This is a genomic window from Mycoplasma sp. P36-A1, from assembly GCF_049478495.1.
Classification (GTDB): domain Bacteria; phylum Bacillota_I; class Bacilli_A; order JAJDGJ01; family JAJDGJ01; genus P36-A1.
The window spans coordinates 1,903,158-1,960,828 of the sequence record NZ_CP168083.1 but is presented as its reverse complement, the minus strand read 5'-3'; the positions used below and the strand labels follow the sequence as shown (position 1 = coordinate 1,960,828).

At 28.8% G+C, this 57,671-nt stretch carries 63 protein-coding genes and 1 riboswitch (2 of these 64 cut by a window edge); of the genes, 52 read left to right on the top strand and 11 right to left on the bottom strand.

Annotation, left to right across the window (positions count from 1 at the left end):
* Window positions 1-832 carry the 5' portion of a hypothetical protein gene (locus tag ACD762_RS09525; RefSeq protein WP_423363765.1) on the bottom strand. It extends 167 nt beyond the left edge of the window, so only the first 832 of its 999 coding nucleotides appear in the window; its start codon is at window positions 830-832; its stop codon lies beyond the left edge, outside the window.
* A 788-nt stretch (window positions 833-1,620) separates the two neighbouring features.
* Between ACD762_RS09525 and ACD762_RS09520 the strand changes: the two genes are divergently transcribed.
* From ACD762_RS09520 to purD, 14 genes are all read left to right on the top strand, one after another.
* On the top strand, window positions 1,621-1,842 hold the full coding sequence (locus tag ACD762_RS09520) for a hypothetical protein (RefSeq protein ID WP_423363764.1): 222 nt from the start codon (window positions 1,621-1,623) through the stop codon (window positions 1,840-1,842).
* 238 nt (window positions 1,843-2,080) lie between these two features.
* Window positions 2,081-2,509 (top strand): hypothetical protein, encoded by a 429-nt coding sequence (locus tag ACD762_RS09515; protein WP_423363763.1) that lies wholly within the window; start codon window positions 2,081-2,083, stop codon window positions 2,507-2,509.
* A gap of 1,028 nt (window positions 2,510-3,537) precedes the next feature.
* Entirely contained in the window at window positions 3,538-4,266 is a 729-nt protein-coding gene (locus ACD762_RS09510) for a MarR family winged helix-turn-helix transcriptional regulator (protein WP_423363762.1), read from the top strand.
* 46 nt (window positions 4,267-4,312) lie between these two features.
* Window positions 4,313-6,079: an ABC transporter ATP-binding protein gene (locus tag ACD762_RS09505; protein ID WP_423363761.1), complete on the top strand. Its 1,767-nt coding sequence runs from the start codon at window positions 4,313-4,315 to the stop codon at window positions 6,077-6,079.
* Window positions 6,080-6,425: 346 nt separating this feature from the next.
* Window positions 6,426-8,183: an ABC transporter ATP-binding protein gene (locus ACD762_RS09500; RefSeq protein ID WP_423363760.1), complete on the top strand. Its 1,758-nt coding sequence runs from the start codon at window positions 6,426-6,428 to the stop codon at window positions 8,181-8,183.
* Between the two features lie 265 nt (window positions 8,184-8,448).
* A riboswitch (purine riboswitch) is annotated at window positions 8,449-8,550 on the top strand.
* A gap of 171 nt (window positions 8,551-8,721) precedes the next feature.
* Window positions 8,722-12,450, top strand: a complete 3,729-nt coding sequence (locus ACD762_RS09495; protein WP_423363759.1) for a phosphoribosylformylglycinamidine synthase — start codon at window positions 8,722-8,724, stop codon at window positions 12,448-12,450.
* 14 nt (window positions 12,451-12,464) lie between these two features.
* Window positions 12,465-13,889 carry an amidophosphoribosyltransferase gene (gene purF / locus ACD762_RS09490; protein WP_423363758.1) on the top strand — a complete coding sequence of 475 codons (1,425 nt, stop codon included), beginning with the start codon at window positions 12,465-12,467 and terminating at the stop codon, window positions 13,887-13,889.
* A gap of 1 nt (window position 13,890) precedes the next feature.
* The gene (purE, locus tag ACD762_RS09485; RefSeq protein WP_423363757.1) at window positions 13,891-14,367 is read left to right on the top strand and encodes a 5-(carboxyamino)imidazole ribonucleotide mutase; all 477 of its coding nucleotides are present in this window, start codon (window positions 13,891-13,893) and stop codon (window positions 14,365-14,367) included.
* Complete coding sequence (locus tag ACD762_RS09480) at window positions 14,367-15,431, top strand: 5-(carboxyamino)imidazole ribonucleotide synthase (protein WP_423363756.1); 1,065 nt, start codon at window positions 14,367-14,369, stop codon at window positions 15,429-15,431. Before purE ends, ACD762_RS09480 begins: the two co-directional genes overlap by 1 nt.
* Window positions 15,432-15,441: 10 nt before the next feature.
* Complete coding sequence (gene purC, locus ACD762_RS09475) at window positions 15,442-16,158, top strand: phosphoribosylaminoimidazolesuccinocarboxamide synthase (protein WP_423363755.1); 717 nt, start codon at window positions 15,442-15,444, stop codon at window positions 16,156-16,158.
* A gap of 14 nt (window positions 16,159-16,172) precedes the next feature.
* Complete coding sequence (purM, locus tag ACD762_RS09470) at window positions 16,173-17,192, top strand: phosphoribosylformylglycinamidine cyclo-ligase (RefSeq protein ID WP_423363754.1); 1,020 nt, start codon at window positions 16,173-16,175, stop codon at window positions 17,190-17,192.
* Window positions 17,186-17,746: a phosphoribosylglycinamide formyltransferase gene (gene purN / locus ACD762_RS09465; protein WP_423363753.1), complete on the top strand. Its 561-nt coding sequence runs from the start codon at window positions 17,186-17,188 to the stop codon at window positions 17,744-17,746. The genes purM and purN overlap by 7 nt, the downstream gene beginning before the upstream one ends.
* Window position 17,747: 1 nt before the next feature.
* Window positions 17,748-19,322 carry a bifunctional phosphoribosylaminoimidazolecarboxamide formyltransferase/IMP cyclohydrolase gene (gene purH / locus ACD762_RS09460; protein ID WP_423363752.1) on the top strand — a complete coding sequence of 525 codons (1,575 nt, stop codon included), beginning with the start codon at window positions 17,748-17,750 and terminating at the stop codon, window positions 19,320-19,322.
* Between the two features lie 13 nt (window positions 19,323-19,335).
* Window positions 19,336-20,568: a phosphoribosylamine--glycine ligase gene (purD, locus tag ACD762_RS09455; protein WP_423363751.1), complete on the top strand. Its 1,233-nt coding sequence runs from the start codon at window positions 19,336-19,338 to the stop codon at window positions 20,566-20,568.
* Between the two features lie 392 nt (window positions 20,569-20,960).
* Here the strand turns inward: purD and ACD762_RS09450 are convergent, their stop codons facing one another.
* Entirely contained in the window at window positions 20,961-21,248 is a 288-nt protein-coding gene (locus ACD762_RS09450; protein ID WP_423363750.1) for a DUF1905 domain-containing protein, read from the bottom strand.
* 620 nt (window positions 21,249-21,868) lie between these two features.
* Here ACD762_RS09450 and ACD762_RS09445 point away from each other — a divergent pair.
* A complete protein-coding gene (locus ACD762_RS09445) occupies window positions 21,869-30,013 on the top strand; it encodes a SpaA isopeptide-forming pilin-related protein (protein ID WP_423363749.1) in 8,145 nt (2,714 codons plus the stop codon).
* 232 nt (window positions 30,014-30,245) lie between these two features.
* Here the strand turns inward: ACD762_RS09445 and ACD762_RS09440 are convergent, their stop codons facing one another.
* Genes ACD762_RS09440 through ACD762_RS09420 form a run of 5 tightly spaced genes read right to left on the bottom strand, consistent with a single transcriptional unit; the run spans window position 30,246 to window position 32,741 of the window.
* Entirely contained in the window at window positions 30,246-30,608 is a 363-nt protein-coding gene (locus ACD762_RS09440) for a hypothetical protein (RefSeq protein WP_423363748.1), read from the bottom strand.
* Window positions 30,601-30,951 (bottom strand): DUF6572 domain-containing protein, encoded by a 351-nt coding sequence (locus ACD762_RS09435; protein ID WP_423363747.1) that lies wholly within the window; start codon window positions 30,949-30,951, stop codon window positions 30,601-30,603. Before ACD762_RS09435 ends, ACD762_RS09440 begins: the two co-directional genes overlap by 8 nt.
* Before the next feature lie 2 nt (window positions 30,952-30,953).
* A complete protein-coding gene (locus ACD762_RS09430) occupies window positions 30,954-31,403 on the bottom strand; it encodes a DUF188 domain-containing protein (protein WP_423363746.1) in 450 nt (149 codons plus the stop codon).
* A gap of 16 nt (window positions 31,404-31,419) precedes the next feature.
* Window positions 31,420-32,061, bottom strand: coding sequence for a 2-C-methyl-D-erythritol 4-phosphate cytidylyltransferase (ispD, locus tag ACD762_RS09425; RefSeq protein WP_423363745.1), 642 nt, complete (start codon window positions 32,059-32,061; stop codon window positions 31,420-31,422).
* Between the two features lie 8 nt (window positions 32,062-32,069).
* Complete coding sequence (locus ACD762_RS09420) at window positions 32,070-32,741, bottom strand: nuclease-related domain-containing protein (RefSeq protein ID WP_423363744.1); 672 nt, start codon at window positions 32,739-32,741, stop codon at window positions 32,070-32,072.
* Window positions 32,742-32,881: 140 nt separating this feature from the next.
* On the opposite strand from ACD762_RS09420, the gene ACD762_RS09415 reads away from it, so the two are divergent.
* Window positions 32,882-33,352 carry a hypothetical protein gene (locus ACD762_RS09415; protein ID WP_423363743.1) on the top strand — a complete coding sequence of 157 codons (471 nt, stop codon included), beginning with the start codon at window positions 32,882-32,884 and terminating at the stop codon, window positions 33,350-33,352.
* A gap of 138 nt (window positions 33,353-33,490) precedes the next feature.
* Window positions 33,491-33,715 (top strand): hypothetical protein, encoded by a 225-nt coding sequence (locus ACD762_RS09410; protein WP_423363742.1) that lies wholly within the window; start codon window positions 33,491-33,493, stop codon window positions 33,713-33,715.
* A 61-nt stretch (window positions 33,716-33,776) separates the two neighbouring features.
* Here the strand turns inward: ACD762_RS09410 and ACD762_RS09405 are convergent, their stop codons facing one another.
* Entirely contained in the window at window positions 33,777-34,472 is a 696-nt protein-coding gene (locus ACD762_RS09405; protein WP_423363741.1) for a winged helix-turn-helix domain-containing protein, read from the bottom strand.
* 523 nt (window positions 34,473-34,995) lie between these two features.
* On the opposite strand from ACD762_RS09405, the gene rpsJ reads away from it, so the two are divergent.
* The 31 genes from rpsJ (at window position 34,996) to ACD762_RS09250 (ending at window position 51,237) form a co-directional block, all read left to right on the top strand.
* Window positions 34,996-35,304 (top strand): 30S ribosomal protein S10, encoded by a 309-nt coding sequence (gene rpsJ / locus ACD762_RS09400; protein WP_423363740.1) that lies wholly within the window; start codon window positions 34,996-34,998, stop codon window positions 35,302-35,304.
* 18 nt (window positions 35,305-35,322) lie between these two features.
* A complete protein-coding gene (gene rplC / locus ACD762_RS09395; RefSeq protein ID WP_423363739.1) occupies window positions 35,323-36,054 on the top strand; it encodes a 50S ribosomal protein L3 in 732 nt (243 codons plus the stop codon).
* A gap of 15 nt (window positions 36,055-36,069) precedes the next feature.
* The gene (rplD, locus tag ACD762_RS09390; protein ID WP_423363738.1) at window positions 36,070-36,705 is read left to right on the top strand and encodes a 50S ribosomal protein L4; all 636 of its coding nucleotides are present in this window, start codon (window positions 36,070-36,072) and stop codon (window positions 36,703-36,705) included.
* A complete protein-coding gene (rplW, locus tag ACD762_RS09385) occupies window positions 36,705-37,013 on the top strand; it encodes a 50S ribosomal protein L23 (protein WP_423363737.1) in 309 nt (102 codons plus the stop codon). The genes rplD and rplW overlap by 1 nt, the downstream gene beginning before the upstream one ends.
* Window positions 37,014-37,045: 32 nt before the next feature.
* Window positions 37,046-37,882, top strand: coding sequence for a 50S ribosomal protein L2 (gene rplB, locus ACD762_RS09380; protein ID WP_423363736.1), 837 nt, complete (start codon window positions 37,046-37,048; stop codon window positions 37,880-37,882).
* 24 nt (window positions 37,883-37,906) lie between these two features.
* Entirely contained in the window at window positions 37,907-38,188 is a 282-nt protein-coding gene (gene rpsS, locus ACD762_RS09375) for a 30S ribosomal protein S19 (RefSeq protein ID WP_423363735.1), read from the top strand.
* A 20-nt stretch (window positions 38,189-38,208) separates the two neighbouring features.
* On the top strand, window positions 38,209-38,544 hold the full coding sequence (gene rplV, locus ACD762_RS09370; protein ID WP_423363734.1) for a 50S ribosomal protein L22: 336 nt from the start codon (window positions 38,209-38,211) through the stop codon (window positions 38,542-38,544).
* A gap of 21 nt (window positions 38,545-38,565) precedes the next feature.
* Window positions 38,566-39,309 carry a 30S ribosomal protein S3 gene (gene rpsC, locus ACD762_RS09365; RefSeq protein ID WP_423363733.1) on the top strand — a complete coding sequence of 248 codons (744 nt, stop codon included), beginning with the start codon at window positions 38,566-38,568 and terminating at the stop codon, window positions 39,307-39,309.
* A gap of 2 nt (window positions 39,310-39,311) precedes the next feature.
* Window positions 39,312-39,728, top strand: a complete 417-nt coding sequence (gene rplP / locus ACD762_RS09360; protein WP_423363731.1) for a 50S ribosomal protein L16 — start codon at window positions 39,312-39,314, stop codon at window positions 39,726-39,728.
* Window positions 39,728-39,922 (top strand): 50S ribosomal protein L29, encoded by a 195-nt coding sequence (gene rpmC / locus ACD762_RS09355; RefSeq protein WP_423363730.1) that lies wholly within the window; start codon window positions 39,728-39,730, stop codon window positions 39,920-39,922. Before rplP ends, rpmC begins: the two co-directional genes overlap by 1 nt.
* Before the next feature lie 13 nt (window positions 39,923-39,935).
* On the top strand, window positions 39,936-40,196 hold the full coding sequence (gene rpsQ / locus ACD762_RS09350; RefSeq protein WP_423363729.1) for a 30S ribosomal protein S17: 261 nt from the start codon (window positions 39,936-39,938) through the stop codon (window positions 40,194-40,196).
* Between the two features lie 61 nt (window positions 40,197-40,257).
* Window positions 40,258-40,626, top strand: coding sequence for a 50S ribosomal protein L14 (gene rplN, locus ACD762_RS09345; protein WP_423363728.1), 369 nt, complete (start codon window positions 40,258-40,260; stop codon window positions 40,624-40,626).
* Window positions 40,627-40,654: 28 nt separating this feature from the next.
* Window positions 40,655-40,972, top strand: a complete 318-nt coding sequence (gene rplX, locus ACD762_RS09340; protein ID WP_423363727.1) for a 50S ribosomal protein L24 — start codon at window positions 40,655-40,657, stop codon at window positions 40,970-40,972.
* Between the two features lie 25 nt (window positions 40,973-40,997).
* The gene (gene rplE, locus ACD762_RS09335) at window positions 40,998-41,537 is read left to right on the top strand and encodes a 50S ribosomal protein L5 (RefSeq protein WP_423363726.1); all 540 of its coding nucleotides are present in this window, start codon (window positions 40,998-41,000) and stop codon (window positions 41,535-41,537) included.
* 16 nt (window positions 41,538-41,553) lie between these two features.
* Window positions 41,554-41,739 (top strand): type Z 30S ribosomal protein S14, encoded by a 186-nt coding sequence (locus tag ACD762_RS09330; RefSeq protein WP_423363725.1) that lies wholly within the window; start codon window positions 41,554-41,556, stop codon window positions 41,737-41,739.
* Window positions 41,740-41,773: 34 nt separating this feature from the next.
* A complete protein-coding gene (gene rpsH / locus ACD762_RS09325) occupies window positions 41,774-42,169 on the top strand; it encodes a 30S ribosomal protein S8 (RefSeq protein ID WP_423363724.1) in 396 nt (131 codons plus the stop codon).
* Between the two features lie 31 nt (window positions 42,170-42,200).
* Window positions 42,201-42,743, top strand: coding sequence for a 50S ribosomal protein L6 (gene rplF / locus ACD762_RS09320; RefSeq protein ID WP_423363723.1), 543 nt, complete (start codon window positions 42,201-42,203; stop codon window positions 42,741-42,743).
* A gap of 36 nt (window positions 42,744-42,779) precedes the next feature.
* Window positions 42,780-43,136 (top strand): 50S ribosomal protein L18, encoded by a 357-nt coding sequence (gene rplR / locus ACD762_RS09315; protein ID WP_423363722.1) that lies wholly within the window; start codon window positions 42,780-42,782, stop codon window positions 43,134-43,136.
* A gap of 14 nt (window positions 43,137-43,150) precedes the next feature.
* A complete protein-coding gene (gene rpsE / locus ACD762_RS09310; RefSeq protein WP_423363721.1) occupies window positions 43,151-43,666 on the top strand; it encodes a 30S ribosomal protein S5 in 516 nt (171 codons plus the stop codon).
* Window position 43,667: 1 nt separating this feature from the next.
* The gene (gene rpmD / locus ACD762_RS09305; RefSeq protein ID WP_423363720.1) at window positions 43,668-43,841 is read left to right on the top strand and encodes a 50S ribosomal protein L30; all 174 of its coding nucleotides are present in this window, start codon (window positions 43,668-43,670) and stop codon (window positions 43,839-43,841) included.
* Window positions 43,842-43,855: 14 nt separating this feature from the next.
* On the top strand, window positions 43,856-44,296 hold the full coding sequence (rplO, locus tag ACD762_RS09300; protein WP_423363719.1) for a 50S ribosomal protein L15: 441 nt from the start codon (window positions 43,856-43,858) through the stop codon (window positions 44,294-44,296).
* A gap of 1 nt (window position 44,297) precedes the next feature.
* On the top strand, window positions 44,298-45,599 hold the full coding sequence (gene secY / locus ACD762_RS09295; protein WP_423363718.1) for a preprotein translocase subunit SecY: 1,302 nt from the start codon (window positions 44,298-44,300) through the stop codon (window positions 45,597-45,599).
* 14 nt (window positions 45,600-45,613) lie between these two features.
* On the top strand, window positions 45,614-46,264 hold the full coding sequence (locus ACD762_RS09290) for an adenylate kinase (protein WP_423363717.1): 651 nt from the start codon (window positions 45,614-45,616) through the stop codon (window positions 46,262-46,264).
* Window positions 46,264-47,010: a type I methionyl aminopeptidase gene (map, locus tag ACD762_RS09285; protein ID WP_423363716.1), complete on the top strand. Its 747-nt coding sequence runs from the start codon at window positions 46,264-46,266 to the stop codon at window positions 47,008-47,010. Before ACD762_RS09290 ends, map begins: the two co-directional genes overlap by 1 nt.
* Window positions 47,011-47,021: 11 nt before the next feature.
* Window positions 47,022-47,240, top strand: a complete 219-nt coding sequence (gene infA, locus ACD762_RS09280; RefSeq protein ID WP_423363715.1) for a translation initiation factor IF-1 — start codon at window positions 47,022-47,024, stop codon at window positions 47,238-47,240.
* A gap of 18 nt (window positions 47,241-47,258) precedes the next feature.
* Window positions 47,259-47,372, top strand: coding sequence for a 50S ribosomal protein L36 (rpmJ, locus tag ACD762_RS09275; RefSeq protein WP_423363714.1), 114 nt, complete (start codon window positions 47,259-47,261; stop codon window positions 47,370-47,372).
* A 15-nt stretch (window positions 47,373-47,387) separates the two neighbouring features.
* Window positions 47,388-47,753 carry a 30S ribosomal protein S13 gene (gene rpsM, locus ACD762_RS09270; RefSeq protein ID WP_423363713.1) on the top strand — a complete coding sequence of 122 codons (366 nt, stop codon included), beginning with the start codon at window positions 47,388-47,390 and terminating at the stop codon, window positions 47,751-47,753.
* A gap of 18 nt (window positions 47,754-47,771) precedes the next feature.
* Window positions 47,772-48,161 (top strand): 30S ribosomal protein S11, encoded by a 390-nt coding sequence (gene rpsK, locus ACD762_RS09265; RefSeq protein ID WP_423363712.1) that lies wholly within the window; start codon window positions 47,772-47,774, stop codon window positions 48,159-48,161.
* Window positions 48,162-48,190: 29 nt separating this feature from the next.
* On the top strand, window positions 48,191-49,138 hold the full coding sequence (locus tag ACD762_RS09260) for a DNA-directed RNA polymerase subunit alpha (protein ID WP_423363711.1): 948 nt from the start codon (window positions 48,191-48,193) through the stop codon (window positions 49,136-49,138).
* Between the two features lie 23 nt (window positions 49,139-49,161).
* Window positions 49,162-49,593 carry a 50S ribosomal protein L17 gene (gene rplQ, locus ACD762_RS09255; protein ID WP_423363710.1) on the top strand — a complete coding sequence of 144 codons (432 nt, stop codon included), beginning with the start codon at window positions 49,162-49,164 and terminating at the stop codon, window positions 49,591-49,593.
* Window positions 49,594-49,782: 189 nt separating this feature from the next.
* Window positions 49,783-51,237, top strand: a complete 1,455-nt coding sequence (locus tag ACD762_RS09250; protein ID WP_423363709.1) for an LCP family protein — start codon at window positions 49,783-49,785, stop codon at window positions 51,235-51,237.
* Between the two features lie 84 nt (window positions 51,238-51,321).
* On the opposite strand, the gene ACD762_RS09245 is transcribed toward ACD762_RS09250, so the two are convergent.
* From ACD762_RS09245 to ACD762_RS09235, 3 genes are all read right to left on the bottom strand, one after another.
* Window positions 51,322-52,263 (bottom strand): IS3 family transposase, encoded by a 942-nt coding sequence (locus ACD762_RS09245; protein ID WP_423364702.1) that lies wholly within the window; start codon window positions 52,261-52,263, stop codon window positions 51,322-51,324.
* A 35-nt stretch (window positions 52,264-52,298) separates the two neighbouring features.
* Complete coding sequence (locus ACD762_RS09240; protein WP_423363043.1) at window positions 52,299-53,009, bottom strand: helix-turn-helix domain-containing protein; 711 nt, start codon at window positions 53,007-53,009, stop codon at window positions 52,299-52,301.
* A 311-nt stretch (window positions 53,010-53,320) separates the two neighbouring features.
* Window positions 53,321-54,256, bottom strand: coding sequence for a LysR family transcriptional regulator (locus ACD762_RS09235; protein ID WP_423363708.1), 936 nt, complete (start codon window positions 54,254-54,256; stop codon window positions 53,321-53,323).
* A 309-nt stretch (window positions 54,257-54,565) separates the two neighbouring features.
* Between ACD762_RS09235 and ACD762_RS09230 the strand changes: the two genes are divergently transcribed.
* The 4 genes in view from ACD762_RS09230 to ACD762_RS09215 are tightly spaced (at most 15 nt apart) and all read left to right on the top strand, a layout consistent with a single transcriptional unit that may run on beyond the window.
* Window positions 54,566-54,985 (top strand): MaoC family dehydratase, encoded by a 420-nt coding sequence (locus ACD762_RS09230; RefSeq protein WP_423363707.1) that lies wholly within the window; start codon window positions 54,566-54,568, stop codon window positions 54,983-54,985.
* A 5-nt stretch (window positions 54,986-54,990) separates the two neighbouring features.
* Entirely contained in the window at window positions 54,991-56,130 is a 1,140-nt protein-coding gene (locus ACD762_RS09225) for an acyl-CoA dehydrogenase (protein ID WP_423363706.1), read from the top strand.
* A gap of 15 nt (window positions 56,131-56,145) precedes the next feature.
* Entirely contained in the window at window positions 56,146-56,928 is a 783-nt protein-coding gene (locus tag ACD762_RS09220; protein ID WP_423363705.1) for an electron transfer flavoprotein subunit beta, read from the top strand.
* 12 nt (window positions 56,929-56,940) lie between these two features.
* Window positions 56,941-57,671 carry the 5' portion of an electron transfer flavoprotein subunit alpha/FixB family protein gene (locus tag ACD762_RS09215; protein ID WP_423363704.1) on the top strand. It continues 286 nt past the right edge of the window, so the window shows 731 of its 1,017 coding nt (coding positions 1-731); the start codon lies at window positions 56,941-56,943; its stop codon lies off the right edge, out of view.

The following is a 57,671-nucleotide window of genomic DNA, read 5'->3' as shown; positions in this document are numbered from 1 at the left end:
AAGTATTGTTTAAATATTGACTAGAAAAGAAATTAAGCCACCTAGATTTTTGTTGTGAATTAAAAGTTCTTTGTATTTGATTATAATAAAGATCAAACAAAATTAGTTCTGGACGATCATTATACTTCTCTTTTTCTTTTGCTAAATCATATTTTAATAAACAAGGCATGTAATTAGGTAAAGTATGAACAATACTAGCAAGCTCATTAAATTTTCTAAATACTACCTTATCTTCACTAAAAGAATCTTGATAAATAAAATCTAAATTTTCTAAAATCCAAAAATATTTATATAATTTACATGATCTAATATACTTTCCAGTAAGACCATTTTTATGATTCATTAAATAAATATTATCGTAATCATTAGAATATTTACTTAGTACTTTCTTTAAAAAAAGACCAAAATGATTATGTACAGTATGTATACAGTCTAAGTGACGATGATCCCAATTATCTAAAGATAAATACTTATTATCAATTAAGTAACATAAAACTCTATCAGCATTATAATGTCTAATATTAATTTCATTAAGTAACTCAACAACAACAAGATATTTAAAATACTCTTTTAAGTGATGTAAATCATTTTTAGAATTCTTTAAAAATGAAAAGTCACTAACACCATATCCTTCTTTATTAAAGATATATTTGTTATATTCATCTAGTTGAACACTTAAGGCATACTTTGATAATAATTTATTTAAATCAATTGTTAAAAAGTTTTTAAAATCAACTTCTGAGAAATATCTAATATTACAAGTATCAACTTTATCATTAAGAAAATAAAAGTCAATCTTCTTACTATCTATAAATTTATATTTTACTTTCATAAAAACACCCCATCTAAAAATAATTATATCAAAAATGAAAACTTAACTTCTTAAGAAAATCATACAATTATTATATATAATATTACAATTATGTAATATTATAATGAATCTACAAGTTAATACTCCCATTTTTTGAGTCCTACTTGCATCTTATTTATATCTACAGCTAAGTCCATAGCTACCTTTATTAAAGTTAAATATTGTTTAAGTTATACTTGCTAAGAATGTTAGTATACTGAATATAGTTAGATAAATAATAATAAAGCTATTCTATAAATAGTTAAATAAGAATATCCAAAAGTATGCATATAACTTTCTCCAGTTATGCATAGGGGTATTCTTTTTTTTGTTACAATCAGTTTGAGGTGATTATAATGACAAATATAGTATTACAAAGTATAGAATTAGTAGAAGATGTATTTGTTAATATAAAAGCGCTCCAATATTCAACTAAATATCAGTTGAAAATGAGGCCACTATTTTATTATATATTTTCACATTAAGTTACAATGATGTTAACTTAATATGGGAGGTTGAAAGGAATGATTACTATATTTGATAAAGCAGAGATCATCAAGTTAAAAGAAAGAAATATCTCAGATAGAGAAGTTCTAGAATTACTGGATTTATCGTAAAACAGTGGCTAGAGTTTATAATAAACATCTTGCTTTAAAACTAGAGATAGAACAGACAAATGACAAAATTGAAATAAGAAAAATACAAGAAGAGATAATTGCTCATCTAAATATATAGCTAGGATTAAAGTAACAAGAAAATTTAATAAAGCAATGGAAGAAATTATTGATCAATTATTAGAAGATGAAAATAGAAAAACACTCGTATTGGGTAACACACATAAACAATGTATTAGTAATCTTCAAATTCATCAAGTATTAATTGAAAAAGGTTTTGATATTGGGGTTACAACTGTTACAAACGTAGTTAGAGAAGAAAGAATTAAAATTATTTATAAAACAGGTGAAATCCAAAGAGTAAATGTCGCAACTTAAACAATTAAATTTTTTACTAGCTAGAATTGATATGACAAAACAATTGCGATTTACTAAAACTAACTATAAAATATAGTACTTATTATCTTTGATAATTGACGCTTAAACTCAACATAATATTTTAAGGTATTCAAGTGATAAAAGTGTTATTTATAAGTGATTGTTTTCACGATATGTTTACAATAAAAGTATAGAATGATATTATAGTCATATAATTTTAATATAAGGGAGAATTAAAATGAAAAAAATTATTGTATTATTAACAGTATTAACTAACTTATTAATAATGAGTAATTCTAAAGCTAGTGAAATACACTCTTTTGGGCAAAGAGAAGTAGATTACAGTTCTCAAGAGAAAGATCAAGATTTTGAAAGGTATTTCTTTAGCAACCTAGCAGAAGGTAAAAGTTTTATTGAATCTGCATGTGATAATTCAAACAGAGTAAATGTCATTAAAAATTCAAGTGGTAATAAAGTAACTAATGTCGGAATGTTTAACAATACAGGTGTTGCTTGGTTAAATAATACCATTTACTATAACTATAATAATAACAGTATCCAAGTATATCGTACATATAATGGGCAAACTAGTAATAATACATTATCTAAAGATTTAATAGATTTAAATAAAAATAATAAGCTAAAAAAATTAATATTATGAAAATAGATGTTAGAAAAATATTATTTAATATTTTTAATTTTATAATTTTCTTCATTATTCTTTCCTTTTTTTACTCAATTCCCTATATTCTAAACATAAAAGGTAATAAATTTTTACATTTTATTTTTATTAGGTTATTTATTTATAGAGTTTATTAATAATCCATATTTAGAAAGACTAGATAAAGACTACAAGTTTAATTTAGTTTTGTACTCTGGACTTACTATTAGTTTTATTAGAGAAGTAATTCTAAGTTAACATCTGATAAATTTATGAAATATCTAACAAAACTAGTTTTTAAAATCATTGTATTATCCATAATATTATTTCTATTATTAGTTATTTATCGAAGTGTAGTAACAAACAGATCAATAATATTAGATCTTATGTTTATGGTACTATTATATTTATTTTTCACATCTAATATAGTCCCATATTATTCTACTTATAAAAAAGATTACAGAACTAAAATGTTTTTATAACTTGTATAATACTAGGATTAATCAATGATTTTATATATAAACTTTAAAAAAAACAACTAATAATTAATCAATTCATTTATTACTATAAATAAATATCAATATATAGAAAATAGCTAATGTGAGGGAAATAATAAAAAATATATCAGGTTTAATACAATTGTACTTACTATAACATTACTTATATTAATTAGTAATGTTTATATTTTAGGTGATGCCTTAGATTATTATCAAAATATTGAATACTTACTTCATAATACTGAGTTTGTAATATTTGAAGTACTATCTATATTAATAATATTTCTTTTAATAATACTAAATTACATCATTCTAATAAAAAACAGAAAATTATAATCATAAAATTTAACAAAAAATAATAATAGATCAAGATTATTTAATCATTACTAAAGGGTACTATGTTACCCTTTTTAAGTTTAATTACTTACCTAAAAAAATTATAAACACAATTTAAGCTTGACTTTAGTATGGTACCGAACTATAATAATTATATCAATTTGATAAGGTACCGAACAAAAAATAGAAAGAGGTAATAAAATGAATAATCTAACAGATAATTTAATGAAACAATTAAGATATGTAAGTGAAGCAAGTAATAGATTAATGTTTAAAAAGAAACAAAGATTAACAGGACAACAAAGAGTATTAGCTATATTAAAAATGGAAGATGGAATAGATCAAAGTCATCTTGCAGAAGTTTTAGATATTAGAAAAAGCTCTTTAGCTGAACTATTAAAAAAATTAGAGTTAAGTGAAGATATTACTAGAGTAGAAGATGAACAAGATAAAAGAAGTAAATTAGTATATTTAACAGAAAAAGGTTTAAATACAGCAAAAGAAATTACTAGTAAAAAAAGTAGTAGTTATAGTGAAAGCTTTTTTAAAGGATTAAATGAAGTCGAACTTCAACAGTTTTCTATCACTTTAGATAAAATAGTAGATGGTTGGGATGAGGAATTTAAAAATGAAGCTAAACAATTTATTGATCCTATTGATCGTTTAAAAGCTATGCAACAAATGCGTGAAAATTATATGAAAGAATATGATGAAAATTATGAAAATATGAGTGCTAGTGAAAAAAGAGAATTTAGAAAAAAGATGAAAAAAGTTATGAGAGAAAATCACCCTCACCATTCTCATCCTCATCCACATCCACATCATAATAATCACTCTTTTAATAATCAACATGAGTTTTCAAGAACTATGAATCAAGATTTTATGAAAGATATGTTTAAAAAAGATGACAAAAAAGAAGATAAAGAATAATTAATTAAGGATAACTAGTTTTAACTAGTAAAGAAGGAGTTTTATTATGTCAAATCATTCAGATTTTACAGATGATTTACCAAGAGCATCATCTAATTTTAAATTTAAGGATTTTTTAAAGCTAATTAACAGTGTTAATCCTAAAAAATCACTATTTATGTTGGGAATTTTGTTTAGTTTAGTAACTAGTGGGGCTAGTTTAATAGTCCCTCAGTTAACTAAGAATTTAGTTGATTCAACAGGTTTACCACATTTTAGCAATAGCATGATTGTAGTACTAGTGCTTGCTTTTGTAGCTCAGTTAGCTTTTGGTACTTTAGGAGGATTTATCTTAAGATATGTTGGTGAAAGTGCCGTTAAAACTTTACGTGAGCGATTATGGAATCATCTATTAAAATTGCCTGTAAGCTATTTTGATGATCGAAAATCAGGGGAGAGCAGTTCAAGGTTAGTAAATGATACTATAATAGTAAAAGATTTAGTAACATCACATTTTCCTAGCTTTATTACAGGAGCTATTCAATTAGTAGGTTCTTTAATAATACTATTTTATATGGATTGGAAAATGGCTGCTTTATTGTTCAGCATTATTCCCATTATTGTATTAATAATGTTACCACTTGGTAAGATTATGGCAAAAATTGGAAAGCAAGTTCAAACAGCAACAGCTAATTTTAATGCTGAAGTTAGTGAAAAATTAGCCGAAGTTAGACTTATAAAATCAAGTAATGGTGAAGCTTTTGAAATGGAAAATGGTGCTAGTTTTATAAATAAGATATTTAAATTAGGAATTAAAGATGCTAAAATTGAAGCATTACTTCAGCCTATTATGATGACTAGTATGTTAGGTATATTTGTTGGAATTTTAGGATATGGTTCTGTAAGAGTTCAAAATGGAACATTAACAAGTGGTGCTTTAGTTGCTTTTCTACTTTATCTATTTAATATTATTTCTCCAGTTGCGACATTTGCTATGTTCTTTTCTCAAGTTCAAAAAGCTATGGGTTCTACTGAAAGAATACAAGAAATTCTTAATACTGAAGTTGAACAAGTAGGTACTATAAACAATATTAATATTGATGGATTAAGTATAGAAGCAAATAATGTGAGTTTTGCTTATGTAAATGATCAGGATATATTAAAAAATGTTTCTTTTGAAGCTAAACCAAATACAGTTGTAGCATTTGCTGGTCCAAGTGGTGGTGGAAAATCTACCGTCTTTGCCCTACTTGAAAGATTTTATATTCCTAATAGTGGTAGTATTAAAATTGGAAATGAAAATATTCAAAATATCCAATTAAAGCAATGGCGTAGTCAAATAGGATATGTATCTCAAGATAGTTCAGTCTTTGCGGGATCAATTAAAGATAATCTACAATATGGTCTTGAACAAGAATTAACTGAAGAACAGTTATGGGATGGATTAAGCCTAGCATATGCAAAAGATTTCGTAGAGAATTTTAAAGATAAGTTAGATACAGAAATTGGTGAAAGAGGAGTTAAACTTTCAGGTGGACAAAAGCAAAGAATTGCAATTGCTCGTGCCTTTTTAAGAAATCCTAAAATATTAATGTTAGATGAAGCTACAGCAAGCCTTGATTCACAATCAGAAGAAATGGTTCAAAAAGCTTTAGATAAATTAATGATAGGAAGAACTACTTTAGTAATTGCACATCGTTTATCAACTATAGTAAATGCTGATAATATTTATTTCATTGAAAAAGGTTCAATAACTGGTAGTGGTACACATTCAACTTTATTGAAAGAACACACATTATATTCAAAGTATGTTAATGAACAAATGATTAATTAAAATTGAATTATTTAGATATATAACTTCAATAATTTAAACTAATATGAAAGTAAGATCTAATTCTTCTTGTAATTAAACAAGATGATTTAGATCTTTTTCTTTTTTTTAATAATTGGATCCAACTGTATAAGAATTTTATTAAAATAAATCTTATGCCACTCTATAATTTATAAAACCTTAATAAGTTAAATAAGTATTTTTAATTATAGATATTGCTTATATTGTTTAATGCTAATAACTTTACTTGCTTTAGCTTATGAGTTACTATTTTTTTTATAAAAGATTTTTTTAGCATTTATAGTAGTGAAGGGAGAAGTATGTATTATTATATACATACAATAGTTATATGGTAGCAAAGCAACAATCAAAAACAAAAAAAGTTTCACTTCAGTTTAGATTAATCGATTTTTTGAAGCTTATTAATAGTGCTAGTCCTAAAAAATCTTTATTTTTACTTGGGATATTTTTAAGTGTCATTACAAGTGCTGCAAGTTTAGTCGTACCACAGTTAAGTAAAAATTTAGTTGATACAAATACAATAATGAATTTGGATAGTAATGTAATAATATTAATAGCACTAGCTTTAATAGTACAACTTGTTTTTGGTACTCTAGGTGGTTTTATTTTAAGATATGTAGGTGAAAATGCAGTTCAAAACTTAAGGATAAGATTATGGAATCATTTACTATTACTTCCAGTTAATTACTTTGATGATCGAAAAGCAGGAGCAAGTAGCTCTCGTTTAGTAAATGATACTGCAGTTTTAAAGGATTTAGTTACATCACAGTTTCCAGGATTTTTAACAGGTAGTATTCAATTAATTGGCTCAATGATTATACTATTTATTATGGACTATAAAATGGCTGCCCTACTATTTAGTGTTATCCCAGTAATTGTAGCTATTATCTTACCATTAGGTAAATTAATTGCTAAAATCGGGAAACAAGTACAAAGTGCAACGGCTGATTTTAATGGTGATGCTAGTGAAAAACTAACAGAGATTAGATTAATAAAATCTAGTAATGGAGAAAACTTTGAAAAAAGTAATGGTGCTTCACTAATTGGTAAAATATTTCAATTAGGAATTAAAGATGCTAAAATTGAGGCTATTTTACAACCTATTTTATTAACTGTATTATTTGCAGCAATTGTAGGAATACTAGGTTATGGTTTTGTCAGAGTATCAAATAATACATTAACTTTAGGAACTTTAGTAGCCTTCTTACTTTATATTTTCAATATAATAACTCCAGTTGCAACATTTGCAACATTCTTCTCTCAAGTTCAAAAAGCTATGGGTTCAACAGAACGTATACAACAAATACTTTTATTTGATAAAGAAAGTGTTGGTAGTATAAAAGATGTAGATATAAGTGGATTAGATCTTGTATCAACTAATGTAAACTTTGGTTATAATGAAAATCAAATGATCTTAAATGATTTCAATTTTGAAGCTAAATCCAATAGTGTTGTAGCATTTGTTGGTCCTAGTGGTAGTGGTAAATCAACAGTATTAGCTTTAATCGAAAGATTTTATAAACCTAATAGTGGTTATATTAAAATAGGAAATTACGATATACAAGATATAAATATTAATGAATGGCGTAGTCAAATAGGCTATGTTTCACAAGATAGTGCAGTCTTTGCAGGTTCTATAAAATTTAATTTAACCTATGGTTTATATGATAATGTATCTGATGAAAAGTTATGGGAAGCTTTAGAGTTAGCTTATGCTAAAGATTTTGTAGAGAATTTTAAAGATAAGTTAGATACAGAAATTGGAGAACGAGGTTTAAAATTATCGGGTGGACAAAAACAAAGGATTGCAATTGCAAGAGCCTTTTTAAGAAACCCCAAAATACTTATGTTAGATGAAGCTACAGCAAGTCTTGATTCACAATCAGAATATATGGTACAAAAAGCATTGGATAAATTAATGGTAAATAGAACTACAATTGTTATTGCACATAGACTTTCAACTATAGTTAATGCAGATAATATATATTTTATTGAAAATGGACATGTCACGGGAAGTGGAAATCATTCAGAATTGTTAAAGACTCATAAACTATATGCTAAATATGTGAAAGAACAAATGATATAATTCAAAAGTACAAAATAAATCCAAAACTATATAATATCTAATATTTTTTGGTATTATTTGATGTTTTAAATGTGAAAATTTCTAACAGTAAGTCTTTAGCTATCGCTTAATCAAAGGTAAAGTTTTTTTCTATACAAATGAATATATTATATAATTTAAAGTTATAAATTTGTAACAATTACAATAATATACACTTATTAATGATAAAAATGTAATTTTCATATTGTAACAAAAATAAAGATGTGATAAGATTAAATCGTAAAGAAAATTGAATATTATTATTTATCGTATATGTCTAACAATATGGGTTAGACGTCTCTACCAATCGACCGTAAATTGATGGACTATGATAAAAGTTTTTTGCTTTTGTGCGTGCACAAAGGGATACTTTTATCGTTGTTTTTCTTAGGAGGAACCTACATGTACAAAGTAACATTAAACAATTCAATAATTCAAAAAAATGATAAATAATAACAGTGCGCTTTGGTGCACTGTTTTTTTGACTTTAATGTTACTAAAATAGAAAGGAAACGAAAAAATGAACACTAGAATTTATGTTGAGAAAAAAACACAATTTCAAACTACGCAAACAAACTTATTTAATCAATTAAAGAAGGATTTAAAAATCACATCTTTAAATAATTTAAGAATGATTCAAGTATATGATGTACTAAATGTTGATGAAACATCACTAGCAAAAGCTGAAAAAACATTATTTATGGAGATAGCAACTGATAATTTATTTCATGATTTAGATTTATCAAATTTAAATTACTTTGCTATAGAAGCTTTAGCAGGACAATTTGATCAACGAGCTTCTTCTGCAAGATCAGGACTTTTATTATTAGGAGCAAATAATGAAGTAGATGTTAAAAGTTCAATTATTTATATTCTAAATAATGAAGTAAGTATTGAAGAAAAACAAAATATTATAAAATTTTTAGTTAATCCTTTAGAAAATCAAGTAAAAGATTTAAGTCTACCTTTAGACAATAATATAGATATTAATATAAAACCTGTTGAAACAGTAGATGGTTTTATTTCTATGAATGTAAAAGATTTAGAATTATTTTTAAATGAACAAAATTTAGCAATGAACATTGAAGATTTAAAATTTATTCAAAATTATTTTAAAATAAAAAATCGTGATCCTAGAATTACAGAAGTATTAATTTTAGATACATATTGGTCAGATCACTGTCGTCATACTACTTTTGAAACAGAGCTTAAAAATATAGATTACTCTCAAAGTAGTATAAATGATGAAATAGATAGTGCTTATAAAACATATATTAAAATGAAAACAGAATTAAACAGAAGTGATAAGCCAATGACATTAATGGAAATGGCTAGTATTGAAGCTAGATATGAAAGAGCTAATGGAATGTTGTTAGATATGGAAGTTAGTGATGAAGTTAATGCTTGTAGTATTGAAATAGATGTTGATGTTGATGGAACAGATGAAAAATACTTATTAATGTATAAAAATGAAACACATAACCACCCTACTGAAATCGAACCATTTGGTGGAGCAGCAACATGTGTTGGTGGTGCTATAAGAGATCCACTTTCTGGTAGATCTTATGTATTCCAAGGTATGAGGGTAACAGGAGCTGGTAATGTTTTAGCTCCAATTGAACAAACATTGCCTGGGAAATTATCTCAAAGAGCCATTACACAAAATGCTGCAAAAGGATATAGCTCTTATGGTAATCAAATAGGACTATGTACAACCTTTATTAAAGAATTATATCATCCAGGTTATTTAGCTAAAAGAATGGAGTTAGGAGCAGTTGTTGGAGCAGCACCTAAATCAATGGTTGTAAGAAAACAACCTGAAGTTGGTGATATTGTTGTTCTTCTTGGTGGTGCAACAGGTAGAGATGGTGTTGGAGGAGCTACAGGATCTTCAAAAGTACAACATAAAGAAACTTTAGTTGAAGCTAAAAGTGAAGTGCAAAAAGGAAATGCTCCTGAAGAAAGAAAACTACAAAGATTATTTAGAAATGAAGAAGTATCTAAAATGATTAAGAAAGCTAATGATTTTGGTGCTGGTGGAGTTTCTGTTGCAATTGGAGAAATTGCTGATGGTGTAGATATTAATTTAGATGTATTACCAACTAAATATGATGGTTTAAATGGAACAGATTTAGCTTTATCAGAATCTCAAGAAAGAATGGCAGTAGTTATAGAAGCTAAAGATTTTGATAGATTTAAACAACTAGCAAATGAAGAAAATACTGTTGCAGTTAATGTTGCTACAGTTACTGCAGCTAAAAAAATGATAATGCGTTGGCAAAATAATATAATTGTTGATATTGATCGAGAATTTCTTGATACTAATGGAATCAGACAATCAATCAATCCAACAATATTAGATACTAATGTTGATACAGTATTTAAAAGTGAATTTGTAACTTCTAAACTAGAAACTAGTTTAAAAACTATGTTACAAGATTTAAGATATGCATCTACTAAATCACTATCATCAATTTTTGATAATAATGTTGGTAGATCAACAGTCTTAGCAGCATATGGAGGTAAATATCAATTAAGTCCTGCAGAAGTATCAGCTCAAAAAATCCCAGTTGAAAAAGGATTTACAAATACAGTGTCAGTTCTTGCTTATGGAGGAAATCCAGAAATTGGTGAATATCAACCATTTTATGTTGGTTCATATGCCATTATAGAATCAGTTGCTAGAATAGTTGCATCAGGAGGTAAATGGAATAATGTAAGACTATCATTACAAGAATACTTTGAAAGAGTAAGTAATGATGGTGAAAGATTTGGAAAACCTGTTGCTGCATTATTAGGTGCACTACAAACACAAAGAAAATTAAACTTACCTGCATTAGGTGGTAAAGATAGTATGTCAGGAACTTATAATGAAATAGATGTACCACCTACTGTAATTTCATTTGCAATTACAACTGCTAAAGCTAAAGATATATTATCAGTAGAGTTTAAAGAGACTAATCAATATGTTTATGCTTTAAAAACTACTAGATCTGAAAAGATAGATTATGAAATATTAAAAGAAAACTTTAATTTAATGAATCAGTTACAAACTGATAATAAAATAACAAGTGCTATATCAATTAAAAATGGTGGGATGTTAAAAGCAATATATGATAGTTCAATTGGAAATAATATAGGTATTAAATTAGAAAAAATAAGTATTGATGAATTATTATATCCTTATTATGGAGGATTTGTCTTTGCATCAAATACTAAATTAGATAATGATCAACTAATTTATCTAGGTACTACAATACAAGATAGTATTGAATATCAAAATGAAGTTATTGATTTAAAAGAATTAGTTACTATAAATGAAGAAGTTCTTGCAGATATATACCCTACAACATATGCACATAAATTAAGTAATGAACCTAAAGAAATTGAAAACTATAAATTAGGAAAATTAAATAAATTAGAATATAGTGCAACAGCAATTGAAAATCCAATAGCTTACATACCAGTATTTTATGGAACAAACTCAGAATATGATGTAGCTAAGGGTTTAACAAAAGCAGGTTGTAAAATTAATATGTTACCATTTGTAGATTTGAATGAAGAACAAATTAATAAAAGTATTGATAAAATGGTAGAAGCATTAGACAATTCAAATATATTTGCAATTAGTGGTGGATTCTCTGCCGGTGATGAACCAGATGGTAGTGGTAAATATATTGTTAATATACTATTGAATGAAAAAGTAAGTGCTGCTATTGAAAGATTTATTGCAAGAGAAGGATTAATAATTGGTATTTGTAATGGATTCCAAGCACTTATAAAAAGTGGTTTATTACCATATGGAAAAATAGGACAACTAAGTGAGAATATGCCCACTCTTTTCTTAAATGAAAGAGGAAATCACATTAGTAGCTTTATAAAAACAAAATCTCATAATAATAATTCTCCATGGTTAAGTAAAATAAAAGAAGATGATATAAATACCATTGCAATTTCTCATGGTGAAGGACGCTTTATGGCAGATGATATTACTATAAAAGAATTATTTGAAAATGGACAAGTTATTACTCAATATGTAGATTTAGAAAATAAACCTTCTATGGATTATCGTTTTAATCCAAATGGTTCATTTGCAGCTATTGAAGGAATAACATCATTAGATGGTAGAATACTTGGGAAAATGGGTCATACTGAAAGATATGAAGATGGATTATATCAAAATATTATAGGTGAAAAAGAACAACAATTATTCGAAGGTGCGGTAGCTTACTTTAGAAAAATAAAATAAAAGGAGAAAAATAAATGATTGACATTAAAGGACTAAATGAAGAATGTGGAGTATTTGCAGTTTCAAACAACATAGATGCAGTACCATTTACTTACTATGGTTTACATAGTTTACAACACAGAGGTCAACAAGCTGCCGGTATAGCTTGTATTACAGATGATAATACTTTAAAAGTAGTTAAAAATAATGGTTTAGTAAATGATGTTTTCAAGAATGTTGACCTAGAAGAAATCAAGAGTAAAAATTGTATAGGTCATGTAAGATATGCAACTGCTGGTGGTTTAGGTGTAGCCAATGTTCAACCATTTGCTTTTCACTTTTATGATGAATACTTAGCTGTAGCTCATAATGGTCATATAGGAAATGCGAAACTTCTTAAAGAAAATTTAGAACGTAATGGAAGTGTCTTTGCATCAACATCAGATAGTGAAATCATTATTCATTTAATAAGAAATCAATCAGGTGAATTTATTGAAAGATTAGTAAACTCATTAATTCAAGTAGATGGTTCATTTGCCTATGTAATGTTACATGATACTGGTATTTATGGAATAAGAGATCGTCATGGTTTAAGACCACTTTCAATTGGTCAATTAGATGATGAAAGTTATGTTTTATCATCAGAAACATGTGCATTTAATATTATAGGAGCTAAATATGTAAGAGATGTACAACCTGGTGAAATAGTACATATTGTAGATGGTAAACTTGAATCAATAATGTATGCTAATGAAACATCACATAATGTTTGTCTTATGGAATATGTATATTTTTCAAGACCAGATAGCACTATCGATGGTATTAATGTACATGCTGCTAGAAAAGAAAGTGGTAGAGCTCTTGCTAGACATAATATAGTAGATGCTGATATTGTAGTTGGTGTACCTGATTCAAGTATATCAGCTGCTATTGGTTACTCAGAAGAAGCTAAAATTCCATATGAAATGGGATTAGTAAAAAATAGATATGTAGGTAGAACTTTCATACAACCAACACAAGCAATGAGAGAACGTGGAGTAAAAATGAAGCTTTCAGCTGTTTCAGAAATAGTTGGTGGAAAAAGAATTGTCTTAATAGATGATTCTATTGTTCGAGGAACTACAATGAAAAGAATTGTAAAAATGCTTAAAGATGCAAATGCTAAAGAAGTTCATGTTAGAATTGCTTCACCTGCAATAAAATTTCCATGTTATTATGGTGTTGATATTTCAAGTTTTGATGAATTAATATCAAATAAAATGAATGTAACAGAACTAAGAGATTTTATAAATGCCGATTCATTAGAATTTTTAGAACTAGAAAATCTTGAAAAAGCACTAAACATTACTAGTAATGATCACAAAACATGTAAAAGAGCATGTACTGCTTGTTTTAATGGTAAATATGTAACAAGTTTATATGATGCATTAGAAGACTTTAATAAAAAAGGATGCTGTTAATATGAAAGATATAGTAGTTGCTATAATAATGGGATCAAATAGTGATTATCCTGTGATGAAAGAAGCCGAAATAATTTTAGATAAGTTTAATATAAAATATGAAAGTAAAGTTGTATCAGCACATCGTACACCACAAAAAATGTATGAATTTGCTTTAAGTGCTAAAGAAAAATATAGTGTAATAATTGCTGCAGCTGGTGGTGCAGCTCACTTACCTGGAATGGTAGCCTCAATGTGCACCTTACCAGTAATTGGAGTACCAATCAAATCAAAATCTTTAGATGGTTTGGATTCATTACTTTCAATTGCACAAATGCCACCTGGAATTCCAGTTGCAACAATGGGAATTAATCAAGCAGCAAATGCTGCAATAATGGCAACTTCAATAATTTCAACTTTTAATAAAGATGCCCAAATAGCATTAGAAAACTACAAATTAGAGCTAATAAAAAAAGTTGAAAAAATGGAGTTAAAATAATGAAACAAACTATTGGAATTATTGGTGGTGGACAACTTGGAATGTATTTATCATTAGCTGCCTGTCAACTTGGATATAAAACAGTAGTCTATGATCAAAGCAAAGAAGTATCAGCTGCAAATTTATGTGATATCTTTGTAGAAGGAAGCTTTAATGATAAAAATAAACTTGAAGAATTTTGTAAATTATGTGATGTAATCACTTATGAATTTGAAAATATTAATTCAAATATAGTAGAAGAATTAAGTCAGAAATATAATATAGTTCAAAAAGCTAAACCTTTAATATTATCATCATCAAGATTGAATGAAAAAGAATTAGCTAAAAAACTAGATATAAAAACAATTAACTGGCAATACATTGAAAGTAAAGAACAAGAAATCATCTTAAATTATCCTTACATTATGAAAAGTGTCTCACTTGGATATGATGGTAAAGGACAATATAAAATATATAAAAAAGAAGATTTAGTTAAAGTTGATTTTACTAATACAACTTATATGTGTGAAGAATTACTAGACTTTGATTATGAAATAAGTGTTATTGCAATAAAGAGTATAAATGATGAATTAAAGTTTTATGAACCATTTAGTAATTTACATGTAAATGGCATATTACATATGACTACTTTAGAAAAACAAAGTAATTCAATAATAAAACAAGCAAATGAAATAGTTAAAAAAATAATTGATGAAAATAATATTTATGGCATATTATGTGTTGAGTTTTTTGTTAAAGATGGAATAGTGTACTTTAATGAAATAGCAGCAAGACCACACAATAGTGGACATATTACAATGGATACACATATTACATCACAATATCATAATCATATAAAAGCAATTACAGGTGAAAAACTTGGAAGTACTGCTATTAAGTGTAATGCTGTAATGGTAAATATATTAGGACAAGATTTAGATAAATTAAAATTAATTCTAAATCAATATGGTGATAGTATTAATTATTACGATTATCGTAAAACACCTAAACATAATCGAAAAATAGGTCATTTAGTAGATTATAATTTAGAAAATATACAATATTATAAAAACAATTTTAGATAGGAGATTTACAATGGAAAACAAAGAAATGATATATGAAGGTAAAGCAAAAATAGTTTATCAAGCAGATAATGAAAATGAAGTAATAATTTATTTTAAAGATGATGCAACAGCATTTAATGGAGTTAAAAAAGCTAGTATTCAAAATAAAGGAATTTTAAATAACAAAATTACAACAATTATTTTTAACTATTTAGAAAGTAATGGAGTTGATACTCATTATATTAAAACACTTAATGATAGAGAACAACTTACAGATAAAATAAAAATAATACCATTAGAATTTATTTGTCGAAATATAGTTGCAGGATCAATGGCTAAAAGACTTGGAATGGAAGAAGGACAAATTTTAGAAGAACCTATCTTAGAAATATGTTATAAAAAAGATGAACTAAATGATCCACTATTAAACGATTATCATGCTTATGCATTAGGTTTAGTAACAAAAGAACAATTACATGAATGTTATGATAAGGTACTAAAAGTTAATGAATTACTACAAAAATTATTTTTGGAAATAGGAATAATCTTAGTAGACTTTAAAGTAGAATTTGGTTTCAATAAAGAAGGTAAAATAGTATTAGCAGATGAGTTTAGTCCAGATAATGCTAGACTATGGGATGAAGTTACAAAGAAAAAATTAGATAAAGATGTATTTAGAAGAGACTTAGGTAATATAGTTGATACTTATCAATATATTTTAGAAAAATTAGAAGATTTAAATCTTTAATAAAGGAGTAACTTATGAATACAGAAAATAAATATAAAGAAGCCGGCGTAGATGTACATGCTGGTTATGAAAGTGTTGAATTAATAAAAAAACATGTAGCTAAAACTAAAAATCTTGGAATGGTTGAAAATATAGGTGGTTTTGGTGCAGTGTTTGATCTATCAGCATATAATTATAAAAAACCACTATTAGTATCTGGAACAGATGGTGTAGGTACAAAGCTAGAAATTGCTAGAGAATTGAAAAAATTAGATACTATAGGAATTGACTTAGTTGGTATGTGTGTAAATGACATTATTACTTGTGGTGCCAAACCCCTATTCTTTCTTGATTATATTGCAGTTGCAAAAAATAATCCAAAAGAAATAGAACAATTAGTAAAAGGAATTTGTGATGGATTAATTCAATGTGATGTTGCTTTGATTGGTGGTGAAACTGCTGAAATGCCAGGTGTATATCAAGAAGGTGGTTTTGATTTAGCTGGTTATGTAACAGGAGCAGTAGAAAAAGATGAAATCTTAAAACCAGATCAAGTCAAACCTAATCAAGTATTAATATCACTACCATCTAGTGGTATACATTCTAATGGTTATAGTCTAGTTCGAAAAATAGTAAAAGATGCGAATCTAGATTACAATGAAATATACCAAGAATTAGATAAAGAAAAAACTTTAGGAGAAGTTCTTCTACAACCAACTAAAATATATGTAAATGAAATATTAAACTTATTAAAACAAGTTGATGTTAAAGGTTTAACTCATGTAACAGGTGGTGGTTTTTATGAAAATATCAAAAGAACTACAAAGCAATATGGTGCTAAAATTGATGAAAATAATTTAAATATACTACCAATATTTAAGTTTTTAGAAGAAAAAGGTAAACTTTTAAGACAAGAAATGTATGGTTACTTTAATATGGGCAGTGGAATGATAGTAATCGTTGAAGAAAAAGATGTTAATAAAACCTTAGAACTATTAAGTGATGCAACAGTAATTGGAAAAGTTGTAGCTGATGGAAACATAAGTGTATGCTAAAAAATGTTGCTGTATTTGCTAGTGGTAATGGAAGTAATTTTCAAGCTATAGCAGATGAAGCTATTAGTAATAATCTAAAGATAAATATAAAAATACTAGTATGCGATAAAAAAGATGCTTATGCTATAACAAGAGCAAAAAAATTAAACATAGAGGTATTATTAGTTGATTATAAAGAAGGAAAAAAAGAAGTTGAGCATAAAATAATAACAGAACTTTCAAAACTAAAGATAGATCTTATTATATTAGCAGGCTTTTTAAGAATATTAAGTAAAGACTTTATAATTAAATATAAAAATAGAATTATCAACATACACCCTTCTGCCCTACCAAAATACAAAGGCTTACATGCAATAGAACAGGCTTTAGAAAATAAAGATAAAAGTCTTGGAGTTACAGTTCATTATGTAGATGAAGAATTAGATAATGGACCAATTATACTACAAGAAATATTCTCAATAGAAAATTTAGATAATCAAAATATTTATAAAAAAGTACATCAAATAGAACATCAAGTATATATTAAAGCTATAAAAAAAGTAACGGAGGAATAATATGCAAAAATATGCCTTAATAAGTATAAGCGATAAAAAAAATCTAGAGATATTAGTTTCAGGATTAATAAGAAATAATATTAAAATAATTGCAACAACATCAACTCATAATGCTATAAAAGATTTAGGTTTTGAAAGTATTAAAGTAGAAGATGTTGCAAGTTTTCCTGAAATGTTAGATGGAAGAGTTAAAACATTACAACCACAAATTCATGGAGGAATACTAGCTGATTTATCAAAAGATAATCATTTAGAAGATTTAAAAAAATATAATATTAATCCTATTTCTATTGTAGTATGTAATTTGTATCCATTTGAAAATGTTCTTTCAAACTATCAAGAAAAACTAAACGATAAATCATTATCAGAAAAAGAATTAAGTAATATTCATGCAGATTTAATTGAAAATATTGATATTGGTGGAGTAACATTAATTAGAGCTGCATCAAAAAATAATAAATTTGTCTCAATATTATGTGATCCTAATGATTATGAAGGTTATGTACAAGCTTTAGATAATCAAACATTAAATATAGACTATAATAAAAAACTTGCATGTAAAGGATTTATTACAACAGCAAATTATGATAGTGCAATAGCTAACTACTTCATGGCATATGAAGAAATAAAAGAGCAATTACTAATCTCTCAACCTTTAAAAGAAAAATTACGTTATGGTGAAAATCCCTTTCAAGAGGCAGCATTTTATGAAAATAAAAATAAAACATCATATAGCCTTAATACATCTACTGTTTTACAAGGTAAACAATTATCATATAACAATGTCTTAGATATAGATTCAGCATATCAAGCAATTTATGAATTTGAAGAACCTACATGTATAGCATTAAAACATAATACACCTTGTGGAATTGGATTTGCAAATGATAGCTTAAATGCATACTTAGATGCTTACAATACAGATCCAATATCAATATTTGGAGGAGTAATTATTTTTAATACTGAAGTTGATGAAAAAACAGCAACTAAATTAGCAGAAATATTCTTAGAAATAATAATAGCTCCAGCTTATACAGAAGAAGCATTAAAAGTACTAAGTAAAAAGAAAAATTTAAGAGTAATATTAGGAAACTTTAATAAAGAAAATATAGACTTTACACAAATAAGAAGTGTAAGTGGCGGATATCTTAAACAAGCCAAACTAGATCAAGAAGTAGGCATTAATGTGGTAACTTCAAATAGTATTGGGTATAATGAAACAAAGATGCTTAAACGTCTTTATCAAAGCGTAAGACATGTGAAGTCAAATGCAATAGTAATAGGACAACAAAATCTAATACTTGGAATATGTGGTGGAATGGTTTCAAGAGTAGATTCAGTAGATGTCGCTTTGAAAAAGGCTCAAAATCATATAAATTACAATAAAGAAATTCCTCTTATGTTAGCAAGTGATGGCTTTTTCCCATTTAATGATATAGTAGATTACTGTATACAGTATAATATTAAATATATCATTCAACCAGGTGGAAGTATAAATGATGAAAAACTAATAAAAGCTTGTAATGAAAATGGAATAAATATGATTTTTACAGGTGTCAGATATTTCAAACACTAAAGGAGAATTAATTATGAAGGTATTAGTTATAGGTAAAGGTGGCCGTGAACACGCCATTGTAGATAAAGTAAGCGAATCACAAATAGTAAGTAAAATATATGCATTACCAGGTAATGTAGGAATGTCTAAACTAGCAGAATTAGTAAACATAGATGTTTACAATAATCAGTTAATAGTTGATTTTGTAATTGAAAATAACATAGAATTAGTAATTATTGGTCCTGAAATTTCACTAAAAAGTGGATTATCAGACATTTTAGAAGAAGCAGGAATACTAGTTTTAGGAGCATCTACAAAAGCTGCACAACTAGAAACAAGTAAAAACTTTGCGAAAAAATTCATGAAAAAATATCGTATTCAAACTGCAGATTATGAATTTTTCACAAAATATGATGAAGCAATACAATATGTAAAAGCTAAAAGCTTACCAATTGTAATAAAATTTGATGGACTAGCAGCAGGTAAAGGAGTTCATATAATTGAAGATCAATCACAAGCAGTAGAAGTATTACAATCATTACTAGTAGAGAAATCAATGGGAGACATTGGAGTAGTTATTGAAGACTTTATTCAAGGTGATGAATTTACATTAATGGCATTAGTTAATGGTTCAAATGTATACCCATTCCAAACATCAAGAGACTTCAAAAGAATTTATGATAATGATGAAGGACCAAATACTGGAGGAATGGGTTCAATTACACCATACAATTCAGTAGATAAAGAAACATATGATCAAGCAGTAGAAGTATTACAAAGAACTGCAGAATGTATGATCGATGAAGGTATACCATATAAAGGAGTACTATATGGTGGATTCATGGTAAACGAAGATGGATTATATGTAATAGAATACAATGCTAGATTTGGAGATCCAGAAACTGAAACAGCTTTGAATAATATCGAAAGTGACTTTGTACAAAATATTTTAGATTTACTAAGCAATGAAGAAGTAAATTTCAAATTCAAAAACCAAGTAAGTGCAGGTCTAGTTCTAAGTTCACCTGGATATCCACGTACACAAGAAGACAATATAGATCTAGTAGAATATTTTAAATTACCGTTTAAAGTATTTGTAATGGGAGCAAAAAAAGATGGAGAAAGAATAGTATCTAGTGGTGGTAGAGTACTATTTATTTTAAATCAAGCAGATACTAGTGTAGAAGCATATAATGAAATGTATGCAGAACTTGCAAAAGTAAAAGATAATTGCTTACACTATCGAAAAGATTTAACAAATTATTAAAACAAAGGCAATAAGTCAATCATTAGGGGTAACAATAGTTACTCCTTTTTTTGTTTAACTACCTTTTTATCTCTATAAAAAAAACATTTCATTATCCTCACAGAGTTAGCTCAACTATAAATAAATGTATATATTGACTTAGTTTCATACAATCACCCTTTCTAATAATGAAAAAGTGAAGTAAATTAATTATATTATGTATTATGTAAAACTTAATTCAAATAAAAAAGCACTATAGTATTATATTTAAGGTAAATGACCCTAATTAATAATATAGTGCTCCAAAACTTATTAAGTTTTAGAATTATTTAAAAATATATCTATGCTTAAATTGTTAGTATAAAGAAAATGATAAATATATGTATTATACCTAAATTAAATTACAATAGTATTTATATTATTGGTTCTACTTGAACAGTTACAGTATCTCCGATATCTTTACTAATCTGTTTTCGAATATCTTTTTTAATACCAATAATATAACATACATTACCTGACTCATCTTTTATTCCCATATTAACAACACTTCCAGTATAATCAACACCATCAAACTTAACATTAACCTTTAAGCGTCCTTTATTAAAGAGCGCTTTTATATTATAAGGAAATAAAACATAAGCCCCACCCTTACCTACTTCTGAACTATAAATTATTGATTCATATTTAAATATCTCTTCCAAAATAATCACCTCTTTATAAATTATAGCACAATATAAATTGATATTATAATTATAATCGTTATTAAAAATATTGACTTCTCGAATAAATATCTATACATTTAGTTGCCTAAAAAAACTATCTAATAAATACACTTAAGTAAAGTAAAAGCAATACACTTAACTATTTGTAAAATATATCTATATAAATAATCTATAAATAATATCGTGTAATATCTAAACTAATAACTAATTAATATTATTTTCAAGTAATTATTTAAAGGCATAGCTAAAAGAATAGAAATAAATAATTACGCTAGGTATAGTAAAAATCAATATAAATCATTGCTTAATAATAACCAAAATAAATAATTAATGATTAAATACATATATAATTATGTATTAAATTGCAAAATAAATAACCAAAAAATAGTTGAATTAATATTGAGTTAATTTATAGATAAAACAATTGTGTTAATAAATTGAATATAAAGACTATTTGTTAAAATATAGTAATAATTAATTGAAAAGTTAACTATATATTAAAAAATAACATTCGTTATCTTAGATAAAAGAAATTAAATTAGTTATTATAATGTATATATTATGTATTTGATGAATTTAAAATAAATGGAGGAAATAAAATGAGGGAACAATTTTTAAAAATTGCAATGAGTGCAATGTTATTCTTTAGTTTTGGGACACTAATGAATAATGACATGGATGTAGAAAGGCATTCATATCTAAGCGTAAGCAATTCAGAAAGTAAAAAAGAAGAATTTAAGAATGAAGTAAGAGATGGAAATAAAACATCTCAAGAATCTGTAGAAAAAGAACAATCAGAGCAATTAACTGATAAGAAAGAAAAAGAAGAAAAAACTAATTTAAAAGATTTAGTTGACCAGACTAAAGTAGTAGAAGAAGCAAGAAAAGCCTTATTTACTAATGTTGAACTAAAGGATACTACTAAGACTCTTAAAATAGAGGATAGCTTAGATTTTATCTTTGACTTTAAACTAGATCATAAAATGTATGTTGATGATAGTGGGATAGAAAACTTTGAATATGATATGTTAATTCCCAATTCATTAAAACTAGATACATCAAATCTAAAAGATCAATTATTAACTACAAAAGAGTTAGTATTTGCAAATATAAAGTATGATGAAAAAACTAGCATTCTTACTTTAGTAATTGATAAAGAAAACATAGACAGCTTAAATAAAGGTAAAGTAGAACTATCATTTACTTTTAATACTTCTAAGGTAAAAGAAGGAGATAAAATAAATTACTCTTTCTTTGACAGTACTGATATAAAAGATATCGAAGTAGATATTGCCTTAGCTGAAATTATAGAGGAAGATAAAGAATCTACTGAAAAAGAATCTGAAAAAGATAATTCATCAGAAGAAAATAAAACTGATGAAAATAAAGAAGAAAATAATAAAGAAAATAAAGAAGAAACAACTAGTAAGAAAGAAGATAGTAATAAAGTTGATGCACTATCTAGTGGTTCTATACCTAATAATAGAAATAACTTAGTTTGTTTATTTAGTAAAGAAGCAGATTGTGGCGGTATAAGTACAGAATTTGATAACGTTGATAGTTTCTTTAACAGTATAAATGTAACTTTTGCTAATGGAAGTGATACTGGTAGTATTGTAGACATTATAAATGTAGAAGTAGATTTCACAATACCAAAATTTGTAATTAATGAAAAATGGACAGATGGATCACACGTTTTTAAAGACGGAATGTTTATACAAACATTGTTACCAAATGAATTAAGTGTACCTGATGAAAAATTTGAAGGAATTATCAAATTTTCAGATAGTGATGAAATTGCTGGAACATTTGTAATTACAAAAGATGATGACAAAAATACATGTAATGAAAATAATGTATGTGAGAAATATTTAACAATATATTTTAATGAAAATGCTGAAAAATATGCACGTGAAAATTCAATGAACGATCTAGAGGGATCAGTATACTTTACAATAAATTTAAATAAGTCAGAAGTTACTAAACCAGGAGAATTAGTATTTAGTATCCCTGGAAATAAAGAAGTTACGGGTTCTACAATATACATACTAAGTAGTGCTAAATCTATGGTAACTAAAACAGAAAATTCATACTTTTCTGAGTACTATGACAAGGATAAACATTTAAATAATAAAGATAAAATAGATTGGGAGATTATTGTAAATGCTCCTAATATGGAAATAAGTTCAAAGTTTAATGTTAAAGACTCTATTAATACTAATAATTTTACAATAGATAGTTATGAAGTATATCAAGTTGAAATAGGATTAGACGGGAAAGTTCTTGAAGATAGTGAAAAATTATTATTACAAGGAACTTTAACTGAAGATAATAAAGTTGTCAAAGGAGAATTTGCCTTTGATAAAACAACTAATACTTTCTTCTTTGATGTAGATAGTTCAGATAATAAAATGACAACAAATGCCTATATGATAAAAATAGCTTCTACACCTATAAGAACTGATTATGATGAAGACAACAATGGAAAACAGTATTTTGAAAATGAAGTATTTTTTAACTATGAAATTATGAATAATGAAGTTCTAAAACCTGAAAGTGATGATGCAAAAGCATCACTATCAATATGGTTTAATAAAGATGTTGATAAAACAGCAACTCCATCAACTCCTTCATACACAGCTGAAGCAAATTCAAGAGAAATAAATTATACATTAGATCTAAATAGATCAGAGGAAAAGCTAAAAGAATTTGATTATAAAGATACATTAACATTTTTAAACTATACTGGTAATTATAAAATAGAAGTATTATCTATGGATTTTGGGTACTACGGGCAATATGGTGGTTTTGAAGTAAAAAATAGCATAGATAAAGATGAATTAAGCAAATTTTATACTATTGAAGATATAACAAAACCAGAAAATACTTATGGTAAAACAATTAGTATTAAAATAGAAGAAGAGGATTTAAAAGAACTTTGCAAACTAGCTAAAAATATAGATGAATATTATTGCGTTAATACTTTAAAAGTAAATTACAAAGTGGTATTTGAAGATGATTATCTAGATGATATATTAATAAGTAACACAATAAGTGGAAAAGATGCGGTAAATGTAAAGAAAGAATCATCTAGTGGCTTAATTGAAAAAACAATTTTCGAAGATGGTTATGGAGGTGTAAATACTTCAAAAGGAATTAACTATAATGATAAAAGAATTCAGTGGAGAATAAATATTAATGGTTATCGTCATGATATGGGAGATAGTCCAAGTATAGTTGATAGTTTACCAACTGGCACTGAATATATAGATAAATCAATGCATATCCAAGCGCATAACATCGAAGTATCATATGGTAGTAAAAATAAAGATAAAATTACTGGTATACTATGTGACTCTAATATAGCAGGTGATGGTCCATATGATAAACAAGTTAAAAATTGTGTTAATAATAGTTTATATTTGAGTGAAAGTGCAGATACTAATTATCAAAATATTATTATTGCACCTTATACCCTAAGCTATAATAAAACTTCTAATCAAATCACAGTTAAATTTAACTTTGCTGATAATAAAGAAGAAAGCAGTGCTACTAATGGTATAAAAATATATCAATATAATCCTAGTAGTAAAGCTATTAGTGAATATAAAGGTTATTCTGATGTAAGTGTCAATAATAAATCTTTAAGTAAAGCTGCTATAAATATGTTTTTCCAAACTACTTATGATCCTGTACACATCACAAAACAGTGTTTAATAGATAATGCAAATCAAAATAGTTGTAGAACATTAACTAATAAAGCTACTTTGAATATTGGTGAAAAGAAATATAAGGCTGATAATAATGTAAGACTTAATAATGAAACTAAGAATAATGGAAGTAAGAGTGGAGAGTATACTGAAAGTACTAAAAATTTTAACTGGAATGTTTACTTTGACTATAATGATATAGGCGTTAATAATGGCTTAAATAATGAGAAAGCAGTATTAGTAGATGAATTAACAGGATATCATGAAATTTATACTGATGATCTGACTTTTAAAAACTTTACACTAACTAATTCTGGTGATATAAATAATTATGGTGAAGGTATTACTTTAAAAGATATTGCAACGAATATAGGAGTAGATATTAGTACTTTATTTGAAATTGAATATCTTGATAGTAAATATAAGATTGTAGCTAGTTTAGATAATCCAGCAATTATAGAACATACTAGATTAACATTAAACTTAGATGTTATTTTAAAATCAGATTGGTACCAGGATGGAAAAACTAAATTCACTTTTGATAGAATGGCTATAGAATTTAGTACTGAAATAGCTGATGGAGTATATCGTAGTAAAGATTATTCTAATAAAGCAACTTTAACTACATATATTAATGGTACAGATACGTCTAAAGAATATAGTACTACAGTAAATGGATCAACTTCAGTACCTAATGGTGGTCAATTTATTAATAAAACTGGAGTGCAATCTCAAAATGGAGAAGTAACTTGGAATGTAGTAGCTAATAAGAGTTTATCAAGAATAGGTAATATTAAAATAACTGATACAATTTCAAGTAATCAAGTACTAAAAAATGACTCTGTTAAGGTTTATTATGCTAATGATAAATTTGAAGCTACAGATGAATTAAAAATAGAGCATTTTAATATTAATAATAAAGAACACTTTGATGTAGTGCTTAATGAAGATGGTACCACAACTCTTAATTTTAATTTTAGCAATGATTTAAAATTAGAAGGAGATGCATTAGTTATAGTATTTAAGACTAACTATGTTTATCTTGGATTTGTTGATCAGTCAGAAAAATTAACTAATAATGCAACTATAGATTATAATACAGAAGGTTATGAAAAAGGTGAAACAAAGGAAGATGTAGTAGTAAAATATCGTAGTGGTAATGGAGTTATCTATGCAACATCACATGATAGTGTAAAATTAAAGATATTTAAAACTACTGAAGACAAAAAGACTCCTTTAGAAGGTGTTAAGTTTGTTGTTGAATTAGTTGATGAAAATACTAAACCTACAGGTTTTGAATTCGAAGGAGAAACTGATAGCAATGGAGAAATAAATTTTGATCAAAGGTTTGTAAGAGGTCAAAACGTTATAATCAAAGAAATTGCGGCACCAGATGGTTATGTAATAGATAAAGAATTATATGATGGTAAAACTATACAACTTGATTCAGAGAATAATAATATGATTTATCTCTTTAGTGTTAGTAATGATAAAGTAAATGAATTAGAGCTAGATAAAAGAATTCATAATTTATATGTTAATGAAAACACTAGTGATGAAATTAAAAGAGCAAAAGAATTAGAAATTATAGAAAATCTAAAATTTGATTTATTTATTTTAGATAGTAATAATAATACTTGTGAATTTGAGCAAAAACCAAATAATGGTAATCCTTATACAGTAAATAGTAATGGTAAAATAAATCTAGGAAGACTAGCAGTTGCAAACTATAAGCTAGTAGAAAGAGAAAACAGTTCTACGGTAATAGATGAAAACCCATACTACTTTGCAGTTGAAAAAGATATATATGGACAATTACATATAGTATCTTATACAGGAGATTATGATTATTCTACTGATAATAATTGTGATTTTACTATTGATCTTAATAGAGAAGATAAAGTTAAAGATATACTAAACTACTTAGGTAAAGTTACTCTTACTAAAAAAGACACTGATGGTAATTTATTAAAAGGTGCAATTTTTGAATTATTTAAAGAAAATGATCAAAATAGTGCAAATAGTATAGGGGTTTATGAATTTAAAGATAATAGTTCAATAACTGTTAATAATCTAAAGCCTGGTAATTATTATTTTAAAGAAATTAAAGCACCAGAACTACACCAAATAAGTGATGAAAAAATTGAATTTATAATTAGTAATACAATGACAACTGGTTCTAGTAGTACATATATAATAAATAGAGATGTTATAAATAAAAAAATGGATCCAGTACATATTGATAAAAAAGTAGTTGGTATTGAAAATTTTGATAATAATACAAAGTTTGAAATTCTTGAAGGAGCTAAATTTAACTTAACTAAATTAATTAGTGATAATTGTGATAATGATGTGTTAAATATAGTATCTAGTAATAGTTTAGGTCAAATAGAATTGGGAGTTTTAAGTGTTGGGAAATATTGTATAACTGAAATAGAATCAACAAATTCAGTTATTGATACTAAGCCACTAAGATTTGAAATTATCTATGATCAAGGCACTAAAAATAATAAGGTAAAATTAAATAATGAATATAATGCACCTGTATTTCTTAATTATTTAGGTAGAGTTGAGCTTACAAAAATTGATGAAAAATCTAATGAACAACTAATGGATGGAACATTTGAATTATATAAGCAAAAAAATGATGTTGCTGGTTTAGATGATGAATTAAAAGGTACTTATACTTTATCAAAAGATATAACTACTATAATAGTTAATAACTTAGTACCTGGAAAATATTATTTTAAAGAAACAGTAGCTCCAGATGGTTATAAGTTACCAAAACAAAATTTTCCATTTGAAATTATAAAAGAATTAGATTCAGGTACAAAAGAATTTGGAAATAAAATAGATATCAAACTTAATGTTGAAAATACTCAATTTGAAGAAGTAGGTATTAATAAATATGGAATAAATAATAAAAATAGTTCTAAACAGCCGTTAGGTGCAGGATATGAGTTTAATTTATATAAACTTAACTCTAATCAAAATACTTGCGATGTATTGAATAGTAATCAATTAGTAACTAAAGATAATGTAGCTAAAGTATTTATAAGTGATGCTAGTGGATATATAAACTTAGGTAATATTGATGTTTCTAAATACTGTTTAAAAGAAATAAAGGTACCACATGATAGTAAATATGCTATTAATCCAGAAGCACTATTACTTGAAGTGCAAATAAAAGAAAACCAAGATAATATTCAGGAAAAATACATAGTTAATGTAGATACAGTATACTTTGAAAATTACTTAGGAAAAGTTGAACTTACTAAAACGTCAGAAAATGGTAAGTTGAACAAAAAGTATGCTAAAAATGCTAGATTTAATTTATACAAACAAGTTAGTGATTCAATTGATCTTACTAATGATACTCTTATTGAAAAAGATTTATCTTTAAATAGTTCTAATAAGATAATAGTTAATAATCTTGCAGTAGGTAAATACTATTTTATAGAAACTAAAGCACCATTATTGCATATATTAGATTCTACACCTTTAGCATTTGAAATAGTAGAAAGTCCAGAAAAATTAAAGCAATTAAATGTTACTACTACCTTGGATAATAAACTGATGTTAGATTTAGAAATAACAAAAAAAGGTTATGTAGATGGAACAAATGATGTAACTATAAAAGGAGCTAACTTTGACTTATATAAAGCTACAAATAATACGTGTGATACTTTAGGTAATAAAGAGAATACTGAGATTTTAGTAAGTGATGATAATGGTAAAGTTAACCTTGGACTATTAGAGGTTGGTAGTTATTGTCTACAAGAAACAGGATTTAGTGAAAACAGTAATAATGATGGTTATTTACTAAATACAGCACCACTATTGTTTGAAGTAATTTATAATAATGAACAAGGAAGTTCACATGTAATTAAAAATGATGAAAATACTAATGAACAACCAATATTTTATAACTATAAGAAACAAGCTAAGTTATTTAAGATAGATAATGAATTAGTAAATTTAGTTGGAGCACAATTCCAAGTATATAAATATACTGGAGAAAAAGGAAATATTAATGAAGATGAATTAGTTGATACAATTGATTGTGATGGAACTGGTATTTTCCATTCAAAAATGTTATCAACTGGTAAGTACTATTTCTATGAATCAAAATCTCCTGCAAATTATCTAAAATCAGATGAATTATATTATTTTGAAATTAAAGAAGAGATGTCAGCAACTTCAGTTGAAGATATCTTTGAAGCTGAGTTTAGAGCTATAAACTTAAGAGTTGGTGGACTTGTAATAAGAAAAGTTGATGAAAATGGACAGCCTCTTGCCAATGCACAGTTTAAAGTATCTAAAGAAAATAATGAAGTTGTAATTTCTAATGTAATGTCTGATGAGAATGGTTGGATAGCTTTAGGAAATCTAGAAACTGGAGATTACATTATAGAAGAATTAAAAACATCAAGTTCTGATTATATGTTAAATACAGAAAAACTATCTTTCAAAGTAGTGTTTGATGTTGAATCAAATATGGATGTAATTGAAGACTTTGATAATACTAAATTTGTAAATTATCAAGGGAAACAAAGACTAGTTAAAGTTGATGGAAATAATAAAGAATTAAAAGGTGCTACTTTTGGCCTTTATGATAACAATAATGTCTTAATTAAAAATATTGATATGAAGGAATTGTCAATTGTTATAATAGATCAATTAGCTCCAGGTAATTATAAGTTAAAAGAACTTGAATCACCAGATGGATATCAATTAAATGAAAAAGAGTTTATGTTTTATATTCCTTCTAAAAATGAAGGTGATATGGACAATGATTATTTAAATAAGAATCAAATAATAGTAGAAAATATTGTAAGTGAAGATAAAGAAACTGAAGAATCAGATGTTGTAGATTATGATAGCACTGAAGATTCAACTACAGAAGATTCTAGTACTGATAATGATGATAATCAAAGTAATTTACCATCATCAGGTAGTATGTTACTTGCAATTGCTATTGTGTTTATGGGAAGCACAATAATAATATATTATATTGATAAAAAAGTAAGCTAACAAGCGCTCAAAAACGGGGATTATCAAATTCCCCGTTTTTTTGTTTTATTAAAATATAAGTAATTATTCATTTATTAAAGTTACAGTATATTAATATACATTATTTACTTCTAAGACTCATTAATTGTGAGTGAGAGATAATTGTTAATGTTATCAGGATATTTAAAATAAGAGTGTATTTATTAAGTAAAAAGCATTAAACACAGTTAACTGGGTTTAATGCTTTTTACTCTTAAAATGTTCTATATTGTTTTGTAATATCATCTTCATTATATGATAATCCAAACTCTGCTGCTATGTTATTAAAAAATACAATGATATTTTCTTTATCTTCTTTTAAAATAAAACCATGACGAATAAGTTTAGTATTTAAATCATTTATTTTTTCAATTGTTTCTTTAGTATAATTTATTATAGACTGGTCTTTTTCTATTGTATTTAAATCAGTTGTAGTTTCTAAGTTATTTACATAAGTTTCTAGTATCTTTTGTAAGTGATAAACATCATCAGCACTAAAGCTTGCTTTATTATCAACTATTACTTCATACATTGGATTAACTACTTCATAAATTAAATCATCATAAATATTATTCATATTTCTCCTCATTTCCATCACTAATTATAGTTAGTGACATATTATACTCTTTTAATTGGTTGTTAAAGTAATTTAACATGTCTTGTGCTGCTTGATTAGGATAGTAAGTAAACTCTATCACTACATCATGAACTTCTTTTCCTAGTGCCTCTTCTAGTTGTGCTTGAGGTAACTTCCCTACTTCTATTAATTCTAATAATTCATTTATTTTATCTTGTAGTAATGCAAGATGATTAAGTTGTTCTTCTTGCGATGCCTCCCATGGCATACTATCTGTTGCATATATTGCTGGCTTTTCACTTATAAAATCATAAGTTAAAATAAATTCAGATATTTCATTCATATTTAGTTTTCTCCATTTAATATTCCCGTGATTAAATTTTCTAAACAAACTCTAAAGTTATTATTATCTTCAGTAGTTCTTTTCTTGATTTTAGGCAATCTTATTTTTGCCTGGGATGCTTTTTTATTTAAATATCGTGTTTGCATTAAGGTATCTATGTTACTCATATTTATTTCAAAACCATTAGGATGAATAATATACACCCTTTTAGATAATAGCAAACTTGCTAATTCATAATCTTGTGTTATAGCTATATCATACTTATTTGCAATTGATAATATTTTAAAATCAGCACTATCTGCGCCCTTGTCTACTATTATAACACTTCCATACTCAACAGTGAGCAAATGTGAACTATCATGTACATAGATAAGTTCTAGATTATATCTTTTAGCAATATCCATTACAATATCATTAGTTGGATTAGCATCAGCATCTACAATTATTTTCATACACGATTCTCCTTTTTTATAAATCTTCTATTGTGGTTACTTTAATATTATAATATTCTGATTCAATATATTTTGGCTTAATATTTCCATAGGTAACAGCTACCATGACATCATCTGTAATATTATCATAATTATTAGTATCATACATTTTTTGATAGCATTGCTTAATATCTTTGGTTAAAAAGCCTTGTGGAGTCTGAGCATTCACTAAACAATTTCTATTTAAAGTGGTGTTTACATTATTGTCTTTATCTATTAAATGAATTGTATCTTTACTTAAAACACCTAAAAAAGCAGCTTTGTATTTAATAGTAGCTTTTGCTATTCTTTCAATTAAATCTAAGGTAATGAAACATCTTGCTCCATCATGGATTAAGACATATTCTGATTTTGCCTTTTTTAACCCATTATAAATGCTAGCATATCTTTCATTAGCACCCTTAACTATTGTTACATTGTAATTAGATAATATTGTCTCCATTAATGTTATTTCATCAGCATTAGCAACTACTATTATATTATCTATGTACTTAGATTTAGAAAATATATTTACTGTTTTTTCAATTATTGTTTCATCACCAATTTTATAAAACATTTTATTATACCCTAGCTTCATTCTAGATCCAGATCCTGCAGCACTAATTATTACACTAATCATCTTTTCACCTACTTTTTAGTTCTTTGATTTAAAAGTTTATTAATAACTTTATACCTAATTTTAGGATTCTTTACATTATAAGAAAGCAACTCATTTCCTACTTTTTCAATGAACTCTCCTTTAAATTTAGGATAGTTACTAGAACTTTCAAATTTTGTAATAAAAGATTTCAATTGTTTTATTGATATTAAATTAATTGGATTATCTTTTGATATAATATGAGTATCTATATTATAAACAACAATAGGTATAATTCTGTTGGCATCTATGTTTAAATATCTATTTAAAACATGTTTTTTAACATCTAATTCATAATAGGGATTTGTTATAGTAATTTTCTTATCTTTATTATTAATCAAGTACCATTCATTTAAGTTATCAGCATATAATTTAGAAGAGTGGTTTTTCATTTCTATGATATAAATATATTTATCAGCAAGAACAATAGCATCAAAATAAATATAGTTTTCTTTGTTCATTGGTAAAATTATTTCTTTAATATATGGATAGTCATATTCTTTATATATTATCTTTAATCTTCTAAATAAGTTGGTTTCAGAGAAATTTCCATAGAATTTTTTCTTTAATTTAAATAAAAGTATTATTATTGTAATAATTGCGATAATATATAGTATGTAAGTAACTATTGTGTTATTATACAAAAAGTCTAACATATTCATTATTGTAAACCTCCTTTATACATATTTTATTATATCATTAAAAATAAAAAATAATATAGTAATTGTATTGTAATAAGCGAGTTGTTTTTGTTAGAATAAAAATAGAATATAATATTTATCTATAAAAAGGAGAGAAATGTATGAAAATTAAATTAATAGTTGACTTTATGAATCCTAAATCAAAAGATATTGTAGATTACCTATTTGAGTACCGTAAAACAAATGATTTAGATCTTGAGATTGTATCTTATGATGAGTTTCATTTAGAGAATAAAATTAATAATGCCTATTATGGACTTTACTATGCTAATCGCATGGGTAATAGTTTAGATTATGTAAAATGTGTTTTAGATAGAAAATATGTTGATGGTAAGGATATTGCTGATATTACTGAATTAGCAGATTGTTATTCTACTATTGGCTATGATAAAAATGATTTCATTGATGCTTTACATGAAGGAGATTATCCTGAAATGCATGCAGTATTCCAAGAAATGTATAAAAATAAAGGAATATGTGAAGGTGCAGTATGTATAGCTTATCCAGATAATGTTGAAGAAATCTATGATTTAGGTCAATTAAAAGCTGCATTAGATGCTGCAAGAGATTAATTATAAATAGCACATAAACAAAAAAGAAATTTCTTAGTTGAAATTTCTTTTTTAATGCTTTTAATAACATAAAAAGTATCTTAATTTTTATAAAACTAGTGTTATACTTAAATAAAAAACAAAGTTTAGGAGTATATTATGAATAATCTAAATAAGAGAATTAAGTTAACAAAGTATGTATATATGTTTATAACTACTTTAATAGTTGTTGTTGGAGTATTTTTTAGTTATTTAATTGCAGAATTAAATGATGCACCTGGGGTAATTATATTAGGAACCACCCTTTCCTTAGGATTTGCAGCAGCAGTGTATGGTATTGGTGAAATATTATTGATTCAGTTGCAACATATTAATAAAAAATAGTGTACAAAAAAAAGCTATTGTTATTCAAATTGAATAAACAACAGCTTTTTTGTATATTAGACTATTCGACCCAACGGTATCCTAATCCTCTTACAGATTTAATTGATTGTAAGTTATCTAGTTTATGTCTAACCTTTTTTACAAATGAATCTACCTTACGAGAATTAATTGCATTAATTTCTTCAGATGGTTGATTCCAAATCTTTTCAATAATATCTGATCGTTTCAGTAATGTATTTTTGTTTTGTAAGAAATATACAAGTAAATCAAACTCTAATTGAGTTACATGTACTGCTTTACCATTATGGTATAAAGTATTTTGTGTTAGGTTTATTTGGATATTCTCTTTTTCACTTACTAGTACTTCATCATTAGTATTGTTATTTGAAATACTAACCTTATGACCTAGTAATGATTGTAATCTTCTATCTGTCAGTCTTAGATCAGCTCTTTTACAAATGAATTCTGCAATTCCAGCATCAATAAATGAGTCTAAATCATTATCTCCAAAACATTCTCCTAAAGATGTAACAATAACATTAGGTTTAATTCTATCAATAATTTTCTTGATTTGAACAACACTAATACTTCCAAATTTAACATCGCAAAGCACAATGTTAATATTTTTTGTTCGTACTATCTCCTCTAAAGAATCAATTGAACTAGTAAAGTAAAGTTGGGTTTCTGTATTTTTGTAATAATTGTAAGCTAATTCCTTAAAGTCTAAGTCTTTAGAAATTAATAATAAATTTGTCATAGTATCTTCCTATCTTTAATAAAAATTTTGTTTGAATTATACCCTTGATAATGTAAGTATTCAACATATATAATCAAATTTTAACATATAAATAGACAAAAGTTAATAACAATTTATTTTAAAATGCACAATAGCCACAAAACGTGCAAGATAGACCATTTATTGACAAGTGTATTTATATAGATAATCATTGTCTTTAACTTCATGGTTATTTTTGCGTTTATTTTTGCATATTTTGCAGATTTTAAAAGATTCCTTTTCCTTATATATAATATATAGCAATTTTTCTTAATTAAAATATGCATAATATTTGCATCAAAAAAGACCATTAATCAAACAAGTTGACTATAAATAAAAAAACTTTATAAATTGTCCAAAAAAGCTTGATTAAGTTTTATATAATTGGTATACTTATCTAGTGACTAGCGTTGAAGTGCGAGGTTGCTGACACACCGAAAGGGGTTGTCATGGAAATTCGCGTGGAGCAAGTTAATTCAAGAAATTAACGAAGGAGGTTGCAAATATGGCGCAACAGAAAATTAGAATTAAATTAAAAGCATATGATCATAGAATTTTAGATGCATCAGTGCAAAAAATTGTAGACGCTGCTAAAAGCTCAGGAGCTAAAGTAGTTGGACCAATTCCACTACCTACTGAAAAGCAAATCTACACAGTCATTAGAGCGGTTCACAAGTATAAAGATTCTCGTGAACAATTCGAAATGAGAACTCACAAAAGATTAATTGACATTGTTAACCCAACAGCTAAAACTACTGAAGTTTTAACTAGACTTGATTTACCAAGTGGTGTTGACATTGAAATTAAACTTTAATATTTAGGAGGATAAAGTATGAAAGGAATCTTAGGTCGTAAATTAGGGATGACTCAAGTCTTTACTACTGAAGGAGTATTGGTTCCAGTAACAGTTGTTGAATGTGAACCAAACATCATTACTCAACAAAAAACTGTTGAAACTGATGGATATACTGCAACACAAGTAGGATTTGAAGATAAAAAAGCTAGAAACCCTAAATACGGAAATGGTTTTAACAAACCAGAAAAAGGTCATTTTGACAAAGCAAATACCACACCTAAGCGCTTCGTTAGAGAATTTAAGTCTGAAGAGATGTCAGCTCTACAAGTAGGAAGTGCTATAAAGGTTGATATCTTTGAAGCTGGAGATATCGTTGATGCTGTAGGAACTAGTAAAGGTAAAGGGTTCCAAGGAGCTATCAAAAGACATGGTCAATCTAGAGGGCCTATGGCTCACGGTTCTAGATACCATAGACGTCCTGGATCAATGGGAGCTGTAGCAGCTAACCGTGTATTCAAAGGTAAGAAATTACCAGGACATATGGGTGTTAAAAGAACAACAGTTCAAAACTTAGAAATTGTAACTGTTGATGTTGAAAACAACTTATTATTAATTAAAGGAAACGTGCCTGGACCTAAAAAAGGTTTAGTAATGGTAAAAGAAGGAATTAAAGCCTTCAATAAAACTAAGAACGCAGTTGAATTAATTAACTATGCACCTGTACAAGAAACTGAAGAAGTAGTTGTTGAAACTACTACAGAAGCATAATAGGAGGAATAAGCAATGGCAAAAGTAGATTTATTTAACCAAGCTGGTTCAACAGTTGGACAAATCGAATTAAATGATGCTGTATTTGGAATTGAACCAAACACACAAACAATGTTCGATGCAGTTCTAACTTACAGAGCTTCTCTAAGACAGGGTACGCATCAAACAAAAAATCGTTCAGCTGTACGCGGTGGAGGAAGAAAACCATGGCGTCAAAAAGGAACAGGTCGTGCTCGTCAAGGATCAATTAGATCACCACAATGGCGTGGTGGTGGAGTAGTATTTGGACCTACTACAGAAAGAAACTATAAATTAAAAATGAACAAAAAAGCAGCAAGATTAGCTTTACGTTCAGCTTATAGTGTAGTTGTTAAAGATAAACAACTATTAGCATTAGATAGCATTTCATTCGATGCACCTAAAACTAAGGTATTCACTGAATTCTTAGCTGCATTCGAAGCTACAGAAAAGAAAACATTAGTAATTGTTGCTCCAGATAGCGATTCAGATAATTTATTTTTATCAGGACGTAACATTCAAAATGTTAAAATTGCTGAAGCAAACAGAATAGCTGTTGAAGATTTATTACACTTTGATGTTGTAATGATGACTCAAGATGCTATTAAAATGGTTGAGGAGGTACTTGCATAATGGCAGAGCAAATCAAACATTTCGAAACAATTAAAAGACCTATTATTACTGAACAGTCTATTAAACAATATCAAGAAGAAAACAAAGTTGTTGTAGAAGTTGATGTTAAGTCTAACAGAACAGAAGTAAAAAGAGCATTTGAAACTGCTTTTCCTGGATCTAAGGTTGAAAAAGTAAATATTATTCTTAGTAACCCTAGAACTAAAAGAAGAGGACGTTTCATGTCTAAGATTGGTAGAAAGAAAAAAGCAATTATTAAACTAAGCAAAGATTCTAAAGTTGATATCTACGGAATTGACTTTGAGTAATATACTGAATTAAACAAGGAGGTCTAGCGAAAATGGCAATTAAAAAATATAAGTCTACGACAAACGGTCGTCGTGGAATGTCAGTTCTAGTATTTGATGAAATCACTACTAGTCAGCCAGAAAAATCGCTTTTGGCTCCACTAAACAAGAACGGTGGACGTAATAACTCAGGTAAAATTACTGTTCGTCATCGTGGTGGAGGACATAAAAGAAAATACCGTATCATTGATTTTAAAAGAAATAAAGATGCTGTTATCGGACGCGTTGCAACAATTGAATACGATCCAAACAGATCTGCAAATATCGCTTTAATTAATTACTTAGATGGTGAAAAAAGATATATTATCGCACCTAAAGGATTAAAAGTTGGTATGGAAATTCAATCAGGAGATGTTGTTGACATTAAAGTAGGAAATGCATTAATGCTTAAAAACATCCCATCTGGAACAGTAGTTCACAATGTTGAATTACAACCAGGAAAAGGTGGTCAGCTTGCTCGTTCAGCTGGAACATCTGTTCAAGTATTAGGTAATGATGATGACAGATATACAACTGTAAGATTGAGTTCTGGAGAAGTTAGAAAAGTTCTTAACGACTGTAGAGCAACAATTGGAGAAGTTGGAAATGCCGATCATACATTAGTAAACATTGGTAAAGCCGGTCGTACAAGATGGCTAGGTGTTAAACCAACAGTTCGTGGATCTGTAATGAACCCTAACGATCACCCTCACGGTGGTGGGGAAGGTAGAACTCCAATTGGACGTAAAGCACCAGTTACTCCTTGGGGTAAACCAGCTCTTGGACTTAAAACAAGAAACAAAAAGAAAGCTTCAAGCAAATTAATCGTAAGAAGCAGAAAACAAAAATAATGCTTAATTAAAGGAGGAAATGTAATGGCTCGTAGTATTAAAAAGGGACCTTTCTGTGACGGATACTTATTCAAAAAAGTAGAAGAAGTAGAAAAAAGTGGTAAAAAGTCTGTAATCAAGACTTGGTCAAGAAGATCAACAATCTTCCCTGAATTTATTGAACATACATTTGCTGTATATAATGGTAGAGTACATGTTCCTGTATATGTAACTGAAGACATGGTAGGACACAAATTAGGAGAATTTGCTCCTACTAGAACGTACAAAGGACATGACTATGACGAAAAGAAAGCTAAAAGAAAATAAGCTAGAAGGAGGACAATTCAATGGAAGCAAAAGCTATTGCTAAAACTGTACGTATCGCTCCTCGAAAAGCTCGTCTAGTAGCTGACTTGGTTAGAGGAAAAAGTGTTATAGATGCAATCGTTGTATTAGCAAATACGAATAAGGCAGCAAGCCCGATTATTGATAAAGTAATCAAATCAGCTGTCGCAAACGCAGTAAACAATCATTCTATGAATGAAGAAACATTATATGTAAAAGAAATCTTAGTAAATGAAGGGGCAACGCTTAAAAGGTTCAGACCTAGAGCAAAAGGTAGTGCTAGCCCTATCATGAAAAGAACAAGCCACATCAGTGTTGTAATCGCTGAAAAGCAATAAGACTACAAAGGAGGTAGACGTATGGGACAAAAAGTTAATCCAGTAGGATTACGTGTTGGTGTCATCCGTGATTGGGATTCAAGATGGTACGCAGATAAAGAATATGGTACATTCCTAATCGAAGACGTTAAGATTCGTGAATTCTTAGCTAAAGAACTTAAAGATGGTTCAGTTTCTAAAGTAGAAATCGAACGTACTAAAGATAAGATAGATTTATTTATTCATACTTCAAAACCAGGTATCATTATTGGTAAAGGTGGAGAAGGAATTGAAGGGCTAAAAACAAAATTAGCTAGAAAATTCAAAGGGAAAAAATTTCAAATTAATGTAGTTGAAGTTAAAAACCCAGATGCAGATGCTCAATTATTAGCATATTCAATTGCTGAACAATTAGAAAATCGTGCATCATTTAGAACAGTTCAAAAAAGAGCTATTCAAAGAGCAATGAGAGCCGGAGCTAAAGGAGTTAAAACTTTAGTATCAGGTCGTTTAGGTGGAGCAGATATGGCTCGTTCTGAAGGTTATTCAGAAGGAAACGTACCTCTTCATACAATTAGAGCTGACATTGACTATGCAACTGCAGAAGCAATGACAACTTACGGACTTCTAGGAATTAAAGTATGGATCTATAAAGGAGAAATCCTTGGAAAAAGAACTGTAGATTTAGATGCTAGAGAAAAAGAAAGAACTAACAGACGTCAAGGTAAGAAAAACGACAACAGAAGAGATAATAACAGACGTACTAATAACGAGGAGGCTAAGTAATTATGTTGATGCCAAAAAGAACTAAATATAGAAGACCTCATCGTATTAGCTATGAAGGAAAAGCTAAAGGTGGAACTACAATTGCCTTTGGTGAGTACGGATTAAAATCTCAATCTGGAGCTTGGATTACTAACCGTCAAATTGAAGCGGCTCGTATTGCTATGACTCGTTACATGAAACGTTATGGTAAAGTTTGGATTAGAATTTTCCCACATTTAGCAAAAACTGCTAAACCTATGGAAGTACGTATGGGATCTGGTAAAGGGGCACCTGATGGATGGGTTGCTGTAGTAAAAGAAGGAAAAATCATGTTTGAAATCGCTGGAGTACCTGAAGAAGTTGCTCGTGAAGCGTTAAGACTTGCTTCTCACAAATTACCAGTAAAAACTAAATTTGTAGTTAAAGGAGAGGAAAACTAATGAGAATAGATGAAATCAGAAATTTATCTGTTGCTGAACTAAACGCAAAAGTTCTTGAATTAAAAAAAGAATTATTCGAATTAAGATTCCAACAAGCTACAGGTCAATTAGAAAAACCAAAACAAATGAGAGATGTTAAAAAAACAATCGCTCGTATTAAAACTGTAATTACAGAAAAACAAATGACAGAATAAGGAGGATTTGAAAATGGAAAGAAATAACCGTAAAGTATTAACTGGTAAAGTTGTATCTGATAAAATGGATAAAACTATTACAGTAGTAGTTGAAACATATAAAATACATCCTCTATATTCTAAACGTGTAAGATATTCTAAAAAATATAAAGCTCATGATGAAAATAACATTGCTAACATTGGAGATACAGTTACAATAATGGAAACTAGACCATTATCTGCAACAAAAAGATTCCGTTTAGTAGAGGTTACACAAAAAGCTGTTATTATCTAATAATAACTTATAATAAATGTAATTATAATCATATAATTAACTCTGGAAGGAGGAGCACAGAATGGTTCAAAACGAATCTAGATTGAAAGTTGCTGACAATACAGGAGCAAAAGAAGTTCTTGTAATCAGAAACTTAGGTGGATCAGTAAAAAAATATTCTAACATTGGTGACGTATTTGTTTGTACAGTAAAACAAGCATCTCCAGGTGGAATGGTTAAAAAAGGTGAAGTTGTTAAAGCGGTAGTAGTTAGATCTAAGACTGGTATCAGACGTAACGATGGATCATATATAAAATTTGATGAAAATGCTGCAGTAATCTTAAAAGATGATAATACACCAAGAGGTACTCGTATCTTTGGTCCAGTAGCAAGAGAGTTAAGAGAAAAAGATTTCATGAAAATCGTTTCACTAGCTCCAGAAGTACTGTAGTAATACCAGTGATATAGGAGGTGTTCTAATGCACGTTAAAACAGGAGATCTTGTTCAAGTAATCGCAGGTAAGGACAAGGGAAAACAAGGTAAAATCTTAAAAGTAATAACTAAAGAAAACCGTGTTATAGTTGAAGGTGTTAATATAATTACTAAACATTTAAAACCTAGTAATGTTAACCCTGATGGTGGCGTGGTTAAAACTGAAGGGAAAATTCATGCATCTAATGTAATGATTCTTGACCCTAAAACTAACGAACCAACAAGATTTAATAAAGAAATTAAAGACGGTAAAAAAGTACGTATTTCTAAAAAAACAGGAAACGTAATTGATACTGATAAATAGTTAAAGCGAAAGGAGGTCACAAGATATGAATCGTTTAAGAGAACGTTATGAAAATGAAATCAAAAAAAGTTTATTCGAAAAATTTGGTTATAGTAGTACAATGCAAGTACCACTTGTTGAAAAAATTGTAATCAACATTGGTGTTGGTGATGCAGTACATAATTCAAAATTACTTGATGAATCAGTTGCAGAACTAGAAATGATCAGTGGTCAAAAGCCAGTTATCACTAGAGCTAAAAAAGCAATCGCTGGATTCAAGCTTCGTGAAGGAGTACCTATTGGAACTAAGGTAACACTTAGAGGAGAAAAAATGTACGACTTTTTAGACAAATTAGTTTCTATTTCATTACCTCGTGTACGTGATTTCAGAGGAGTATCGGCTGACTCATTTGATGGAAGAGGAAACTACACATTAGGTGTTAAGGAACAATTAATCTTCCCAGAAATTAACTTTGATAAAGTTAACAAAACAAGAGGGATGGATATCGTAATCGTAACAACAGCAAATACTGATGAAGAAGCAAGAGAATTGCTTACTCAATTAGGTATGCCATTCAAAAAATAAAGGAGGGCAATACATTATGGCTAAAACGTCATTAATCGTGAAACAACAAAGACCACAAAAATTCAAAGTTAGAGAATATACTAGATGCGAAAGATGTGGTAGACCACACAGTGTACTGAAAAAATTTAAATTGTGCCGTATTTGTTTCCGTGAATTAGCATATAAAGGACAAATCCCAGGTGTTAAAAAAGCAAGCTGGTAATATACATTAAACGCTTTGAAAGGAGGACAACTCAATGGTAATGACAGATCCAATTGCAGATATGTTCACTAGAATTCGTAACGCTAACCAAATGCGTCATGAAAAAGTAATACTTCCAAGTTCAAAAATGAAGGTAGAAATCGCCAAAGTTCTTGAAGCGGAAGGTTTCATTAATGCTTATAGTGTTAGTGAAGGAGTAAAAAAAGAATTAACTATCGAATTAAGATATGGAAAATCAAACGAAAGAGTAATCACTGGAATTAAGAGAGTATCTAAACCAGGACTACGTGTTTACGCTAAAAGTGATGAACTTCCTAAGGTGTTAAACGGTTTAGGACTTGCTATCATTTCAACTCCAAAAGGACTTATGGGTGAAAAACAAGCTCGTAAAGAAAATATTGGTGGAGAAGTAGTAGGTTACGTTTGGTAGTATTAATATAGAAATAACGGAGGTGTAATAAATGTCTCGTATAGGATATAAAGTAATCGATTTACCTGAAAAAGTAGAAGTAACTGTTGATGAAAATAATCATGTAACAGTAAAAGGACCTAAAGGTGAATTATCATATACATTCAATCCTGAACTTACAATTAAAGTTGAAGAAAATCAGGTTTCAGTTGAAAGACCAAATGAGCTTAAGAAATTTAAGCAACTTCACGGTACAACTAGAGCAATTATTGCTAACATGGTTGTTGGTGTAAGTGAAGGTTATAAAATTGATTTAGAAATCGTCGGACTAGGTTACCGTGCACAATTGCAAGGAAACAAATTAGTACTAAACATCGGATACTCTCACTTAGTAGAGTTCGAAGTGATCGACGGAATCACTGTTGAAGTTCCAAGTAATACACAAATTTCAATCAGTGGTATTGACAAACAAGTAGTAGGAGAATTCGCTGCTGTTGTCAGAGCAACTAGAAAACCAGAACCATATAAAGGTAAAGGTATTCGCTACAAAGGTGAACAAGTTGTTCGTAAAGAAGGTAAAAAAGCCGGTAAATAATTGGCTTAAGAACATTAAGAAAGGAAGTTCAATATTATGGCAAACAAACTTTCACGTAATGAAAATCGTCAAAAGCGTCACGGAAGAGTTCGTGCAAAAATATCTGGAACTGCTGAGTGTCCACGTCTAAATGTTTTCCGTTCTAATAAAAACATCACTGCACAACTTGTAGATGATGTTTCTGGAACAACTATTGCTAGCGCTTCAACTGCTGAACTTAAAATAGAAAACGGTGGAAATATTGAAGCCGCTCAAAAAGTAGGTAAAGAAGTAGCTGAAAGAGCAAAAGCAAAAGATGTGACTAAAGTAGTATTCGACCGTGGTGGATATATCTATCATGGTAGAGTAAAAGCATTAGCTGATGCAGCAAGAGAAGCTGGATTAGAATTCTAAAAGGAGGTAACAAGATGGATCGCAAACCTAGAAGAAAAGAAAAAACAGATAACTTCGAAGAGCGCGTTGTTACGATTAACCGTGTAACTAAAGTAGTTAAAGGTGGACGTCGTTTCAGATTCGCTGCCTTAGTTGTCGTTGGAGATAAAAACGGTCAAGTTGGATTTGGTACAGGTAAAGCAAATGAAGTACCAGATGCAATCAAAAAAGCTATTGAAGCTGCAAAAAATAATTTAATTACTGTTCCAATTATAAATAAATCAACTGTACCACATGAAATTACTGGTAGATTCGGAGCTGGAAAAGTATTCCTTAAACCAGCTGCACCAGGTACTGGAGTTATTGCCGGAGGACCTGTCCGTGCTGTACTTGAGCTTGCTGGTATAACTGATATTCTTTCAAAATCTATCGGATCAAGTACTCCAATCAATATGGTTAGAGCAACTGTTTCAGGATTAGAAGAATTAAAAACTGCTGAAAATTATGCAGCCTTAAGAGGTAAAACAGTAGAGGAAATAAGAGGTTACTAATATGTTAGAAATTACATTAAAAAGAAGCCTTATTAAATCTAAGAAAAAGCAAATTGCAACTGCAAAAGCTCTTGGATTAACAAAAATTGGACAAACAGTAACAAAACAAAACAATGCTGCAACTAAAGGTATGATAACTGTAGTTGCTCACTTAGTAGAAGTAAAAGAAGTTTAATAGGAGGTGTACACATGAAGTTACATGAATTAACTTATACACCAGGTGCTCGTCACGCGAAAAAACGTGTTGGTCGTGGAACTGGTTCAGGAACTGGGAAGACTGCTGGTAGAGGTACTAAAGGTCAAAATTCTAGATCTGGTGGTGGAGTTAGACCTGGATTTGAAGGTGGACAAACTCCTTTATTCCAACGTTTACCAAAACGTGGATTTACTAACAGAAATAGAAAAGAATATACAACAATTAACTTAGACGTACTTAATAAATTTGAAAATGGTACTGAAATCACTCCTGAATTCTTAAAGGATAATGGAGTAGTTAAACAAGTAAAAACTGGGATTAAAATTTTGGGGAATGGGCAATTAGATAAAAAACTTACTATATCTGCTCATAAGTTTTCGAACACAGCTAAAGAAGCAATTGAAGCTGCAGGTGGAAGCGTAATAGAACTATAAGATGAAGTTCAAAAGACTTAAAGCTTTATTTACAAATCCAGAAATTCGCAAGAAAGCTTTCTTCACATTAGGAATTCTACTAGTATTTAGAATAGGGGTCCACATAAGTATCCCAGGTGTGGATATAGATAGCATAAAGCAGGCAACAGTTGGGTCTGGTGCCGGGATTTTTGAAATAATGAATATGCTTGGTGGTAATGCATTATCTAACTACTCAATCTTTGGGTTGGGAGTTGGGCCTTACATTACAGCATCAATCATAATACAATTACTAGCGATGGACATAGTTCCATACCTATCTGACTTGCAAAACAGTGGGGAAGCTGGTAGAAAGAAACTATCACAAATCACAAGATGGATTTCAATAGTTCTTTCTCTTGCACAAGGGTATATGTTAACAATTGCATTTAACACACAATATGCCTCAGTATTAAATCCTACTTTTATGGGATTTACAACCATTGCATTTATTATGATGGCAGGAGCAATGTTTATACTTTGGCTTGCTGATCAAATAACTGTAAAAGGTTTAGGAAACGGAACAAGTATGATTATATTTGCCGGAATTGTAGACAAAGTGCCTATTTCATTCTGGAACATTATGAAAAGCTTTTTCCAAAACACATCTAATTCAGATGTAATGGCAACATTAATGTCTGTAGGTGTTATTGTATTGTTTGTTGTACTTATTGTCTTTACAGTATTTACACAGCAAGCAACAAGAAAGATTCCTATACAATATGCAAGTAATACAACAAAAGCTGGTGAGACAACATACTTACCATTTAAAATTAATGTCGCTGGAGTAATACCTGTTATCTTTGCATCTGCAATTTTAATGGCACCAGCAACAATAATGCAATTTGTTGCTCCAAATGCAACAGATGGCGTTGCAGGATTCTTTACACAATTGTTTGATTATTCAACACCACAAGGTTTAGTATTATACATTGGATTAATATTTGCCTTCACATATTTCTATGCTCACCTACAAGTTGATGCAAAAAAACTTGCAGAGAACTTAGGAAGATCTGGTGGTTATATCATCGGTGTTAGACCAGGTGAAGAAACTAGACAATTTGTAATAAAAACTGTTAATAAGTTAAATTTCTTAGGAGCAGCATCGCTAGCTATCATTGCAGCAGTACCAATAATATTGCCAATGATTAGTGGTATTGACCGTGGACAAGCCTATGGATTAGGTGGAACAGGATTAATAATTATGGTCGGTGTCGCACTTGAAATGGTTACTAAAATTGATAGTATGAATTCTACAACTACTAAAAGAAGCTTTATCAAATAAGGAGGTTTTCAATTATGAATATTATATTTATGGGCCCTCCAGGTGCAGGTAAAGGTACTCAGGCTGAACAGATTGTAGCTAAATACAATATCCCTCATATTTCAACAGGTGATATGTTTAGAGCTGCAATCAGCAACCAAACTAAACTTGGCCTAGAAGCAAAGGGTTTTATGGATGCTGGTAAACTGGTACCAGATGAATTAACAATCGGAATTGTAAACGAAAGATTACATGAAGATGATGTAGCTAATGGTTTCTTGCTTGATGGTTTTCCAAGAACAATAAATCAAGCAGTAGCATTAAATGAAATTTTAGATAAAATGGATAAAAAGTTGGATGTTGCAATCAATATCGATGCTCCATTTGATATTTTATTAAAAAGACTAGTTTCTAGACGTATGTGTCGTTCATGCGGTACTTCATACCATTTAGAATTTAAACCACCTGTAACTCAGGATGTTTGTGATAAATGTGGTGGAGAATTATATCAAAGATCAGACGATAATGAAGAAGCTGCTACAGTAAGATTAGAAACATATACTAATGAAACTGCTCCACTTATTAATTTCTATAAAGAACAAGGTATCTTAAAAGAAATTGATGGTGTGCAATCAGTTGAAAAAGTATTTAATGATATTAGTGCGTATCTTGAGGATTTAGCGTAATGATTACTATTAAATCAAAACGTGAAATTGAGCTAATGGCTCATGCTGGACACATTGTAGCTCTTGTTCACCAAAAGATGAATGATATAATTAAACCCGGTATGACTACTAGAGAATTAGATACTATAGCACGAAATATTATCTTAGAAAATGATGCTAAGCCATCTTTTCTAGGATATGGTGGATTTCCTGCAAGTGTATGTGCATCAGTAAACCAAGTCTTAGTACATGGATTTCCTGATGATAAACCTTTAGTTGAAGGTGATATTGTTACTATTGATGTTGGTGCCGAATATAAAGGTTATCATGGAGATAGTGCATGGACATATGCAGTTGGTGAAGTAAGCCAAGAAGACCGTCAATTGATGGATGTTACTAAAGAATCACTTTTTCAAGCTTTATCAATAGTAAAACCTGGAATTCATTTATCAGATATATCTAATACTGTTCAAACATATGTTGAAAGTTTTGGATTTTCAGTACCAATTGAATATACAGGTCATGGAATTGGAACTCATTTACATGAAGATCCAGCTATTCCAAACTATGGAAAAGCAGGGCGCGGTCCTATCTTAAAAGAAGGAATGGCTCTTGCAATTGAACCAATGGTCAATGCTGGAAAAAGAAATACAAAAACTTTAAGAGATGGATGGACTGTTGAAACTGTAGATCACAAAAAGACAGCCCATTATGAACATACCATCATCGTCACAGCTGATGGTTATGAAATATTAACCAAGTTGTAGAGGAGGACAGTATGGCTAAAGAAGATGTTATTGAAGTAGATGGAGTGGTTCTTGAATCACTACCTAACACAATGTTTAAGGTGAAATTAGAAAACGGACATGTACTTAATGCTCACGTTTCTGGTAAAATCCGTATGCACTACATCCGCATTTTACCAGGTGATAAAGTTACATTGGAAATTTCTCCTTATGATTTAACACGTGGGCGAATTACTTTTCGACACAAGTAGTTAAGGAGGTATATAACTATGAAAGTAAGAGCATCAGTAAAACCAATGTGCGACAAATGTCGTATCATCAAGAGAAAAGGTCGCGTTATGGTTATTTGCCCTATCGCGAAACATAAACAAAGACAAGGATAATCAGGAGGTGCAGCTATGGCTCGTATAGCAGGTGTAGATATTCCTAACGATAAGAGAGCAGTTATTTCTCTAACTTATATATTTGGAATTGGTAAAACAACAGCTCAAAAGATTCTTGCAGAATCTGGTGTGAGCGAAGACACTAGAATTAAAGATTTAACTGAAGATGAATTAACAAAAATCAGAACAGTTATTGATGGATACAAAGTAGAAGGTGACTTACGTCGTGATGTTCAATTAAACATCAAACGTCTTATGGAAATCGGTTCATACCGTGGAATGAGACATCGTCGTGGATTACCTGTCAGAGGACAAAAAACAAAAACAAATGCACGTACACGTAAAGGACCACGTCGTGCAGTTGCTGGTAAGAAAAAATAATCAAAGGAGGTTTTTGATATGGCAAAAAGACCTGTTCGTGGAAAACGTAAAGTCAAAAAAAATATACCAACTGGTATAGCACATATTCATTCGACATTTAATAATACAATCGTTACTATTTCAGATGATCATGGAAATGTAATCGCTTGGTCAAGTGCTGGAGCATTAGGAATCAAAGGTTCAAGAAAATCTACTCCTTATGCAGCACAAATGGTTGGTGAAGCAGCAGCTAAAGCTGCTATGGATAATGGTATGCAAAAAGTTGAAGTAAGCGTAAAAGGGCCTGGACCTGGACGTGAAGCAGCAGTTAGATCACTTCAAATTGCTGGGTTAGAAATCAACTCAATCAAGGATGTTACACCAATTCCTCATAATGGGTGTCGTCCTCCAAAAAGACCAAGAGGATAGTTTATATCGATTAGAAAGGGGATTGCTGGATGAAACAATTTGAAAGACCAAATTTCTCAATTGAAGAGCATGATAGCGAAAGTAATTATGCTAAGTTTGTAATTGAACCCTTAGAAAGAGGATTCGGTACAACAATAGGTAATGCACTAAGAAGAGTACTTTTATCTTCTCTTCCTGGAGCTAGCACTTTTGCAGTCAATATTGAAGGTGTACATCATGAATTTAGCGCGATTGATGGAGTAGTTGAAGATGTTACTTCAATTATTCTAAATCTTAAAGATTTAGTTCTTTCAATCGATAGCGATGAAGATGTAGTACTTACTATTGATAAAAAAGGTGAAGGGCCAGTTTTTGCAAGAGATATTCTTGTTCCAGCTGGTGTTGAAATAATCAACGGCGATTTAGTAGTTGCTAACCTTGCAGAAAATGGACATTTAGAAATGGATATTCACGCAAGAAATGGTAGAGGTTATGTTACTTCTGATATCAACAAAAAGGAATTAAAACATATTGGTATGATTCCTACAGATTCAAACTACTCTCCTGTTGAAAGAGTATCATACAGCGTTGAACCTACTCGTGTCGGTGAAAACGAAAAATATGATAGTCTAATAATGGATATTAAAACAAATGGTTCAAAGACTGGTCAAGAAGTACTTTCTTTATCAGCTAAAATTCTTATGGAACACTTAGGATTATTTGTTGAACTTAATGAATTAGCATTAAGTACTAAAGTTATGGCTGAAGATGAAGAAGAAAACAGCTTTAAAGTACTAGATATGCCAATTGAAGATCTTGACTTATCTGTTCGTTCTTACAATTGTTTAAAACGTGCTAATATCCAAACAGTACAAGAACTTGTAGACAGAACTGAAGAAGATATGAATAAGATTAGAAACTTAGGTAAAAAATCACTTAAGGAAATCAAGGAAAAAGTAATTGAACTTGGTTTAAGTTATCGTGAGGATGACAACTAGAACTTGAAGGGAGGCTTTCTTGAATGGCTCAAAGAAAATTAGGTAGAACATCTAACAAACGTAGAGCAATGCTAAGAGCTTTAGCAACAGATTTAATCATTTATGGTCGTATTGAAACAACTGAAATGAGAGCTAAAGAAGTTAAACGTATTGCAGACAAAATGGTAACATTAGGTAAAAAGAATGATCTTGCATCTAGACGTAGAGCAGCATCTTTCCTTATTAATAAAGTTGCAAAAACTGAAGAAAAAGAAGTTAGTGTTAACATCAGAGAAAATGGTCAAGTAACAGGAACTGAAACTAAAACTATGTTAGTTGAACAAACTGCTGTACAAAGATTATTTGAAGAGGTTGCACCTAAATATGCAGACAGAAACGGTGGATACACAAGAGTAATTAAAATGGCACCACGTCGTGGTGACAATGCTCCAATGGCAATCATTGAATTTGTTTAATATTAAATTATAAGGCTACTTGAAAAAGTAGTCTTTTTTTTATCTACAAATAGAAAATCATAGACTTTCTCAAATTCATTAAGAATAATCAGTGTTAAATGTTACTGGTAGTGTAAAAAGATGTAAAAATTTTATAAACATTATATTAATTAAATACTTAAGTTGGTATAATATAATTGAGGTGGTTCAATGAATAACAAACCAAAAAACAATATAGACTTAGATAATTTACCTTTTGATAATCAACCTTCATTAAAAGATAGATTTAGTGATACATATACTTATTCAGATTTTAAATTTGATAAAAAGAAAGTAAAAAAGAATAGTAACAATAATATATTTGATGTAGAAAAAAATCATAATAATAAACAACGTTCATCTTTAAATGAATTTGAACTTAGAAATCGCTTAAAGCAACAACAACAAGCTACACAGCCACAAACTAGAATAAGTGAACAACAACTAGCACAAGCTGAAAGTGAAAGAAAAGCAAGATTAGACCAAATAATGCAACAAGGTCAAAGTAGACCTTCTGCAAAACAACAAAGACTAACTAAAGATCAAATAGAACAAGCAATTGATTTAAAAAATAGAAATGCTAGTCATGATCCTGCAATTATTTCTGGAAAAAGAAAACCACTTAAGCCAGAATACAATGGTGACTTTGGAACAAGTGGATCAGGAAGTGGTGGAAATAATAAACCACCTAGAAAATTAAGCTTGAATTCCGGTAGTAAAAAGAATAAACCTACAAAAAATAAAAAAACAAGAAATAGAAAAATAAGAAGAATTGTTTCAATTATATTATTAATATTCTTAACTTTAATAGCATTACTTTTAAGCTTTTTATTTTATATTAAAAGTACTGCAGCACCACTACATTTAACAGTAATTGGTGTAGATCAAAGAGCTGGTCAATCAGACAAAGAAATCCGTGCAGATGCTATCATGAATTTAAATGTAGGTACTAAGGATAATAAAATATTAATGGCAAGTATACCAAGAGATACCTATACATATGTACCTTGTGAAGAACAAAAAGATAAAATTACTCACTCATTTATCTATGGTGCATTAAATTGGGAAAACAAAGGTGGAGGTATAGCCTGTACAGTAGACTCAGTAGAACAACTAATAGGAGTACATGATAACAATAAATATGTTAAAGTAAACTTTGAGAATATGGTTGGAATCATTGATGCAATAGGTGGAATAGACCATAAACCAACAGCTACATTTTGTGAACAAAGTTCTACTGGCAAGAAAAACGCCTACTGTTTTAAAAAAGGTAAAAAGACACATATGGATGGTGAAATGGCACTAGCTTATTCTCGACATAGAAAATCAGATAGCGATGTTGCTAGAGGATTAAGACAACAAGAAATTATGAAAGCAATGGCTGCAAAAGTTAAAAATGCCAATGTATTCGAATGGCCATCTATTTATACAAAAGTTAGAAAAATGGTAGATACAAATTTATCAACAAAAGAATTACTACAAATTGCATTAGTATATGCTACTAAAGGAAATATCGAATCATATGAATTTGATTGGAGTGGCGTTTACTATGGAGGAGTTTCATATGTTGAACTATCAGAAAATAGTGTTAGTGAATATGGAAATAAAATTAAAGCATTAAGATAAAAAAAGAGACAAGATTTGTATTGTGAACTGACACCCGTCAAGTAGACAGTGTAAATAATTAAATTCTTAACATTGCAATATAGCTTAAACACAAGTTGTTTGAGTTATATTGTTTTTTCTATCTATATTTTCCCAGTATTTAACCACTTTAGGATTTGGAACGATTGGATAAGTTACAACCACTAAATTATTTTTAATCTGATCTAAAGCTTCATTTCTAACTTCTATTGGTGTTTTATAGTTAAATCTAGGTTGTAATCTTATATTATTATAGAAGTATATGTGTTCAATAATATAATCTTTTAACTCAGATATACTATTTGCTTTATTGTAATCTACCATTTCAGTTTTTAGTATTGCCCAGAATTTCTCGATTGGACCATTATCTATACACCTTCCAACTCGTGACATACTTTGTACCATGTTTTGATCTTCCAACATTCTTTTAAATGCTTTTGATGTGAACTGATAACCTCTATCGCTATGAAACATAGCTTTAGAATTAGGGTTATTATTTATTGCTTCTCTATATGCATCGAATACTAATATATTATCGTTTCTTTCGGATATTTGATATCCAACTATTGTATTATCAAACAAATCTATAATAGCTGCCAAATATAGTTTTAATCCTGTTGATGATATTTTAAACTCAGTAACATCACAACACCATTTTTCATTTGGTAAATTAGTGCTAAAATCTCTGTTCATAATATTTTGTGCAACTACTTCAGGAGTACTTCTAATATATTTTGGTTTAGAGCTCTTTCTAATTTTTGCCTGAAGGTTTGATATTTTCATAATACGATATATTCTTTTAGGATTATAATTTGCGCAAAATTCTCTATTAACCATTGCACACATTATTCTATAACCAAATATATATTTATATTCCTCTTGTTTTTGCTTAATAAACTTATAGATTTCTATATTTTCTATATCTTGCTTTGATTCTGATCTTTTTAACCATTTGTAATAACTACTTCTATTTAGTTTTAATATTTTACAAGTAAATTTAATACTAATTCCTTCACTATAAAATGCCTTTACTAATTCATATTCTATTTCATTTTTCGGCGTGAAAGTAACACGCTCCTTTCTTTCTCTTCTAGCTTTTTTAGAATTTTATTCTCTAGTTCTTTCAATTCCAATTCTCTTTTTAGTCTTGAATTATCACGCTGAAGTAGTTCAATTTCATCTAATTCACTATCATCTTTCTTGCGACCACGATTATCTTTTAAACCATCAACTCCATCCTTTAAATATTTTCTAGTCCAATTGTAAACGTTAGAATAACTAGTTTTATACTTACTAGCAGTATCGATATAATTTAAGCTATTTTCAATACAATATTTTGCAATAGCTAACTTTTGATCATAAGTATATTTATTATTGTCTTTCATATAGACACCATTACTTTCTAAAGGCTTATGAGCCTTTGTTTCTATATGATTATTATACTTATTAATCCAAGATTGTAAAATACTGATTGAGCTTATATTATATTTACCGATGATATCATTTAAAGAACCTAATCCATTAATATAATCATTAATTGCATAATTTTTCAAATCAGTTGAATAAGACTTATTAAATTTATTGGTTATCAATGCTTGTTCACCATTGCTTATATATTTATTTAACCATCTTCTTATAGTGGATTCATTTACAGTTAATCTATACGCAGCATTACTAACTGATTCGACCCCACCAACTATGTCTAATACAGTTTTCATCTTTATCTCAAAACTGAATTTAGCTTTTCTTCCCATAATAAAACACCTCCAAAATATTTAGTGTAATTTGTTTTTTTACACTGTCCACTTTAGAGGTATCATATCATTGAAATCTTGTCTTTTTTTAGACTTAGAAAGTGAAAAAATTAACATGCTATGTAATTCTATTAACTCAACTTTTAGTTTGTTATAAACATATATAACAACAAATTATTGTATATGTTTAAAATATTAAAATATATATAATTATTATCTATATTAAAGCAAGAAATTTCATTGTTATATATAATAAAACTAGGCCTTAATTATAAAGCCTAGTATATAAAGTATCTAATTATTTTTAGGATTTACCAACGATTAATTGGTTTATTTACATCTTTAATCACAACATCGTATGCTAAGAAATGATTAATGATATATTCTTCAAAAAACTTTAATGCTGGAGTTTTCAACTTATTAGAATTAGAAGCTAAAACTACATCCCAATCCGAATTACTGTTTGATAATTTCTTCACAGTAACATTATCTAAACTTTTTTGAGCTATAACTGATTCAGGAACGATAGTATAACTACGACTTCGATTAACAATATCTAAAATAAGCTCTAATTGAGAAGATTTAAATGTAATATTTGGATGTAAAAGTTTAGCTTTAAATTGCTGAGCAATAGAATCATATAAAGCAAAGTCTTCAGAAAAAGTTACTAAGTTTAAATGCTCTAATTCATCTAAGGCAACATAGTTATCAGCGCGAGTTACTAAACTTTTATTTAAAACAACGACAAGTTCAGAATTAAATAAAGTAGTAGTCTTAATATTTTCAAGATCTACAGGGCCATTTAAAATTGCCATATCTAAATCGCCATTATGAAGTCTTTTTTTAAGATCTATTGATCCTTCTTCAACAAGCGTTAAATTAATATCAGGATAATCATTCATAAAATCAACAATAGCACTACGACATAATATAGAACTTATAAAAGGTGGAATACCAACTTTTATACTTCCAATAAAGCCACGCTTAATTTCTTCTAAAGAATAAAGAAATTCATTGTGCATCTTTAATAATTGAATAGAGTGATTATATATATACTCTCCCTCTTTTGTTAAACTAGTATAACGACCTTTATTTTTATTAAAAAGTTTTATACCATATTGCTTTTCCCAACTACCAACTAACATACTAAGAGAGGGTTGAGTTATATGCAACTTTCCAGCAGCTTTGCTAAGATTAAAATTAGAATCAACTATTTCTCTAAAGTAATCTAGGTGTTTAATATCCATCTATATAACCTCCTAGTCATAATAATACTATTATTACATAATTGATATTTATAAACAACAAAAAAATAGTGTACTATTTGTTATATAAACTTACACTATTCTATAAAATTTAATAATTAAGTAGCTTTATTGTACATATTTATACAATTTCGCAATGAAAACTTAATGATGTTTACAATTAGTAAAGTGGTAGTATCAATTAAATTGATACTTAGTATAAAATAATTGTAACGCTATTTGCCTTGTTTATATTGTCGTAAGTATAATTTATATATATAATTAAGTTAAGAAAGAATGGAGTGAATAATCATGTCTTATACAATTGATATGCTAGAACTAGGAATGAATGCTAGTTTCACAAAAACAATCACAGAAAGTGATGTTTATACTTTCGCTGGTGTATGTGGAGATTTAAACCCTGCACATATCAACGATGAATATGCAAAAAACTCAATGTTTAAAGCAAGAATTGCCCACGGTATGTTATGTGGATCTTTAATTTCAACAGTGTTCGGTATGCAAATGCCTGGACCTGGTACTATTTTCATGGAAAATAATATGAAATTTAAAAGACCAGTATATTTTAACGATACAATTACTGCAACAGTAGAAGTAAGTGAAATGCTTACTGAAAAAAATATCGTTAAATTTACAACAAAATGTACTAATCAAGATGGAGTTGTAGTGATCGAGGGGACTGCTACACTTATGCCACCAAAGAAAGGATAGAAATAATGGACTTTACTTTAACTAAAAAACAAGAACTGTTTTTAGAACTATTTGAAAAATTTGCGCAGGAAGAAGTAGAACCAATTGCTGCAGCAATCGATGAAGAAGAAAGATTTCCAACTGAAACAGTTGAATTATTAAAAAAATACGGATTTATGGGGATTCCATTCCCAAAAGAATATGGAGGAGCAGGAGCAACAGATTTAGAATATGCAATGTGTGTTGAAACATTATCAAAATATTGTGGAACAACAGGAGTAATCGTCTCAGCTCATACTTCACTATGTGCAAGTCCAATTTATATGTTTGGAACAGAAGAACAAAAGCAAAAATATTTAGTACCATTAGCAAATGGTAGTAAATTAGGAGCATTTGGATTAACAGAACCAAACGCAGGAACAGATGCATCAGGACAACAAACAACAGCAGTACTTGAAGGAGACGAATACGTATTAAACGGATCAAAAATCTTCATAACTAATGGTGGAGTTGCCGATATATATATCATCATAGCAATGACAGACAAATCAATTGGAACAAGAGGGATTTCAGCATTTATAGTTGAAGCAACAACTCCAGGATTCTCAATTGGTAAAAAAGAAGAAAAACTAGGAATAAGAGCATCAGCAACAACAGAATTAATAATGAAAGATTGCAGAATACCAAAAGAAAACTTACTAGGAAAAGTAGGAAAAGGATTTGGAATTGCAATGAAAACACTAGATGGTGGACGTATAGGAATAGCAGCACAAGCACTAGGAATAGCGCAAGGAGCACTAGATGAAACTGTAAAATATACAAAAGAAAGAAAACAGTTCAAAAGAGCAATATCAGCATTCCAAAATACACAATTCCAATTAGCAGATATGAACACAAAAATAGAAGCATCAAGACTGTTAGTATATAAAGCAGCAACTGCAAAAAGTATGAAATTACCATACACAACAGAAGCAGCAATGGCAAAATTATTTGCGGCAGAAACAGCAATGGAAGTAACAACAAAAGCTGTCCAATTATTCGGAGGATATGGATATACAAGAGAATATCCAGTAGAAAGAATGATGAGAGATGCAAAAATAACAGAAATCTATGAAGGAACTTCTGAGGTACAAAGAATGGTAATCTCAGCAGCTTTATTAAAATAACAGGAGGTAGACTTGATGAATATCGTAGTATTATTAAAACAAGTACCTGATACAACAGAAATTAAAATTAATTATGAAACAGGTACACTAATAAGAGATGGTGTAAAAAGTATAATGAATCCAGATGATAGAGCTGGATTAGAAGAAGCACTAAAAATAAAAGATCAAAACGGAGCATGTGTAACAGTCTTAACAATGGGACCACCCCAAGCAGATATCATGTTAAGAGAAGCCCTAGCAATGGGAGCAGACATGGCAATATTAGTATCAGATGGAAAGTTTGCAGGAGCGGATACATGGGCAACATCATCAACATTAGCAGGAGCATTAGCAAAATTAGATTACGATTTAATAATAGCTGGTAGACAAGCAATAGATGGAGATACAGCACAAGTAGGACCACAATCAGCAGAGAAATTACACATACCTCACGTAACATACGTAGAAAAAGTAGAAGCAATAAGCGACACAGATATCACAGTACATAGACAATTTGAAGATGGATATCAAGTAGTAAAAGTGCAACTACCATGTTTAATAACAGCATTACAAGAAATGAACAAACCAAGATATATGCATACAGCAGGAATAGTTGATGCATATGAAGCCGAAATAGTAAAATGGACTTTAGCAGATATCGAAGTAGATTTAGCAAATATCGGGTTAAAAGGATCACCAACAAAAGTAAGAAAAACATTTACAAAAGAAGCAAGTGCTAAAGCGCAACCATTTGAAGGAACAGCTACAGAAGCAGCAGCCCTAATCAAAGCTGAGCTTGCAGAAAGACACTTTATTTAGGAGGATTGCTTGATGTACGATATAGAATTAGCAAAAGACTATTATGTCTTTATAGAACAAAAAGAAGGAAAAATCGCTGATGTATCATTAGAATTAATCAGTGAAGCAACAAAACTAGTAAAAAGAACAGACGGATATAAAGTAGTGGGAATATTACTAGGAAACAAAGTAAAAGAATTAGCAACAGAAGTAATAGCATATGGAGCAGACAAAGTAATAGTAGTAGATGATGAAACATTAGATATCTTTGTACCAGAACCATATACAAAAGCAATGGCAGCAATAATAAAAGAATATAAGCCAGATGGATTATTCATAGGAGCAACTACACTAGGAAGAGATTTAGGACCAAGAGTAGCAGCAAGAATACAAACAGGATTAACAGCAGATGCAACAATAATCGAAGTAGATCCAGAAGATGAAGGAAACAAATTACTATGGATAACAAGACCAGCATTTGGAGGGAACTTATTTGGAACAATAATATGTCCAGATCATAGACCACAAATGGCAACAGTAAGACCAGGAGTAATGAATAAAAACGAACCAGATTACAATAAAGCTGGAGAAATAATCGAATTTGATGCGAAACTAACAAAAGCAGACATCAATGAAGAAGTATTAGAATTTGTAGCAAGAGTACATGAAGGAGTAGATATTTCAAAAGCAGAAATAATCATCTCAGGAGGGCGTGGAGTAGGAAGCGCAGAAGGATTCAATGTACTACAAGAAGTAGCAGATAA